This window comes from Bacteroides sp. GM023 (assembly GCF_014750685.1).
Classification (GTDB): Bacteria; Bacteroidota; Bacteroidia; order Bacteroidales; family Bacteroidaceae; genus Bacteroides.
Map to the genome: position 1 here is coordinate 519,044 of NZ_JAAXGE010000007.1, position 51,320 is coordinate 570,363.

The 51,320-nt window shown below is 40.9% G+C and carries 46 protein-coding genes and 2 tRNA genes; 29 read left to right on the top strand and 19 right to left on the bottom strand.

Annotated elements, in window-relative coordinates:
* The first annotated feature begins 208 nt into the window (after positions 1 to 208).
* The 6 genes from HC965_RS17215 to HC965_RS17240 are packed head-to-tail and all read left to right on the top strand — an operon-like array spanning position 209 to position 5,186.
* Complete coding sequence (locus tag HC965_RS17215) at positions 209 to 859, top strand: PASTA domain-containing protein (protein WP_191032614.1); 651 nt, start codon at positions 209 to 211, stop codon at positions 857 to 859.
* A gap of 27 nt (positions 860 to 886) precedes the next feature.
* Positions 887 to 1,960 (top strand): RluA family pseudouridine synthase, encoded by a 1,074-nt coding sequence (locus HC965_RS17220; RefSeq protein ID WP_191032615.1) that lies wholly within the window; start codon positions 887 to 889, stop codon positions 1,958 to 1,960.
* A complete protein-coding gene (locus HC965_RS17225) occupies positions 1,957 to 2,931 on the top strand; it encodes a D-alanine--D-alanine ligase (RefSeq protein WP_191032616.1) in 975 nt (324 codons plus the stop codon). Before HC965_RS17220 ends, HC965_RS17225 begins: the two co-directional genes overlap by 4 nt.
* 7 nt (positions 2,932 to 2,938) lie before the next feature.
* The gene (locus HC965_RS17230) at positions 2,939 to 4,087 is read left to right on the top strand and encodes a 1-acyl-sn-glycerol-3-phosphate acyltransferase (protein ID WP_191032617.1); all 1,149 of its coding nucleotides are present in this window, start codon (positions 2,939 to 2,941) and stop codon (positions 4,085 to 4,087) included.
* A complete protein-coding gene (locus HC965_RS17235) occupies positions 4,084 to 4,779 on the top strand; it encodes a NigD-like protein (RefSeq protein WP_191032618.1) in 696 nt (231 codons plus the stop codon). The genes HC965_RS17230 and HC965_RS17235 overlap by 4 nt, the downstream gene beginning before the upstream one ends.
* A 14-nt stretch (positions 4,780 to 4,793) precedes the next feature.
* Positions 4,794 to 5,186 (top strand): rhodanese-like domain-containing protein, encoded by a 393-nt coding sequence (locus HC965_RS17240; RefSeq protein WP_191032619.1) that lies wholly within the window; start codon positions 4,794 to 4,796, stop codon positions 5,184 to 5,186.
* A 96-nt stretch (positions 5,187 to 5,282) separates the two neighbouring features.
* Here the strand turns inward: HC965_RS17240 and HC965_RS17245 are convergent, their stop codons facing one another.
* From HC965_RS17245 to proB, 11 genes are all read right to left on the bottom strand, one after another.
* The gene (locus HC965_RS17245) at positions 5,283 to 6,239 is read right to left on the bottom strand and encodes an acetylornithine carbamoyltransferase (protein WP_191032620.1); all 957 of its coding nucleotides are present in this window, start codon (positions 6,237 to 6,239) and stop codon (positions 5,283 to 5,285) included.
* A gap of 40 nt (positions 6,240 to 6,279) precedes the next feature.
* Positions 6,280 to 7,533, bottom strand: a complete 1,254-nt coding sequence (locus HC965_RS17250; protein ID WP_191032621.1) for a glutamate-5-semialdehyde dehydrogenase — start codon at positions 7,531 to 7,533, stop codon at positions 6,280 to 6,282.
* Positions 7,534 to 7,640: 107 nt separating this feature from the next.
* The gene (locus tag HC965_RS17255) at positions 7,641 to 8,060 is read right to left on the bottom strand and encodes a hypothetical protein (RefSeq protein ID WP_191032622.1); all 420 of its coding nucleotides are present in this window, start codon (positions 8,058 to 8,060) and stop codon (positions 7,641 to 7,643) included.
* Positions 8,047 to 8,325 carry a hypothetical protein gene (locus HC965_RS17260; RefSeq protein WP_191032623.1) on the bottom strand — a complete coding sequence of 93 codons (279 nt, stop codon included), beginning with the start codon at positions 8,323 to 8,325 and terminating at the stop codon, positions 8,047 to 8,049. The genes HC965_RS17255 and HC965_RS17260 overlap by 14 nt, the downstream gene beginning before the upstream one ends.
* Before the next feature lie 16 nt (positions 8,326 to 8,341).
* The gene (locus tag HC965_RS17265; protein ID WP_191032624.1) at positions 8,342 to 8,839 is read right to left on the bottom strand and encodes a hypothetical protein; all 498 of its coding nucleotides are present in this window, start codon (positions 8,837 to 8,839) and stop codon (positions 8,342 to 8,344) included.
* A 17-nt stretch (positions 8,840 to 8,856) separates the two neighbouring features.
* Entirely contained in the window at positions 8,857 to 9,150 is a 294-nt protein-coding gene (locus HC965_RS26880; RefSeq protein ID WP_191032625.1) for a zinc-ribbon domain-containing protein, read from the bottom strand.
* Positions 9,150 to 9,635 (bottom strand): hypothetical protein, encoded by a 486-nt coding sequence (locus HC965_RS17275; protein WP_191032626.1) that lies wholly within the window; start codon positions 9,633 to 9,635, stop codon positions 9,150 to 9,152. Before HC965_RS17275 ends, HC965_RS26880 begins: the two co-directional genes overlap by 1 nt.
* A 47-nt stretch (positions 9,636 to 9,682) precedes the next feature.
* Positions 9,683 to 9,907: a hypothetical protein gene (locus HC965_RS17280; protein WP_191032627.1), complete on the bottom strand. Its 225-nt coding sequence runs from the start codon at positions 9,905 to 9,907 to the stop codon at positions 9,683 to 9,685.
* A 31-nt stretch (positions 9,908 to 9,938) separates the two neighbouring features.
* Positions 9,939 to 10,454, bottom strand: coding sequence for a hypothetical protein (locus HC965_RS17285; RefSeq protein WP_191032628.1), 516 nt, complete (start codon positions 10,452 to 10,454; stop codon positions 9,939 to 9,941).
* Between the two features lie 340 nt (positions 10,455 to 10,794).
* Positions 10,795 to 11,703, bottom strand: a complete 909-nt coding sequence (locus tag HC965_RS17290; protein ID WP_191032629.1) for a YafY family protein — start codon at positions 11,701 to 11,703, stop codon at positions 10,795 to 10,797.
* Between the two features lie 647 nt (positions 11,704 to 12,350).
* The gene (gene proB, locus HC965_RS17295) at positions 12,351 to 13,433 is read right to left on the bottom strand and encodes a glutamate 5-kinase (RefSeq protein WP_191032630.1); all 1,083 of its coding nucleotides are present in this window, start codon (positions 13,431 to 13,433) and stop codon (positions 12,351 to 12,353) included.
* Positions 13,434 to 13,538: 105 nt separating this feature from the next.
* Here proB and HC965_RS17300 point away from each other — a divergent pair, with 105 nt between their 5' ends.
* Positions 13,539 to 14,690 (top strand): pyridoxal phosphate-dependent aminotransferase, encoded by a 1,152-nt coding sequence (locus HC965_RS17300; RefSeq protein ID WP_191032631.1) that lies wholly within the window; start codon positions 13,539 to 13,541, stop codon positions 14,688 to 14,690.
* On the opposite strand, the gene HC965_RS17305 is transcribed toward HC965_RS17300, so the two are convergent.
* From HC965_RS17305 to ribD, 8 genes are all read right to left on the bottom strand, one after another.
* Positions 14,659 to 14,892, bottom strand: coding sequence for a DUF2007-related protein (locus HC965_RS17305; protein ID WP_022137615.1), 234 nt, complete (start codon positions 14,890 to 14,892; stop codon positions 14,659 to 14,661). The two genes, HC965_RS17300 and HC965_RS17305, sit on opposite strands and share 32 nt — an antisense overlap.
* A gap of 76 nt (positions 14,893 to 14,968) precedes the next feature.
* Positions 14,969 to 15,811: a glutamate racemase gene (murI, locus tag HC965_RS17310; protein WP_191032632.1), complete on the bottom strand. Its 843-nt coding sequence runs from the start codon at positions 15,809 to 15,811 to the stop codon at positions 14,969 to 14,971.
* A gap of 109 nt (positions 15,812 to 15,920) precedes the next feature.
* Positions 15,921 to 16,436, bottom strand: coding sequence for an OmpH family outer membrane protein (locus tag HC965_RS17315; protein ID WP_191032633.1), 516 nt, complete (start codon positions 16,434 to 16,436; stop codon positions 15,921 to 15,923).
* 57 nt (positions 16,437 to 16,493) lie between these two features.
* Positions 16,494 to 17,009: an OmpH family outer membrane protein gene (locus HC965_RS17320; protein WP_191032634.1), complete on the bottom strand. Its 516-nt coding sequence runs from the start codon at positions 17,007 to 17,009 to the stop codon at positions 16,494 to 16,496.
* A gap of 23 nt (positions 17,010 to 17,032) precedes the next feature.
* Positions 17,033 to 19,681: an outer membrane protein assembly factor gene (locus tag HC965_RS17325; protein WP_191032635.1), complete on the bottom strand. Its 2,649-nt coding sequence runs from the start codon at positions 19,679 to 19,681 to the stop codon at positions 17,033 to 17,035.
* A 30-nt stretch (positions 19,682 to 19,711) separates the two neighbouring features.
* Positions 19,712 to 20,446 carry an isoprenyl transferase gene (locus tag HC965_RS17330; RefSeq protein ID WP_191032636.1) on the bottom strand — a complete coding sequence of 245 codons (735 nt, stop codon included), beginning with the start codon at positions 20,444 to 20,446 and terminating at the stop codon, positions 19,712 to 19,714.
* Between the two features lie 27 nt (positions 20,447 to 20,473).
* Complete coding sequence (locus HC965_RS17335) at positions 20,474 to 21,961, bottom strand: DUF6242 domain-containing protein (protein WP_191032637.1); 1,488 nt, start codon at positions 21,959 to 21,961, stop codon at positions 20,474 to 20,476.
* Positions 21,962 to 22,103: 142 nt separating this feature from the next.
* A complete protein-coding gene (ribD, locus tag HC965_RS17340) occupies positions 22,104 to 23,141 on the bottom strand; it encodes a bifunctional diaminohydroxyphosphoribosylaminopyrimidine deaminase/5-amino-6-(5-phosphoribosylamino)uracil reductase RibD (RefSeq protein WP_191032638.1) in 1,038 nt (345 codons plus the stop codon).
* Positions 23,142 to 23,195: 54 nt separating this feature from the next.
* Between ribD and prmC the strand changes: the two genes are divergently transcribed.
* From prmC to HC965_RS17450, 22 genes are all read left to right on the top strand, one after another.
* Positions 23,196 to 24,032 carry a peptide chain release factor N(5)-glutamine methyltransferase gene (gene prmC, locus HC965_RS17345; protein WP_191032639.1) on the top strand — a complete coding sequence of 279 codons (837 nt, stop codon included), beginning with the start codon at positions 23,196 to 23,198 and terminating at the stop codon, positions 24,030 to 24,032.
* On the top strand, positions 24,029 to 24,511 hold the full coding sequence (locus HC965_RS17350) for a regulatory protein RecX (protein ID WP_191032640.1): 483 nt from the start codon (positions 24,029 to 24,031) through the stop codon (positions 24,509 to 24,511). The genes prmC and HC965_RS17350 overlap by 4 nt, the downstream gene beginning before the upstream one ends.
* Positions 24,512 to 24,589: 78 nt before the next feature.
* A complete protein-coding gene (gene pyrE / locus HC965_RS17355; protein WP_004299787.1) occupies positions 24,590 to 25,228 on the top strand; it encodes an orotate phosphoribosyltransferase in 639 nt (212 codons plus the stop codon).
* A gap of 94 nt (positions 25,229 to 25,322) precedes the next feature.
* Positions 25,323 to 25,733 (top strand): SRPBCC family protein, encoded by a 411-nt coding sequence (locus tag HC965_RS17360; protein WP_191032641.1) that lies wholly within the window; start codon positions 25,323 to 25,325, stop codon positions 25,731 to 25,733.
* 23 nt (positions 25,734 to 25,756) lie between these two features.
* On the top strand, positions 25,757 to 27,097 hold the full coding sequence (argH, locus tag HC965_RS17365) for an argininosuccinate lyase (protein WP_191032642.1): 1,341 nt from the start codon (positions 25,757 to 25,759) through the stop codon (positions 27,095 to 27,097).
* Between the two features lie 92 nt (positions 27,098 to 27,189).
* Positions 27,190 to 27,262 (top strand) — tRNA-Gly (locus HC965_RS17370).
* A 16-nt stretch (positions 27,263 to 27,278) separates the two neighbouring features.
* Positions 27,279 to 27,362: transfer RNA gene (locus HC965_RS17375), tRNA-Leu, on the top strand.
* Positions 27,363 to 27,642: 280 nt separating this feature from the next.
* Positions 27,643 to 28,194, top strand: a complete 552-nt coding sequence (locus HC965_RS17380) for an RNA polymerase sigma-70 factor (protein WP_191032643.1) — start codon at positions 27,643 to 27,645, stop codon at positions 28,192 to 28,194.
* Between the two features lie 61 nt (positions 28,195 to 28,255).
* Positions 28,256 to 29,245, top strand: coding sequence for a FecR family protein (locus HC965_RS17385; RefSeq protein WP_191032644.1), 990 nt, complete (start codon positions 28,256 to 28,258; stop codon positions 29,243 to 29,245).
* Positions 29,246 to 29,406: 161 nt separating this feature from the next.
* Complete coding sequence (locus HC965_RS17390; protein ID WP_191032645.1) at positions 29,407 to 32,733, top strand: TonB-dependent receptor; 3,327 nt, start codon at positions 29,407 to 29,409, stop codon at positions 32,731 to 32,733.
* Positions 32,734 to 32,748: 15 nt separating this feature from the next.
* Entirely contained in the window at positions 32,749 to 34,404 is a 1,656-nt protein-coding gene (locus tag HC965_RS17395; RefSeq protein ID WP_191032646.1) for a SusD/RagB family nutrient-binding outer membrane lipoprotein, read from the top strand.
* A 68-nt stretch (positions 34,405 to 34,472) separates the two neighbouring features.
* A complete protein-coding gene (locus HC965_RS17400; protein WP_191032647.1) occupies positions 34,473 to 35,597 on the top strand; it encodes a glycoside hydrolase family 18 in 1,125 nt (374 codons plus the stop codon).
* Between the two features lie 35 nt (positions 35,598 to 35,632).
* Positions 35,633 to 36,769 (top strand): DUF1735 and LamG domain-containing protein, encoded by a 1,137-nt coding sequence (locus tag HC965_RS17405; RefSeq protein ID WP_191032681.1) that lies wholly within the window; start codon positions 35,633 to 35,635, stop codon positions 36,767 to 36,769.
* Positions 36,770 to 37,016: 247 nt separating this feature from the next.
* Positions 37,017 to 38,498, top strand: a complete 1,482-nt coding sequence (locus HC965_RS17410; protein ID WP_191032648.1) for a DUF3943 domain-containing protein — start codon at positions 37,017 to 37,019, stop codon at positions 38,496 to 38,498.
* 129 nt (positions 38,499 to 38,627) lie between these two features.
* Positions 38,628 to 39,170 (top strand): RNA polymerase sigma-70 factor, encoded by a 543-nt coding sequence (locus HC965_RS17415; RefSeq protein WP_191032649.1) that lies wholly within the window; start codon positions 38,628 to 38,630, stop codon positions 39,168 to 39,170.
* Positions 39,171 to 39,319: 149 nt separating this feature from the next.
* Positions 39,320 to 40,288: a FecR family protein gene (locus tag HC965_RS17420; RefSeq protein WP_191032650.1), complete on the top strand. Its 969-nt coding sequence runs from the start codon at positions 39,320 to 39,322 to the stop codon at positions 40,286 to 40,288.
* A gap of 183 nt (positions 40,289 to 40,471) precedes the next feature.
* Positions 40,472 to 43,834 carry a SusC/RagA family TonB-linked outer membrane protein gene (locus HC965_RS17425; protein ID WP_191032651.1) on the top strand — a complete coding sequence of 1,121 codons (3,363 nt, stop codon included), beginning with the start codon at positions 40,472 to 40,474 and terminating at the stop codon, positions 43,832 to 43,834.
* A gap of 12 nt (positions 43,835 to 43,846) precedes the next feature.
* Positions 43,847 to 45,472, top strand: coding sequence for a SusD/RagB family nutrient-binding outer membrane lipoprotein (locus HC965_RS17430; RefSeq protein WP_191032652.1), 1,626 nt, complete (start codon positions 43,847 to 43,849; stop codon positions 45,470 to 45,472).
* Between the two features lie 33 nt (positions 45,473 to 45,505).
* On the top strand, positions 45,506 to 46,504 hold the full coding sequence (locus HC965_RS17435; protein WP_191032653.1) for a glycoside hydrolase family 18: 999 nt from the start codon (positions 45,506 to 45,508) through the stop codon (positions 46,502 to 46,504).
* A gap of 26 nt (positions 46,505 to 46,530) precedes the next feature.
* Positions 46,531 to 47,526 (top strand): BT_3987 domain-containing protein, encoded by a 996-nt coding sequence (locus HC965_RS17440; RefSeq protein ID WP_191032654.1) that lies wholly within the window; start codon positions 46,531 to 46,533, stop codon positions 47,524 to 47,526.
* Positions 47,527 to 47,539: 13 nt separating this feature from the next.
* A complete protein-coding gene (locus HC965_RS17445) occupies positions 47,540 to 48,748 on the top strand; it encodes a DUF1735 and LamG domain-containing protein (RefSeq protein WP_191032655.1) in 1,209 nt (402 codons plus the stop codon).
* A 98-nt stretch (positions 48,749 to 48,846) separates the two neighbouring features.
* Positions 48,847 to 51,201, top strand: a complete 2,355-nt coding sequence (locus HC965_RS17450; RefSeq protein ID WP_191032656.1) for a glycoside hydrolase family 3 N-terminal domain-containing protein — start codon at positions 48,847 to 48,849, stop codon at positions 51,199 to 51,201.
* The last annotated feature ends 119 nt before the right edge of the window (positions 51,202 to 51,320 follow it).

Consider the following 51,320-nt stretch of genomic DNA (forward strand, 5'->3'; position numbering starts at 1 on the left):
CATACACGGTGAAAGAATATATCCGGGACTTGAAAACCCGTATAATCATAATAAGGTTGTTGAAATCTATAGGAGTGGGGATTATAGTTGCAGCAATTCTGGCGATGATTAGTGTCCTTGCATCGTAAATGGGGACATTTTTCATCGCCTACTTTTCATGATTTCAACTATTTTGTAGTATCTTTGGCGCATATTAACAGCAATGCATATGACTATTAAAGAATTCTTTTCTTTTAAAACAAATAAATTTTTCTGGTTGAATATTATCGCCATGATTGTGGTGGTGGTAGTGATGGTATTCGGTGTGTTGAAATGGCTCGACATACATACACATCATGGTGAAACTGTCATGGTGCCCGATGTGAAAGGGATGACGGTGGAAGAAGCTACCAAAATGTTCCGTAATCATGGGCTGGTATGTGTGATTTCCGATACTAAATATGTAAAGGATAAGGCAGCAGGTATTATTCTTGACCTGAAACCGGGCGCTGGAGATAAAGTAAAAGAAGGTCGTACCGTATACCTGACGGTTAATACATTGGATATTCCTTTGCGCGTCATTCCTGATGTCGCTGATAATAGTTCCCTCCGGCAGGCGGAAGCCAAGTTGCAGAGTGCCGGTTTCAAGCTGACTGAAATCCAGTTGGTACATGGTGAGAAAGACTGGGTATATGGTGTGAAGTACCAGGGACGTCAGTTGACGACAGGAGAAAAAGTTCCTGTGGGTGCTTCCCTGACGCTAATGGTAGGAAACGGAGCAGGCGATATGGCCGAAGAAGACTCCATAGATGCCGATACGGATACGGAAAAGCCTGTGGCATCGGAAACATCACCTACTCAAGACGATAGCTGGTTTTAATTGATAAATAACAGAAACAAGACTCACATGATAGAGGAAGAACTTCCGGACGAACTGGAAAATGATTTGGATGATATAGAACCTGTCGGTGACGAATCCCAGCTTTACGAACACTTTCGCGTGGTTGTAGATAAAGGGCAGGCGATGGTCAGAGTCGACAAATATCTGTTCGAACGTATTGTCAATGCTTCGCGCAACCGTATCCAGAAAGCTGCCGAAGACGGATTTGTTATGGCTAACGGCAAACCGGTGAAAAGCAGCTATAAAGTGAAGCCGTTGGACGTCATCACGGTGATGATGGATCGTCCGCGCTACGAAAATGAAATTATCCCTGAAAATATTCCCCTTACTATCGTTTATGAAGACCCGTATCTGATGGTCGTGAATAAGCCGGCAGGACTGGTGGTGCATCCAGGACACGGAAATTATACTGGTACCCTGGTCAATGCTCTTGCCTGGTACATGAAGGATGATCCCGATTATGACGCGAACGACCCGCATGTCGGACTTGTTCACCGGATTGACAAAGACACTTCGGGATTATTGGTGATTGCCAAAACGCCGGATGCGAAAACAAACCTGGGGATGCAATTCTTTAATAAAACGACCAAACGTAAGTATCGTGCCTTGGTATGGGGAATTGTAGATCAGAATGAAGGAACCATCATTGGCAATATCGCCCGCAACCCGAGAGACAGGATGCAGATGGCGGTGATGTCCGACCCGGCGGTAGGTAAGCACGCCGTAACCCATTATCGCGTATTGGAACGGTTGGGATACGTCACTCTCGTGGAATGTATTTTGGAAACAGGGCGTACACATCAGATTCGTGTTCATATGAAACATATCGGCCATGTGCTGTTCAATGATGAACGCTATGGCGGCCATGAGATACTGAAAGGAACTCATTTCAGTAAATATAAACAGTTTGTAAATAATTGCTTTGACACTTGTCCCCGGCAGGCTTTGCATGCTATGACGTTGGGATTTGTGCATCCCGTCACAGGTGAAGAGATGCACTTTACTTCCGAACTTCCGGATGACATGACCCGGCTTATCGAGAAGTGGAGAGGCTATATCAGTAATAGAGAATTAGAATGAAACGCAACATTGCTATCGTAGCAGGGGGAGATACCTCTGAAATCGTAGTTTCCCTGCGTAGCGCACAGGGCATTTATTCCTTTATAGATAAGGAAAAGTATAATTTGTACATTGTGGAGATGGAAGGCCGTCGCTGGGAAGTACAATTGCCGGACGGAAAGAAAATCCCGGTGGACAGAAATGATTTTAGTTTTACGGACGGAACGGAAAAGGTGGTGTTCGATTTTGCCTATATCACCATTCATGGTACACCGGGTGAGGATGGTCGTCTGCAAGGCTATTTTGACATGATGCGTATTCCGTATTCCTGCTGTGGGGTACTGGCTGCCGCCATTACTTATGATAAATTTGCCTGCAATCAGTATCTGAAAGCTTTTGGGGTGCGCATTGCCGAATCATTGCTGTTGCGTCAGGGGCAATCGGTTTCCGATGAAGACGTGATTGAAAAAATAGGTTTGCCCTGCTTCATTAAGCCCAGTCTGGGTGGTTCGAGCTTCGGCGTTACGAAAGTAAAAACGAAAGAACAAATCCAACCTGCCATTGTTAAGGCTTTCGGAGAAGCGGAAGAAGTGCTCGTCGAAGCATTTATGGAGGGAACGGAGCTGACTTGCGGTTGCTATAAGACCAAAGAGAAATCGGTGGTATTCCCACCTACGGAAGTGGTGACGCACAATGAGTTTTTTGATTACGATGCAAAATACAATGGTCAGGTAGATGAAATCACTCCTGCACGTATCTCGGACGAAATGACCGGACGTGTGCAGATGCTGACTTCGGCTATCTATGATATATTAGGTTGCTCCGGCATTATCCGTGTGGATTATATAGTGACTGCCGGTGAAAAGCTTAACCTTCTCGAAGTGAATACAACTCCGGGAATGACTGCTACCAGCTTTATTCCCCAGCAAGTGCGTGCTGCCGGACTGGATATAAAGGATGTGATGACCGATATTATTGAAAACAAATTTTAATCGCGTTATGAATCTGACAGAGTTTAATGATATTCGCCCTTATAATGATGAGGAGCTTCCTCAAATCTTTGAGGAACTGATTGCTGATCCGGCTTTTCAGAAAGCCGCCACAGAAGCTATACCGAACGTCCCATTCGAACTTCTGGCGCAGAAAATGCGTGCTTGTAAGACTAAACTGGATTTCCAGGAAGCATTCTGCTATGGCATTTTATGGAAGATTGCGGCCGACCATACAGCCGGATTAACTTTGGACCATACCGCTATACCGGATAAAAGCAAAGCCTATACTTATATATCAAATCATAGGGATATTATCCTTGATTCGGGATTCCTTTCCATTTTGCTGATCGACCAGGGAATGGATACCGTCGAAATAGCGATTGGAGATAATCTGCTGATTTACCCCTGGATCAAGAAATTGGTTCGTGTCAACAAATCCTTTATTGTGCAGCGGGCATTGACCATGCGGCAGATGCTTGAATCCTCGGCACGAATGTCACGTTATATGCATTACACCATTTCGCAGAAAAACCAGTCTATCTGGGTTGCGCAGCGTGAAGGGCGTGCGAAAGACTCCAATGACCGTACACAGGATAGTGTCCTGAAGATGCTGGCAATGGGTGGTGAAGGTGATTTGGTAGAACGTCTGATGGAAATGAATATTGCTCCGCTTGCCATTTCATATGAATATGACCCTTGTGATTTTCTGAAAGCGCAGGAATTTCAATTGAAAAGAGATGTAGAAGGATATAAAAAGACCACGCAGGACGATTTGATTAATATGCAGACCGGTCTGTTCGGATATAAGGGTAGAGTTCATTTCCAGGTTGCCCCCTGTCTGAATGATGAGTTGCAACGTTTGGACCGTTCATTGCCGAAACCGGAACTGTTTGCCCGTATTTCTTCTTGTCTCGACCGTAGAATCCATCGTAACTATCGCATTTATCCGGGCAATTATGTGGCTTACGATTTGCTGAACGGTACGACGAAGTTTGCGTCTAACTATACCGAAGAAGAGAAACAACAGTTTATAAACTATATTGAGCAACAATTAGGCAAGATAAAGATTCCGAATAAGGATGAGGAATTTTTGCGTGAGAAGTTGTTATTGATGTATTCCAATCCGTTAGTAAATCATTTAGCTGCTTGCCAATGAGAAAAAGAAAGTTACATAGTGTCTGGTTGCTGGGATTGCTATTCCTGATGACTGCTTGTGGAGATGACGACTATTATTATCCTTCGGTGCAACTGGAATTTGTTACAGTAGTAGCCGGCGAAGATGGTAGCATACAGACGCTTATACCTGATAAAGGGGAGCCGTTGCCTGTATTGGAAGACCGTACAGGGTCTACTATTTCTTCGAATACTTCCAGACGTGTAATGAGTAATTATGAAGTATTGACGGGCGGTGTCCGTATTTATTCTTTGCAGTCGCTTATAACGCCGGAGCCCAAACCGGAAGATGATCCGGTTTATAAAGACGGCGTAAAGACTGATCCTGTAGAGATGGTTAGCATTTGGCTTGGACGGGATTATCTGAATATGATTCTGAATCTTAAAGTCAGCACGGGTAAAGGACATACCTTCGGTATAGTGGAAGATGTATCCGATTTGGAAACAAAAGGCATTGTGAATATGTTATTATATCACGATGCGAACAGCGATGCGGAGTATTACAATCGACGCGCTTACATCTCTGTTCCTTTGGCGAAATATGTAAATGAAGAGGCTCCCGGACGAACGATAAAGATTAAATTTAAGTATTATACGTACGACCCAAATGGAGTTCCCGTAGAATCTGATAAGTATTGTGACCCCGGATTCGACTATGTACCGGGGCAGAATTGAAGAATTGTGTATATATGTTTAAAATGAATCAGCTAGTCGTGGGAATATTTTTATTTCTTTCTTCCCTCTTCTCCTGTCAGCAGAAAGGGGACTTTCAGTCAATGAATGTAGAGGATTTTGATACTCTTATTCAGAATGAGGATATACAACGCCTGGATGTCCGTACATTGGCAGAATATTCGGAAGGGCATATCGTCAAAACGATTAATATCAATGTAATGGATGATTCTTTTGCTGCAATGGCAGACTCGTTATTGCAAAAAGACAGACCGGTGGCTGTATATTGTCGTAGCGGCAAACGAAGCAAAAAGGCTGCTGCTATTCTGGGCGCAAAAGGCTATAAAGTCTTTGACCTTGATAAGGGATTCAATTCCTGGCAGGAAGCCGGAAAAGAGGTAGAGAAGTAACAGACAATCATAAATGATGAACGGTGAACAATGGACGCGTCTTGCATTCTATGTTCACCGTTTATTTTTTACAGCTTGTTCCAGTTTGCCATCCTGTTATTCCAGTCCTTCCAATAATCTTTTCAAAACCACTGTTGCTGATATTTCACGGTTGGCGGCTTCCGGGATAACGATCGATTGCGGACTTTCAATAACATCATCTGTTACGATCATATTTCTGCGAACCGGAAGGCAATGCATGAAATAAGCATTGTTGGTAACAGCCATTTGACGGTCGCTTACTGTCCACTCACGGTCTTTGCTCAATATCTGTCCGTAATTGTCGCCTGCATAGGCAGCCCAGTTCTTGGCATATATAAAGTCAGCTCCTTCAAAAGCTTTCATCTGGTCATACTCAACTTTGGCATTTCCTACAAATTCGGGAGCCAGATCGTATCCTTCAGGATGAGTAATGACAAAGTCATAATCGGTAGCGTTCATCCACTCAGCGAAAGAGTTGGGAACAGCCTGTGGCAGTGGACGGGGATGCGGAGCCCAAGTCATAACCACTTTCGGACGTGCCGTTTTCTTGTACTCTTCAATAGTAATCAAATCAGCAAAGCTCTGCAACGGATGGCGGGTTGCTGCTTCCATCGAGAATACCGGGCGGCCGGAATATTGAATAAATTGATTTATAATAGTTTCCTGATAGTCGAAATCACGGTTCTCGAAGCGTGCAAACGAACGTACTCCGATGATATCGCAATAGCATCCCATCACAGGGATGGCTTCCAGCAGGTGTTCTGGTTTGTCCCCGTCCATGATAACACCACGTTCGGTTTCCAGTTTCCAGGCGCCTTGATTGATATCCAGCACCATAACGTTCATCCCTAGATTAAGCGCAGCTTTCTGTGTGCTTAGGCGGGTACGCAGGCTGGAGTTGAAGAAGATCATCATCAATGTCTTATTTCTTCCCAGTTCTACATATTTGAAACGGTCTTTCTTAATTACGAACGATTCTTCAATGGCTGATTTTAAATCGCCAATGTCCTGTACACAAGTAAATTTCTTCATTTTATCTATCATTAATTCGTTATTGTCTTATGAATTCATCCTACCATCTTGTCTGTCCATATCCTTCGATGATCCACTTGTAAGAAGTGATTTCTTCCAGTCCCATCGGTCCTCGTGCATGTAGCTTTTGCGTGCTAATGCCTATTTCGGCTCCTAAACCGAATTGTGCTCCGTCAGTGAAAGCGGTAGATACATTCGCGTATACACAAGCAGCATCTACTATCTTAATAAACAAAGCCGCACGCTCCTTGTTTTCCGTAACGATACATTCGCTATGCTTGGAACTGTTCTCCTGAATATGTCCCAAAGCATCTTCAAAACTCTTCACGGTCTTGACAGCCATTTTGTAATCTAGGAATTCAGTTCCGAAACTCTCCGCATTCGCATGCTGCAAAAGTTCGGCAGGATAGTGCCCTTCCAATGCTTGATAAGCCTGTGGATCAGCATAAATAATCACATGGCTGTCTTTCAATTTCTCGCAAAGCACAGGAAGCTCAGCCAGCCTTTTCTCATGTACAATGGTGCAATCCAATGCATTGCATACACTCACCCTGCGTGTCTTGGCATTGTGGATAATGTCTGCTCCTTTGCTTGCATCTCCAAATTCGTCAAAGTAGGTATGGCAAATACCTGCCCCAGTTTCAATAACAGGGATCCTGGCATTTTCGCGTACAAAATTGATAAGGCCACTACTTCCTCTCGGGATAATCAGATCGACATAGCCTACTGCGTTCAGCAACGCCGCCGTAGCTTCCCTATCTGCCGGAAGCAGTTCTACAATATGTGGATTGACATTGAATTTTTTCAATACTTCATGAATCACACTGATTATAGCCCGATTGGAACAATCTGCATCACTTCCCCCTTTCAGTATGCAAGCATTCCCGCTTTTCAGACAAAGAGAAAATACGTCGAAACTGACATTCGGACGAGCTTCGTAAATAATCCCTATTACTCCGAAAGGTACACTGATCTTTGTCAACTTCATCCCGTTTGGGCGGACAGTCTCTTTCAGCACCCTACCCAGAGGAGAGGGAAGTGTAGCTACATTGCGTGTGTCCGCCGCAATACCTTTCAAGCGTTCTTCCGTCAATTTCAACCGGTCGTATTTCGGATCATTTTTATCCATTCGTGCGAGATCTTTTTCATTCTCTGCAAGAATGAAAGACGTTTTTGCAACCGCTGCATCAGCTACTGCATTTAAAATCTGATTGATGGTATCATCATTCAGTAAGGCTAATTCCCGACTTGCTGCCTGCACAGCAGCAAAGGTTTCGTTTAAATCTGTAGTCATTTGCTCCTTTTTTGCATTAAATGGAAAGATAAACTATGCAAATATAGTGAATGATGTGAATAAAACTTATTGAAAGGTGAAATAAATGTTCTTCTTTATTTATAATATTAGTTGATTTGTGGATATCCGTATGTCTCCTTTACTTTGATTGGAAGAATCACTTGGATTAAATAACCTATTTTCTGATCTTCACAGTATAGAGTAGTTTCTGTTTCTCTTTTTTTATATGGTTCATGTGTGTGCTTGGGAACTCCTGTTATGTACAAAACCCAACGCCCTTCTGCTTTTATGTAGAATTTTATATGTCCATATACGTTAGCGTAAGAACCGCGAATGAAAAAATCGGGGGCGTATTGTGAGTGCCCATTTACTTTTGTAGCTACATCTTCTATGGTTACTGCATCAATATCAACTTTTTTCCATTTCATATTTTCATCCTGCATATAAAAGAATGCAGGTATATAGCTTAAAGGCAATGTTTTGACTAATTCGGTATACATTATTTTAAGTGGATTAATCCATTTCATATTCATAAATTACATCCCAAGATTCTATCTCGTTTAAATAATCCAACCCTATCGACAGACTAGGCTTGATTCGGCGACTAGTTGTATCTACATAGCAATAATCACCTTTCTCACAATCATATTCGACACTCATCATTCCTTTGGGCGGATGAGACTTAGGAAAATCAGGTGTCATGATTTTCTTAGGCTTGTTCCTTTCATATATTACCCATGAATAGAGCCCGGTGAAAATGATGAGTGCGAATATTTTGGCTCTTCTTTTCATTCTTTATCAGAATTGTTTAATCTTGAAGATTAGCAAACGGGCGTTTGAATTGGTGGTCTGACTTAAATGCTTGAATCATTTCACGCTCTACATTACGTGGTTCTTCATGAACTAAAACTTTCCAACAGACAATTAATGATCTTGAATCTTTCAATTGCCAGATATACCGACCCCCTTTATGTCCTACGGCTTTCTCTTGTCCAAATTGTAAATATTGTCTTAGGCGGGAATATAGTGTTGCATTGCTTTCTGTTCCTCCGGCTTTACCAATATAGAGTATGTCGGTGTCTTCTACCCATTCGTTTTGTAATGTTTCAATACTTACGTTGGGATTATCTCCTTTAAAGAAGCCTCCGGTACCGTGAACTAAAAAAGTCGGACTATCTTTGTTTTCACGTAGTACAGCATAAACTCCCATTTCTTTGGGAATACAAAGATTATTCTCCATAAGTTCTTGCATTGTTTTAAATCCGGTGAAACCGTTAGCTTTTAATGCTTCTCTTGAATCCATCATTTTTATAATTAAAAGGGTTAATAATATATGCTTTCCAACATTGTTTCCGTGCAACTATATATAATTGCTGTTATAACTAAGCCAAGAATAGCTCCTATAAGAGAGGAGTTTGCTTTTTTACGGTTGCTTGTCCAGAATACGAAAACTAAGACAAAGCCAATTAATGGGATGAGAAAACTTATCAACAAGTATCCTATATGGATATTGTTGTCACTATTAGTCTCGTCATTTTGCGGGCTACCGCAATTAGGGCAAACAGGTGCTTTACTTGAAATTTGCTTACCGCATTCTTTACAATAAATAAGTGCCATTATTTCTTGTTATTTTGGGTTGAATATACAGATGTTTGTTCGAAAATAGATTTGTCATGTTCATTGCAGTAAGCATATAACATGCTATCTTTTAAGACTAATATGATGGTACTGTTATACTGTTCTTTCTCTTTATGACAAGATTTAAAGCCATCACATACATAGATAGAGTCGATGTCTAATAGTGGAAAATCATCAATAGTACAATTGGCAATGTTTGTATGAAATTTGGGATTGCCTATCGTGTATAAATTACATTGCTTTATCAGTGTGTCAGAGTAATTAACAAAGTATGTATCCGCTTTTTTATAAAGCTTGAAAAAATCGCTTTTCTCGGGCATGATGTTATACCATGTACCGATATTGTTAATCTCTTGCTCTAGGCTATTTTTAAACCTGTTTGAATAGTCTGGCTTAAATAGAAGAATTGGAACTATTGTTACTATAAGAATAGCAAGTGTTCCCCAAAATACTTTATCTTTCATAATTGGTAATGTTTATAATTAATGTATACTTTGTGGAGATTAGATGTTTATTTCTTCTTAGATAATGCTTTCTTTTTGAATCTTCTCGCCATTCCTGTATAAATAATGTCATATGTTATGCCATTATATTCGTATGGCGAACAGTATGGCTCAATAGTAGTTGCTGGGAGTTTACAAGAATGACGTAATGCAATCAGATAATTGCCGGATGTAGTTGGCAGAATGGAAACATCTGTAATTTTTGGATCGAAGGGAATAAATGGATAGTTCATGTTTTTAATTTTAAATGAGTAATTATTGAGCTTATTTATAGATTGTAGCAACTGAGTCACAGTTGTCATCATAGATGACAATTGATTTCACCTCAGATTTTTCTATATCTCTTTTTAAGGCATCGATTTGGTCGTCATAGCTGGAATTGTAACGTTCCGTTTTTCTGACTTTAGGAGATTGGCTAGTATCTTCGTTGTTAAAGACACTAACAAAAATGGATATAAGGATAATAATAACTATAATAGCCGTACAACCCTTTTGCCTATCTATTGTATTATCATCTTGTAGTGGTATTAATGGGGGCTGAGATGATTGAACAAAGATAGCATTGTCATCTATTATAAAGTTGCCAAGTTGTACTTCTTTCTCGAATTCGTCAGACGAGAAATTTAGTCCCAATTCACTGAGATAGAAACCACGATTTCTAAGTCTTTGAGCTATTTTCTTTATTTCATCTTTGTCTTGTGTACTCTTACGTTTATCTAATAGCTGCTTAATTTCTCGTGCTTGCTTAGTAGTAAAATACCACTTATTCTCAATTTTCATAATCATAGTATTTTTGCCATGCTGACTCCTGCTATGACCATTAATAAAAAGAAAGTGTGGAGTCATTCATTTATTTAGTCGGGAGGCTCTGGTAAGCCCAAGGAACAAATAAACAATACCCCACACCTGTATGTAATGCATATTGATAATATGCATAGGAATACAAGTGACGAGTGTTATTGTTATCCCTGTTCCTTTTGAAATTTACCAGATTTCCCGAACTAGGATAAAAGCGAAACACTTTCATCTAATAATATGTAATGTTGCAATTATTGTGCAACGCTGCAAATATAAGACATATTTTGCTTAATACAACACTCTTGGGGTATTGAAATTTTATTTATGAATTTCTTTTCAGTGCTTCTTCATATACTTTTCGCACTCGTTCGCGGAGTGATAATGGACGTATCACTGTTAATGAACGGCTACGTGAAAGTAGTTCCATGACGAAATCATTGGTAATTCTTAAACGCAGAGTGATACGGAATTCATCTTCCGTGTCGCAGATAATTTTTTGCGAATGATGTATTGGTACTGATTTTATAAATTTGCCATCGAGTGAATCATATGAAAGTTCAATGTCCTCAATTGGAATATCTGTCTGATCCCAGATGCCATAACAATCTTTGAATAGGCTTTCAATATCAATGGTGTTGTTTCGTTCAAAAGTATCTTCTTTAAGAATCTTTAGTTGGCTTATGCGGTCCACTCCGAATGTTTTCAATTTCCCATCTTCTATGGCTAATAAATACCAACGCTGATTGGATTCTTTTAGAAAGTGTGGGAAGACTATCTTTTGTTTGACATTATCATTATAACGTACAAAAGTGTAATCGAACTCAACCGGATGGGAGCCTTTAATAGCACTGATTAGTTCTGGCAGAATCTGGCTACCGACAGGACGATGATGTTCTGCAAGTATATATTCTTGTACTCCGCTATCCGCATTCATAGCACATAGAAGATCGAAGTTAAAGAGTAAGTTGTCATATTGGCCGTAAGGATCCGGATACTCTTCTTCAATATAATAACCTTTTCCTTTTCGGAAGGCAATACTGATGTTGAAGAGTTCTACAATATCTTTGATATCCCGTTGGATAGTACGAATATTTACTCCACAGGAATTGCCGCGTGCTGTTATACCTGTTTGAATGTATTCAATCAGTTCATCAGATGGTACATAGGGCTTGATCCCTTTTAACTTTCGGATAATAAGCAGATAGCGTTGTAATACTTCCATTTTTTCCATATTCTTGTCTGTTTTGGGAGCAAAGATAGGTTAGAAGGACGACAAAACTTGTCGGCATAGGAGAAATATTCAAAATAAGTACAGAAATGAAATAAACTTGCCTTGTTGTATAAAATAAGGCGGCATTATACAAATCTTAATTTTCTCTCTTGCTTATATTATTTTTTGAATTAGTAAATGAGTTTTCGTTTGACAACTGTTGAGCGATAGTTTAACAGCTGTAGAGCGTTAGTTCAACAGTTGTCGAACGAAAACTCGCTAGGCTATGAACTATATATCAATAAGGAAGCAACTATCTAAAAGTAACTGATACGATTATTAATAATAGGCTCATAACAGTGTGGTAATGAACTAAAAATGCTATCGTTGCCGATAACCGATCATTATGCATCTCTTTATTCTTTCTCTTGCTTATTTTATTTTCGATTGCCTAATGGACTTTCGTTTGACTTAAGTCAAGCGAATGTTCAACTTAAGTCAAGCGAATGTTCAACTATAGTCAAGCGTTCGTTTAACTTAAGTCAAACGAAAACTCATTAAGCAATAAAATACATACCAATAGTGAGACGATTAATTAGAAGTGACTAGTAAGATTATTAATTATAATTGGTTCATAACCGTACACGAAATGAAACTTTCGGAAGTGATTATTCAATATATAAATAATCATAGTGCACCACCGGCTTTTTCCCATGTTTGCCGATAGCTTCCTGTGCTTGCTTTGAATCACAGTTTACTTTTCCTACACCCACTTGGTTTCCCTGAAAATCTATGATACGCACAATGTCGTCCTTTTCGAACTCTCCTTCGATATGGGTGATTCCAATCGGAAGTATGCTGACTGCTTTCTCGGAGTTTAATACTTCCGTTGCGCACTCATTAATATGAATTTCCCCTTTGGCGAACCCTTCACTGTGTGCAATCCATTTTTTTACACTGGATACCGGTTCTTTTGAAGGGATGAAACGTGTACAAAGTGTATTTTCGGGATGTTGCAGCAAGTCTACCAGGATATTGTCACGTTTTCCGTTGGCGATGATTACTGTGATTCCTTCGTCGGCCACCTTGCGGGCAATGTTTGTTTTTGTCAACATACCGCCTCGTCCGAAACTGGACTTGGTTGCCTGAATATAGTTGGATAGATCTTTTCCATGGTCGATTTCCTGAATAACAGAAGAATTGGGGTCGGAAGGCGAACCGTTGTAGATTCCGTCAATATTACTTAGGATGATAAGTGCCTTGGCGTCCATCATGGAGGCGATAAGCCCGGATAATTCATCGTTGTCCGTGAACATCAGTTCACTGACTGAAATCGTATCGTTCTCATTGACGATGGGAATAACGTTGTTTTCGAGCATTACTGTCATACAGTTTTTCTGATTCAGATAATGGCGGCGAGTTCCAAAATTCTCTTTGGTAGTCAGCACCTGACCGACGGCGATGCCATGTTCACGGAAAAGTTCGTAGTAACGGTTGATTAGTTTTGCTTGCCCGACGGCAGAAAACAGTTGACGCTGATCTACACTATCGAGCTTCTTTTGCGGGTGTATCTCACTGCGTCCGGAAGCAACAGCTCCCGAAGAAACCATAATGATTTCTACGCCGGATTTATGTAATTCCGCTATTTGGTCGACAAGTGCCGACATACGGGTGACGTCCAGAGTTCCGTCGCGACGTGCCAATACATTACTTCCTACTTTTACTGCGATTCGTGTAAATTCCTGTTTCATCTTTACTAACGATTTGAAAGCACAAATATAGAGCTTTTTGTCGATATGTTACCAAAACAGGCTAAAAAGAATTATCTTTGCAGTCTGATAATGAAAAGATAAACAATGAAACATACCAATCCACAAGTAGAACAGATGACTTCCTTCATCGTAATGGATGTTTTGGAAAGGGCAAATGAGTTACAGAAACAAGGTGTTGATATTATTCACCTGGAAGTAGGTGAGCCGGATTTCGATGTGCCTTCCTGTGTGGCAGAAGCTGCAAAAACGGCTTATGACCGGCATCTGACTCATTACACTCATTCTTTAGGTGACCCCGAACTACGCCGTGAAATTGCGGTTTTTTATCAGCGGGAATACGGTGTGACGGTTGATCCCGATTGCATTGTAGTAACTTCCGGGTCTTCTCCGTCTATTCTTCTCGTATTGATGTTGCTTTGTAATCCTGATAGTGAAGTGATCCTTTCTAATCCGGGGTATGCATGCTATCGCAATTTTGTATTGGCTGCCCAGGCTAAGCCGGTTTTGGTGCCTTTGTCCGAAGAGAAAGGTTTGCAATATGATATAGAAGCTATTCGCAAATGTGTGAATTCGCATACTACGGCTATTTTCATCAATTCACCTATGAATCCGACAGGAATGTTATTGGAAGAAAGTTTTTTGAAAGAAGTGGCAGGATTGGGAGTGCCTATTATATCGGACGAGATTTATCACGGATTAGTGTACGAGGGGCGTGCGCACAGTATTCTTGAATACACAGACCAGGCTTTTGTTTTGAATGGATTCTCCAAGCGTTTTGCGATGACGGGACTTCGGTTGGGCTATCTGATAGCACCAAAATCTTGTATGCGTTCTTTGCAGAAGTTGCAGCAGAACTTGTTTATCTGTGCATCCAGTGTTGCCCAACAGGCTGGTATTGCCGCTTTGCGACAGGCGGATTCGGATGTGGAACGTATGAGACAAATCTATAATGAACGGCGGAAGTATATGATTACTCGTCTTCGGGAGATAGGATTCGAAATTAAGGTAGAGCCGCAGGGAGCGTTTTATGTTTTTGCCAATGCACGTAAATTTACGACCGACTCTTATCGCTTTGCGTTCGATGTGCTCGAACATGCGCATGTCGGCATTACTCCCGGCGTGGATTTTGGTACAGGAGGTGAAGGATATGTACGCTTCTCCTATGCAAATTCATTGGAGAACATCAAGGAAGGTCTGGATCGTATCAGTCACTATCTTTCTCGTCCCGGCTTCTGATAAGCTCGGTGGCTGCCTCGTATTCTTCCTCGGTGACAAGGATAGAAACAGCAGGAGCGATGTAGGGAGCTAGTGTTCCCATAATCCCGTCTTTGATGACGCAACGGATATTATTACTCTCTAATAACCCTTTGATGATTTCGGCTTCCCATGGAGAACCGGAGAATACTTCTATTGACTTGCTATAATCTTCTTCTTTCATGATCGTATGGTATTAGGGGTTGTTTTCTACAAATATAACAAAAAAGAGAGACAAAAGGTTATTCTTCTCTTAAAATTTATTCAAGTGTGATGTGTTTTACACTAATTTGTTGGTTTAGAAATGTAGACGCTGATTCGGAGAATTTCTCTTCCGCCTCTGTGGTGTAAAACTGGCAATTTCCGTTCTTTGTGCACTTTGCGTCCATTTCCGGATGTCTTCTCAAATAGTCTTTCAGGCTTTCCGCCACATATTCACCTTGTGAGATTACGCTGATGTCACTGGCAATGTATTGCCGGATTTTAGGAAGAAGGATAGGGAAGTGGGTACATCCGAGAATGACGGTGTCTATTTGCGGATCTTTTGAGAGTAGTTGGTCTATATATTTGCGAATGAAATAATCGGCTCCATCGTTTTGCGATTCATTGTTTTCTACTAATGACACCCACATCGGACAGGGCACTCCACTTACCTGGATATCCGGGAACAACTTATGTATCTCCAAAGGGTAAGACTCGGATTTGATGGTGCCTGCTGTTGCCAGTACACCGATATGCTGATTTTTGCTAATGTCTCCGATACATTCTACGGTAGGACGAATCACGCCGAGTACACGGCGTGCCGGGTCGATTTTCGGCAAATCATTCATCTGAATGCTACGTAGTGCTTTGGCGGAAGCTGTGTTGCAGGCCAATATGACCAAATGACAGCCCATGTCGAATAGTTTGTTGACAGCTTGCCGGGTGAATTCGTACACGACTTCAAAAGAGCGTGTCCCGTAAGGGGCGCGGGCATTGTCGCCCAAATAGATATAGTCATATTCCGGCAATGCTTCTCTTATCTTGTCCAGGATAGTCAGGCCACCGTAGCCGGAGTCAAACACTCCGATAGGGCCGGGTATATGTGATAGATGTTGATTCATGACAAACAGGATTTATATACGCAAATGTACACCAAAAAAAGCGAAAGCGAAAGAAGTTTAAACTTCTTTCGCTTTCGCTTTTAGCATTTCTTTCTCTTGGTGAGAATTCTTATTTGATACCCAGATTTGCTTTAACCTTGTTAGTTAAGTTGATGCTTTGTGACTCGTTAACGTAAGGAATCGGAGTTCTTGCAAGGTCGAAGATATAAATAACACCTTCAGCAGCACCTACAGCTTTGATAGCATTGTCCAACTTCTGATAGATAGGAGCCATTGCATCATTTTGAGCTTTCGACATTTGCTGTTGTGCCTCTTGTTGGAACTGGTCTTGTCTTTGAGCCATATCCTGCAATTCTTTTTGTCTTCTCTCAGCGATGTTAGCCGGAAGAGAATCCTTGGCAATCGCTTGCTGGAACTCTTGATATTTTTTGTTGAACTCTTCCTGAGTTCTTTGGAGTTCCGACATAAGTTGTTTCTCCAATGCTTGGATGTCGTTTTGTGCCTTAGTAAATTCAGGCATCACAGAGATAATCTCCTGTGCATTGATATGACCGAATTTCAGGTTCTGTGCAAATACACCCATTGGGAGTGCAAGCAACATTACAAGTGCAATTTTTTTTAGCATAGTTCTATAATTTATTTGAATGTTTTTTTAGTTATTTCCAGTTGCAAATGTATGAAATTAATTTGAATATCCTAATCTTCTTAGGATTTCATCACTAATATCTATACGTGGATTTGCAAAAATTATACCTGCAGCAGAGGCTCTGTCGACTACCATGTCATATCCATGCTGTTGCGATACAGCTTTCACTGCTTCATAGATATCATCCTGAATCGGCGACATCAACTTGTCTCTCATCTTGGCTAATTCACCTTCGGGGCCGAAATAATTGCGTTTCAGTTCGGCCGCTTCTCTTTCTTTAGCTACGATTTCATCCTCTTTCTTTGTCTTTTGGGCAGCAGATAGAGTGGAAGATTTTGTCTGGTAATCCTGGAACATCTTTTGTGCTTCCTTTGCCAGAGCTTCTACTTCACCCTGATATTTCTTCGTAGCTTCTTGCATTTGCTCATTAGCGCTTTGAGCAGCCGGAATATTCTTCATAATATATTCCGTATCGATCAGTGCAAATTTTTGTGCGTTTGCTGCCATACCGACAGCAAATAGCAACATGATTAATAGAACAGACTTTCTCATGACGTTTAGTTTTTTGTGATACATTAGAATTCTTGTCCTAAGATAAAGTGGAATTGACTTCCGCCATATTGTTTAGAACCAAATACTTTATCGAAACCGTAACCCCAGTCGATACCCATCATACCAATCATCGGCAAGAAGATACGAACACCGACACCGGCAGAACGTTTCAACTCGAACGGATTGAACTTCTTGATATCATGCCATGCGTTACCTGCTTCAAGGAAACCTAACACATAAATGTTAGTACTTGTTTCCAGCATCAACGGATATCTTAATTCGATGCCGAGACGTGCATAAGCATAACCTTCAGAACCGTATGGGGTCAATGAGCTGTTTTCGTAACCACGCAGAGCGATACTTTCCGTAGCATAGGTTGAATAACCGGTCATACCGTCACCACCTACGTCGAATGTACCGAACGGTGATTTCTTGTATTCGTTATAGTGACCCAGCAAACCGAACTCTGTACGTGTCATCAATACAAGGCACTTAGGATGAGCAACCGGATCCATCAACGGAGTATATGTTTTTCCTTTGAATTTCCATTTGTGGTATTCTACCCATCTGTGAAGTTTATTCATGTTGTCTTGGGTAATGGTACCGTCTGATCTGTAATATCCTTTATAGTCTTTGCCATCCATCAACGAATACGGTGGAGTGAACTGAACTGACAATGAGAAATCGGAACCCGTACGCGGGAAGATAGGATTGTCAATTGAGTTACGTGCCAAAGTCAATGAGATGCTGAGGTCATTACATTTACCGTTGGTTACCGGGAAATATTGCCAGTCGCTCAGGTTATAGCGTTGGTAAGCTAACTCAGCAGAGAGTGTGAAATAGTCATCCGGCCATTTCAGACGTTTACCCCAACCTGCTGAAAGTCCCCACATCTTGATAGATTTATCAGGGTCATAATAGTTTTCGTAGTTGTTGTAGTTGCCATAGTTGTACATGCCATAACCACCGTAACCGCTATACATACTATTGTAATAGTTGTTGAAGTAGCTGGAATTATAGTAACGGCTACTAATATCAGTCTGTACAGAGAAGAATGCCGATAAAGAGAATGAGTTCGGGCGTTTTCCTCCAAACCAGGGATCGAAGAATGAAATACTGTATGACTGATAGTATTTAGCATTCGTCTGTCCACTGATAGTCAATGTCTGTCCGTCACCTTGCGGCAGGATACCACGGTAGTTTTCACCCGGATGCAGCAAGTTGGCAACAGAGAAGTTGGTGAACTTCAGACTCAACTTACCGATAATACCGGTTTGTCCCCAACCAGCAGAGAATTCCACCTGGTCGTTTGCTTTGGATGTCAACGGTAAGCCTATGTCAACAGTTCCGTTCATCGGATCCGGTTGAATGTCCGGTTGCAGTTTTTCAGGGTCAAAGTGTCCCATCTGCTGGATTTCACGCAAAGAACGCATCAAGTCTTCCTTGCTGAACAGCTGTCCCGGACGAATACGAAGTTCACGACGAACAACGTTTTCATACAAACGGTCGTTACCGCTGATGTTGATCTTATTGATAGTAGCCTGACGGCCTTCATAGATTCTCATTTCGAGGTCGATAGAGTCACCGACAATATTTACTTCCACAGGGTCGAGGTTGTAGAACAGATAACCGTTGTTATAGTACAAGTTACCGATAGCATCATCATCCGTTGAAGTACGTTCACCTAGTAACTTTTGGTTATATACATCTCCCTTCTTCATGCGAAGTAAATAGTTCAACTGTTCGGAAGGATAAAGGGTGTTACCTACCCAGGTTACATTGCGGAGATAATATTTCTGGCCTTCATCTATGTTCAGATATACATTAACTGTCTTTTCATCGTACTGTGCGATACTATCCTTTGCGATCATGGCATCACGGTATCCCAACTCATTATACTTGTCGATGATAAGTTGCTTATCTGCTTCGTAGTTTTCAGGTACGAATTTCTTTGTACGGAACAAGTTGCGAAGTTTACCTTTCTCATTGGTTTTCTTCATAACCCGTTTCAGCTTGGAAGCTTTGATGGCGGAGTTACCAACGATTTCGATAGCGTGAACTTTGATTTTTTCCTTTTTATCAATGTCAATGTCGACAATTACCTGATTCTCGCTGGAAGGATCGTCTTTCTGTGAGATAATAACTTCTGCATTCTTAAATCCTTTATCGTCGAAGTAGCGTTTAATCAATGTCTTGGCGCGGTCTACGGTATTCGGGGTAATCTGCATACCTTTTACCATACCTAATTTGCCTTCCAAATCAGTACGCTCGGACTTCTTGACACCGTGATAACGTACGTCAGAGATACGTGGACGCTGTGTCAGGCTGATCTTTAACCAGATTTTGTTACCTTCCACTTTCTCGGCTGTGATTTGTACGTTTGAGAACAAACCATGACGCCAATAACGTTTGATTGCTCCGGTGATTTCGTCACCCGGCACAGTGATTGTTTGTCCTACCGATAGTCCTGATAGTCCAATCAATACATAGTCTTCGTAATTCTTCACGCCTTCGACCTTAATGTCCGCTATCTCATACTTTTTGGGTGTTCCAGAGTATAAGATGACAGGTTTCGAGTCTTCATCAGTATTGGCATTTTGCGCAATACCTGTTGTCACAAAGCAACACAGGCAGATAAACGTTATGAATAGATAGGAAATACGATAATGCATTTATGTTATAATTTGATGTTTCGAGTTATGTTAGCTGATTTGTTCACTGGTTTTGCCGAAGCGGCGCTCCCGTTGCTGATATTCGTAAATGGCTTTATAGAATTCTTCTTTATCGAAATCCGGCCAAAAGGTATCACAAAAATAAAGTTCCGAATAAGCACATTGCCATAGCAGGTAGTTACTTAGTCGGATTTCTCCTCCCGTACGGATTAATAAATCAGGGTCGGGCATAAATTTTGTTTCCAAATGAGATGCGATGCATTCATCTGTTATTTGTTCGGGAGATAGTTCTCCCTTTTTAATCTGTGTCGCTATTTGGCGGACAGCTTCAGTTATTTCCCAACGGGAAGAGTAACTAAGAGCCAATACCAGGCACATACCTGTATTCCCAGCCGTACGTTCTATGCATGATGATAAACTTTTCTGAACTTCGTCCGGTAATTTCTTGAAATCACCTATAATCTTGAAGCGAATATCGTTTTTCATCAGTGTCTCCTCTTCAATAGAATCTAGCAATAGATTCATCAGAGCCGCTATTTCGTCTTGCGGTCGATTCCAGTTCTCGGTAGAGAAGGTGTATAAAGTCAGATACTTCACTCCCAAGCGGGCTGCGTCTTCGATAATTCTCTGTACCGTTTCTGCGCCTGCACGGTGACCGTAAGTACGTTCTTCCCCTCGTTGCTTTGCCCATCGTCCGTTACCATCCATGATGATGGCTACGTGTTGGGGTATCCGAGTTTTGTCTATTTGTTCTATATAGGACATCTTCTTGTTTTAAACGTATACGTTTTATTATTGACCAGCGTGTTGCGGATCCAAGTCAAACCATAGTTGATTCAGACGGGTACGCCACACTTCTGAGTCGTGTCTGTATGGACCTCTGTCTTTGGGTTCTGTAGCCCGGGTTTCTTCTTCTTTTTCTACTTCTTCAGTAAAAGTAATACCTTCTTCTCTACTGAATAAAATGTAGATGAATTTTTCAACTTTATCTTGTACTACAGAATAATTTTTCCTTCCTCTGAATTCGGGGTTTTCCTTGGTTGATTCAGTGATATTAGATTCGCTCCAATCATGATTTAGGAAAGCGACTTTTTTATTTGCTTTTTTCCAAGCGACTCCTTCATTGTTAGAAACATAAATTGATTCTAATTTTTCTCCGAAAATATAAAAAAGGTCATTGTAATAGATAATATTTGGATTGACGAATGCCGGACAATATGCTATTGCAGTAGTTGCTCCTAATTCTGCCCAAGTAGTACCGTCGTATCCCCATGTAACGGTTACAGGAACCTTTTTATTATTAATATCAATCTCTATTGCCGGTTCATGTTTTCCCACAATGATATTTTGATGTTTTTTTCCTTTGCTAAAGGTTGTATAAGATATATTGTCTACAGGGAATCTTTTGTCTACTTTTTCAATCTCTGTTTCTGTAAAATCGGATTCCATCATTGAATAGAAATATCGTTCTTCACCCTTTGTTTTTATATAGGTAATCTTGGTGCCATTTTCTATTGGCAGTTTAGATATGAATGTGTTTACTTCACCCGAGAATTTGGTTGAAACCGCCCAGGCTATACCATCTGTTGATTCATATACTTTATTATTAGCTGTTGCTAATATAATCTCTGTTAAAGGGATAATAGAATTGGGCAGTACATCTGTCAAACCTTCTGTATTAACTCCATTTGCAGCCCAATTTGACAAACTGTTGCTTTGATATACTTTCAAATTATCTCCAACTTTGGAGTAGGTGAAGTATTTATCGTTAAATTCAATCGTTTTCTGTTCATTTGTGATTTCATCCTGCATAGTTCCTGCATAATCCCATCTCAACGAATCTGGATCATGCTTATGTACTCGTACAGTAATAGTATATTTCTTAACTTGGTCAGGGGATATACCCGCTAAGGCTTCTGTTGACCATACTTTAATTTCTAAAGGATTACGAAGATCTATAGAATCACTCATGTTGATAATAGAATCTTGATCGTTCCGATCCTTCATGGTGATGACTCCAGAAGCAGTAGTCATAGTTTTGATTAGAATCTTATCAATAATAGTATCAGCATGAACGGGGAGAGAATCCTCATTATAAATAAGACCTTTTTGCTGATCAATAGTAAATTTATAGTTCCCAAGGCCTGCTGTGTCAAGTGCAAATGCATGTATAGTCGCATCCGGGCTATATTCGATGTTATTATCGTCATCAAGACATGACGTTATAACAAATGACACCATGAAAAAACTCGCAATGAATGATAAAAACTTTATTCTCATTTGAAAGATTGTGTTTATTTACAAGTTGCAAAAATAGAAACATTTTTTCCGATAAAGAACAATACCGGCAAGTTTTATATAAAATTATAGATAATAACACTGATTTTATCGACGTAAAACTCCCTGAACAGGACTATTTTAGCTAATCTTGATGAACGTAATGCCAAATCTGTCTTTCGAAGTGTTCTTCTAGCGAGTAACTAAAATTATCGCTTATTTCAGGTGCTTTAACACCGGAATATAACTTGCTGGGGCACTTCTCTATAAATACTTCATCCCATAGGTCATTATCAATGAAAGATTGCAGCAACTGACTCCCGCCTTCGACCAACAATGATTGTATCTTTCGCTGATATAGTTCTTCCATAATCTGTATCAGTGGATTATGGCTGAAATCAATAGTGATATAGGTGATGTTTCTTTTTTCAGAATGCTCCTTTTCTGTAAAGATTAATGTCGGAATATCTCCCTCGAATATTTGTAAATCGTTTGGAAGGGATAAGTTACGGTCTAAAACGATACGTATCGGATTATGCCCATACCAATTGCGTACTGTTAGTGACGGGTTATCCAGTAAGGCTGTTCGTCGGCCTACCATGATAGCATCGGCTTCTGCTCTTTTCTTATGTACTAACATGGACGAGAGAGGAGAGGAGAGTATCGCTGGTTTTCCGTTAGTACGCTCTATGTCAATGAAATGATCGGCTGATTCTGCCCATTTCAATGTAATGAAAGGGCGATGGAGTGTATTGAAAGTAATAAAGCGACGAATCAAATGCTGGCATTCTTTTTCCAATACGCCAACTATTACTTCTCGACCGGCATCCCTCAACTTTTGAATACCTCGTCCGGCTACCTTTGAAAAAGGGTCTTGACATCCAATGACAATCCGCGGAATCTGTTTCTCAATAATCAAATCGGCACAAGGTGGAGTTTTTCCATAATGTGAGCAAGGCTCCAGACTTACATAGATCGTGGAACGTTTCAATAAAGATTCATCTTTGACGGAACGGATGGCATTGACTTCGGCATGTGCCTCTCCACAACGAATATGGTAGCCTTCGCCGATAATACGCCCATCACATACGATAACAGCCCCTACCATCGGATTGGGAGCAACATTGCATAACCCGTTCCCGGCGAGCTCAATGCAGCGTCTCATGTATTTTTCTTCTTCCATTTTGGTGCTCTTCGCTATATTATTCTTACTTTTGCACTCCGAAATTGTAAATATATGAATCGTATCACCAATTACATCCGCCAGTCCTTGCAGGATATTTATCCGCCGGAAGAGGTCAAAGCCCTTACAATGTTGATCTGCTGCGACATGTTATGTTTGGATGCGCTTGATATTTACCTCGGCAAAGATATGATTTTATCCGAATGCAAAGAGCGTGAATTAGAAAACATTATATTCCGTTTGCAGAAAAATGAGCCGATACAGTACATTCGTGGTTTTGCGGAGTTTGATGGAAGAAGATTTAAAGTAGCTCCCGGTGTATTGATTCCACGTCCTGAAACGGTGGAATTGGTAGACTTGGTGGCTCAGGAGAATGCGAATGCCTGTCGCTTATTAGATATAGGTACGGGAAGCGGATGCATTGCAATTTCTTTGGATAAGAAACTACCGGATGCAGAAGTGGAAGCTTGGGACATTTCGGAAGATGCGTTGGCAATTGCCCGTGAGAATAATAAGGTATTGGCAGCAGATGTCACGTTTCTGCAAAGAGATGTTTTATCCAACGATTGGGAGAAAACGCCTTCTTTTGATGTAATTGTCAGTAACCCGCCTTATGTGACTGAAGCGGAAAAGAAGGAAATGGATGCCAACGTGCTTGATTGGGAACCGGAACTTGCTTTATTCGTTCCTGATGATGACCCGTTGCGGTTCTATCGCAGGATTGCTGATTTAGGACGTGAATTACTTTTGCCGGGTGGCAAACTTTATGTTGAAATAAACCAGGCTTATGGCCGGGAAACAGCACACATACTTGAAATGAACCAATATCATGATGTTCGTGTTATAAGAGACATATTTGGAAAAGATAGAATAGTTACAGCTAACCGATGAGTGCACAATTAACAGATGAAGAGGCTTTAAATCGCGTAGCCTCTTATTGCTCCACTGCCGAGCATTGCCGGGCAGAAATAAATGAGAAGTTACAACGTTGGGGAATTGCCTATGATACCATTGCGCGTATTCTTGACCGACTGGAAACGGAGAAGTTTATCGATGATGAACGTTTCTGCAGGGCTTTCGTGAAAGATAAGTTCCGATTTTCCAAATGGGGAAAGATGAAAATAGCCCAGGGACTTTATATGAAGCGGATTCCTTCTGATGTAGCATGGCGTTATCTGAATGAGATCGATGATGAAGAATATCTCTCCATTCTGCGTGATCTTCTGGCTTCCAAGCGGAAAAGTATTCATGCACAGGATGAGTATGAACTGAACGGAAAACTGATGCGATTTGCCATGAGCCGCGGATTTGAACTGAAAGATATCAAGCGTTGTATCGACATTCCCGATGAAGAGGAACAAATTGACTGAAAAAATAAACGGATTCTTCTTTTTATTCTCGTTCAATTTCTGTACTTTTGCGGCAAATAATTAATAGTTAGTTTAGTTATGAAAAACTTAGAGAGACTATTTGCGGAGAAACTGTTGAAGATTAAGGCTATTAAACTTCAACCCGCTAACCCTTTCACATGGGCTTCTGGATGGAAATCCCCCTTTTACTGTGATAACCGTAAAACTCTGTCCTATCCTTCTCTTCGTAATTTTGTGAAGATTGAAATTACACGTCTGATATTGGAACGATTCGGACAGGTGGATGCGATTGCAGGTGTGGCGACTGGTGCTATCCCGCAGGGAGCTTTGGTGGCTGATGCATTGAATTTACCGTTCGTGTATGTTCGTTCTACCCCGAAAGACCATGGATTGGAAAACTTGATCGAAGGTGAGCTTCGTCCGGGTATGAAAGTTGTTGTTGTAGAAGATTTGATTTCTACGGGTGGTAGTAGTTTGAAGGCTGTAGAGGCAATTCGTCGTGATGGTTGCGAAGTGATTGGTATGGTTGCGGCTTATACTTATGGATTCCCGGTTGCTGAAGAAGCATTTAAGAATGCCAAAGTAACGTTGGTGACATTGACTAATTACGAAGCTGTGCTTGATGTGGCTCTTCGTACAGGTTACATTGAAGAAGAAGACATACAAACTTTGAACGAATGGCGTAAAGACCCCGCTCATTGGGATGCTGGAAAATAAGGACTTTGTTTTAATCAAACATATTTGTAAAAAGAACTATTCGGACATGAATTGGCCGGGTTGTTCTTTTTTTGTTTTATACTAAAAGAAAATTATGAGTAATTTTGAAAGCAGTGTTAAGGTAATACCTTATAGCCAGGAACGCGTATATAATAAACTTTCAGATTTGAGTAATCTGGAAGCAATCAAAGATCGCTTACCGCAAGATAAGGTGCAGGATTTGAGCTTTGATTCGGATACATTGAGCTTTAGTGTTTCGCCTATTGGGCAACTTACACTGCAAATTGTTGAACGTGAACCATCTAAATGTATAAAGTTGGCAACAACTAACTCTCCGATCCCTTTTAATATGTGGATTCAGCTGGTCGCAACAGGAGAGGAAGAATGTAAGGTGAAGGTAACTATCGGAATGGATATTAATCCATTTATGAAAGCGATGGTGCAGAAGCCGCTTCAGGAAGGTCTGGAAAAGATGGTTGAAATGTTGGCAGTTGTTAATTATTAAACCTGACATTATTAAGAAAACTTATGGCACAGAAACTTTGGGAGAAATCCGTACAGGTGAATAAAGATATCGAACGTTTTACGGTTGGTCGTGACCGCGAGATGGATCTTTATCTGGCTAAGCACGATGTGCTTGGTTCTATGGCTCACATTACGATGCTCGAAAGCATTGGCTTGTTGACAAAGGAAGAACTGGAACAGTTGCTGGCTGAATTGAAGAATATTTATGCTTCGGCTGAAAAAGGTGAATTTGTAATAGAAGATGGGGTGGAAGATGTACATTCTCAAGTGGAATTGATGTTGACCCGTCGTTTGGGAGATATAGGAAAGAAAATACATAGCGGCCGTTCGCGAAATGATCAAGTATTGCTGGACTTGAAACTTTTTACTCGTACACAAATTAAAGAAATAGCCGAAGCTGTTGAACAACTCTTCCATGTGTTGGCTCGTCAAAGTGAACGATATAAAAATGTGTTGATGCCGGGATATACCCATTTGCAGATTGCTATGCCTTCTTCTTTCGGATTATGGTTTGGCGCTTATGCCGAAAGTCTGGTAGATGATATGCTGTTTTTGCAGGCTGCATTCAAAATGTGTAACCGCAATCCATTGGGATCTGCTGCTGGCTATGGCTCATCATTCCCGTTGAACCGTACGATGACGACAGAGTTACTCGGTTTCGATTCTATGAACTACAATGTAGTGTATGCACAAATGGGACGTGGAAAGCTAGAACGCAATGTTGCCTTTGCATTGGCTACAATTGCCGGAACTATTTCCAAACTGGCTTTTGATGCCTGTATGTTCAATAGCCAGAACTTTGGTTTCGTGAAACTGCCGGACGAATGTACTACGGGGTCTAGCATCATGCCCCATAAGAAGAATCCGGATGTATTTGAACTCACACGTGCCAAATGCAATAAACTGCAATCACTTCCTCAACAAATAATGATGATTGCCAATAATCTGCCTTCCGGTTATTTCCGTGATTTGCAGATTATCAAAGAAGTTTTCCTTCCGGCTTTCCAGGAATTAAAAGACTGCTTGCAGATGACAACCTATATCATGAATGAGATCAAAGTAAATGAGCATATTCTCGATGATGATAAATATCTGCTTATTTTTAGTGTAGAAGAGGTGAATCGTTTGGCATGTGAAGGTATGCCTTTCCGTGATGCATATAAAAAGGTAGGTTTGGATATTGAAGCTGGTAAATTCTCTCATAGTAAAGAAGTACATCATACCCATGAAGGAAGTATCGGCAACCTTTGTAATGTGGAGATTTCCGCTCTGATGCAACAAGTAGTTGACGGATTTAACTTCTGTGAAATGGAGAAGGCGGAAAAAACGCTGCTTGGAAGATAAAATGAACTTTCGAAGGATAGTTTTTAAACTTTCCTTCGAAAAGATTTGGCAGAAACAAGTAAACTACTTATCTTTGCACCCGTTGAAAAAACGCGGAAATAGCTCAGTTGGTAGAGCATAACCTTGCCAAGGTTAGGGTCGCGAGTTCGAGTCTCGTTTTCCGCTCTTTCTTTGAAAGGATGCTCGAATGGTGGAATGGTAGACACGAAGGACTTAAAATCCTTTGGCCATTGCGGCTGTGCGGGTTCAAGTCCCGCTTCGAGTACGAGTATTCTTTATAAGGCTTTATGAATCATGGATTCATGAAGCCTTTTTATTTTTTATGGGTGTGTTATTTACATTTGATTTATTTTTTGAAGCCTGTATTATAGCTGCTTGGAAAAAAATAAACTTAATTTAAGTGCCAATATTTTTTTATTGTGTTATTAATCTTTTATTTTGCTTTTAGATTATGACTTGAAATGTAATATTATATTAAGGATTCATTCCTTTATCCATATATTGGAGTATTTGATTTTACTGTTAACACTGAAAATACTAGAGAGATGGAAAATAACGACAAGCAGATCGAATTAAAATTTCAGAAGTTTTTTACTGAGAACTTTCCAAAAGTAAAGAACTTTGCTCAAATGCTGCTTAAATCAGAGATTGAAGCAGAAGATGTAGCTCAAGATGTTTTCTGTAAGCTCTGGTTACAACCTGAAATCTGGCTGGATAATGACAAAGAGTTGGATAATTATATTTTTATAATGACTCGGAATATAGTTCTGAATATTTTTAAACATCAACAAATAGAACAGGAATATCAGGATGAAGTTATTGAAAAAACATTTCTTTATGAATTGACTGAAAAAGAAGAAATTTTGAATAATGTGTATTATAAGGAGATGCTGATGATTGTTCAGTTGACCTTGGAGAAAATGCCGAAGCGTCGGAAATTAATATTCGAACTTAGCCGTTTTAGAGGATTAAGTCATAAAGAAATAGCTGATAAGCTCGACGTTTCTATCCGTACAATAGAACATCAGGTCTATTTGGCATTGATAGAATTGAAGAAGATACTTCTCTTATTTATTTTTTTTCTCAAATATTTTTAAGTAGTCTGTGCGCAGTAGTTGTATTTAGTATATAAAGCCAAAAAAAGAAAGAAAAAGATTCATGAAAAATTATATTCAACAACTCGTAGAATTATTCGGGCATAATGATTATTCAGCCGGTACACGAAAGAAAGTGCAACAATGGTTGGCTGATGAAGAGCATGTTGATGAAAAGAGTGAGGCACTCCGTATGCTTTGGAGGCAAGCTGGGGAACAAGAAGTTCCTGATGGGATGCAGCAATCAATACGAAAAATGCAGCAGAATGTAGGAATACAACCTGCTACTTCCAATAGAAAAAGTTATCAGTTACTTATATGGAGAGCAGCAGCTATTCTTTTGTTAGCAGTGTCGTCTGTTTCTGTTTATCTGATATTGGAAAAAGATAGCCCGGTGAAAGATTTGGTAGAATGCTATATACCAACGGCAGAAATTCATGAACTTACGCTGCCTGATGGCACACATGTTATGCTGAACTCAAAAAGTACCTTATTATACCCGGAACAGTTTACAGGAGAAACCAGGAGTGTATATTTAATTGGAGAGGCTAATTTTAAAGTGAAACCGGATAAAAAGCACCCTTTTATTGTAAAAGCGAACGATTATCAAGTCACAGCCTTAGGAACTGAATTTAATGTAAATGCTTATCCGGAAAGTAATGAGCTAATTGCCACCTTGCTGGAAGGTAGTGTGAAAGTAGAATTCAATAATTTGATATCTAATGTTATTTTAAAGCCTAATGAACAATTAATATATAACAAGCATACTAAAGAACACAATCTGCGATTGCCTGAAATTGATGATGTGACAGCATGGCAACGCGGGGAATTGATCTTTAGTAATATGCATTTGGAGGATATATTTACAAATCTTGAGCGAAAATTTCCTTATGCCTTTGTATATAGCCTTCATAGTATGAAGAAAAATACCTATAGTTTCCGTTTCCAAAAACAAGCAAATCTTGAGGAAGTAATGGAGATTGTATCACAGGTAGTGGGAGATGTTGACTATGTTATTAAAGGAAATAAATGTTATGTAACGAATAAAAAATAAACCTATTGTAAAACCTATTTAAATTAAAATACTATGTGAAAAAGTATCCGGAAGGAATGCCCGTTCCCTCCGGATGTGAAATCAGTTCTCCTTAATATTAGCGTGTATGGACGCTATTCTGAATGATCCTAGAATAATTAACCAATTAACTAATACTAAAGATGCTACAAATCTACGAAAAAATAGCAGAACAAATAGCTCAAAAGCGAGGCTTTCTCACTTTTTTAAGTCTATTATTACTAACATCTACCCTTGCTTTTGCTCAAAGTGGTAATAAAATTACTATCCAGCAGAAGAATATCACTGTTATTGACGCTTTGAAAACTGTAGAAAAACAGTCGAAAATGTCTATAAATTATAGTGATTCCGAATTGAAAGGAAAAGAAATTGCAAATCTTAATTTGCAAAATGTACCGGTGTCGACAGCACTGGATGCAATCTTAAAAGGAACAGGCTTCGCCTATCAAATTCAAGGTAATTATATTATAATTACAGAAAAGAAACCTGTAGTTACACAAGCTGTAAAAGATATCAAAGGAAAGGTTATTGACGAGAATGGCGAACCGTTGATTGGGGTAAATGTAACTGTCGATGGCAGTTCTACAGGTACAATCACAGATTTTGATGGGAAATTTGCCATAAAAGCAGCGGACAATTCCAAATTGAAAGTATCTTATATAGGATATACCACGCAAATGATTACTGTATCGAAGAAAGATTTTTATCCAATTACCATGAAGCAGGATGCTGAAGTCCTGGATGAAGTTGTTGTTACGGCACTGGGTATCAAGCGTGCTGAAAAGGCTTTATCCTATAATGTACAGCAGATTAAGGGAGATGAACTGACTACTGTGAAAGACGCGAACTTTGTAAATTCTTTGAATGGTAAGATAGCTGGTGTAACTATTAATAAAAGTGCTACAGGTGTCGGAGGTGCAGCTCGTGTTGTAATGCGTGGTGCAAAATCTATCGAAGGGGATAACAATGCTCTATATGTGGTAGATGGTATTCCTTTGTTCAATACCAATATGGGCAACACAGACAGTGGTATTATGGGGGAAGGAAAGGCTGGTACAGAAGGTATCGCTGACTTTAATCCTGAGGATATTGAAAGTATTTCTGTATTGAGTGGTCCATCAGCTGCTGCTCTTTATGGTAGTAGTGCTGCTAATGGTGTTATCTTGGTTACAACCAAGAAAGGTAAAGAAGGAAAACTTTCCGTACAGTTCTCTTCTTCTTCAGAATTCAGTAAGGCTTATATGACACCTGAATTTCAGAATACTTATGGAAATAAAAAGGATTCTTACGAAAGTTGGGGTGAAAAGCTACCTACTCCGTCGAACTATGATCCGAAAGATGATTTTTTTAATACCGGTACAAATTTCATCAACTCGGTGACGTTGACTACAGGTACGGAGAAAAACCAGACTTTTGCTTCGTTCTCTTCTACAAACTCTAAAGGTATCGTTCCAAATAACAGCTACAATCGTTTGAACTTAACTATCCGGAATACGTCGACTTTCCTTAATGATAAGTTACAACTCGACTTGGGTGCATCGTATATTAAACAGGACGATACAAATATGGTTTCGCAGGGACTATACTGGAATCCAATTGTGGCTGCTTATCTCTTCCCGAGGGGTGAAAACTTTGGAGATATTAAGACTTTCGAACGTTTTGATGACAGCCGTAAGTTTCCGGTACAGTACTGGCCGGTTTCAGATGCGACTTATGCTTCACAAAACCCTTATTGGACGGCCAACCGTAATGTATCGACCAATGAGAAAAGCCGTTATATGTTCAATGTGGGGTTGACTTATAAGATTACCGACTGGATGAATATCGCAGCCCGTTACCGTATGGACGACACGTATGTATTGTTTGAACGTAAGATTTATGCTTCTTCCGATCAAGTCTTTGCCGAAGGTAAGAAGGGACACTATGAATATATCAATTATAACGATCGTCAGGAATATGCTGATGCAATGTTGAATATCAACAAGAATATTCAGGATTTCAGCATCTCTGCCAATTTAGGGTGGAACTATTCCAATTACTGGCTATTGCAAAGAGGATATAAAGGAACGTTGCTGGGTGTTCCCAACAAGTTTGCTACTTCAAACATTGACCCGTCGAATGGCCGTATTTCAGAAAAGGGAGGTGACAGTCGCGTACGTAATCATGCCATTTTCGGCAATGTGGAACTAGGTTGGAGAAGCATGCTTTATCTTACCTTGACGGGACGAAACGATTGGAACTCAAGATTGGTCAACACTGATGAGAAATCATTTTTTTATCCTTCTGTCGGGCTTTCTGCAATCATTTCTGAGATGGTAAAACTTCCCGATTTTCTTTCTTATCTGAAAGTACGCGGTTCATATACCGAAGTAGGTGCTCCGGTATCACGTTCGGGATTGACTCCGGGAACAATTACTACTCCTATTATAGGTGGTAATTTAAATCCTACGGGTATCTATCCTTTTTCAGACTTCAAAGCCGAGCGTACCAAGTCGTATGAATTTGGTGTGAGCCTGCGTCTGTGGAGTAAATTTAATGCGGAAGTGACTTATTATAAGTCGAACACTTATAACCAGACTTTCTTGGGAAACTTGCCGGAATCTACAGGTTATAAATCTATCTATCTGCAAGCAGGTAATGTGGAGAACAGAGGTTGGGAGGCATCATTCGGTTATAGTGACCATTTCAAAAATGGACTCTCTGTTTCTTCTACGCTGACTTTTTCGAAAAATACCAACGAGATCAAAGAAATGGTAGAGAACTATCATACTGACTTGATGGAAACTCCTATCAATATTCCACAAGTACTGAAAGATAACGGACGTACTATTCTGAAAGAAGGCGGAAGTATTCACGACATTTATGCTACTCGCTTTTTCAAGAAAGACAGCCAGGGTTATGTATCTGTAAGTAGTGACGGGAAGTATGAAATGGAGGATGGTGATCCGGTATACTTAGGCAAGACTGCTCCCGACTTTAATATGGGGTGGAACAACACTATTTCTTATAAAGGATTTGGACTCGGCTTCTTGATTAACGGACGTTTTGGTGGGGTTGTAACATCATCTACAGAAGCTATCCTCGACCGCTTTGGAGTATCCCAACGTACAGCTGAAGCGCGTGATTTGGGAGGTGCACTGTTCCCGGGACAAGCACGGGTGGATGCTAAAACATACTACCAAATGATTGGTACAGGTAACTATCAGACTTCGGGCTACTACACATATAGCGCAACCAACGTGCGTTTGCAGGAGCTCACATTCAGCTACACTATGCCTAACAAATGGTTTGGTAATGTATTGAGAGATGTAACTCTCTCATTTATCGCAAACAATCCATGGATGTTATATTGTAAAGCTCCGTTCGACCCAGAACTGACTCCGTCTACATCAACTTATGGACAAGGAAATGATTACTTTATGCGGCCGAGCGTACGTAGTTTCGGTTTCGGAGTGAAATTTAAACTTTAACAGACTCATTATATTATGAAAAAAATATATCAATATAAACTTTTTGCTGCTGCTTTTGCCATTTTGGCACTAGCATCGTGCAATTATGAAGAGATTAATACCAATCCATTCGAGATGACTGATGAAGAGGGTACTATGGATGGTATTGCTATGGGAGGACTTGTCACAGCAATGCAAAAGTCTGTATTTCCTACAGGAACGCAGGCTGACGATACAGATCCGGTTAACGCATATCAGATTGCCTATAACCTGTCAGCTGATGCTTGGAGTGGTTTTATTGGAATAAACAATACATTTCAAGGTGGAAACTGCCACTTGAATTATGTGATAGTTGATAGTTGGGTTGCGGCAACCTTTTCCAATTCTTATACTAACTTGCTTGATCCCTGGAAGAAACTGACAGCTTCTGCTAAGGAAAACGATACTCCTGAGGTCGCAGCTTTGGCGCAGATTTTGAAAATCTCAGGATGGCATAAGGTGCTGGAGAGCTTTGGTCCGATTCCTTATACAGCTGCCGGAAAGGAAACTATAAATGTTCCTTTTGACTCGGAGGAAACAGTTTATACGGAAATGCTGAAAGATTTGGCAAAAGCAGTAGAAGAATTGACTCCGAAAGCAGTTAGCGGTGTGAAGGTGATGGCTGATTATGACTTGGTGTATGAAGGTGATGCCACCAAATGGGTGAAATATGCCAATTCACTGATGCTTCGCTTGGCTATGCGTCTTCGTTCTGTTAAGCCTGAACTGGCAAAAGAGTACGTCAAACTGGCGGTAAATCATTCCATTGGCGTAATGACGGAAGCTGGTGATGCGGCTGGTGCTGGTGCAGGAGCGGGAATCGTTCTTCGGAATCCGATGTTTTGGATAGCAGATAACTACAATGACGCACGTGTAGGTACCTCTATACTTGCTTATTTGATGGGATATGAAGACCCTCGTCTGAGCGCATATTGCCAGCCTGCTAATAGTTCTTGTACGGTTGCAGTAACAGCATTTGATGGTAAGAAATATCAGGCTGTCCCTCTTGGTCATTCTAATACCCGGTCGGATGCATCGAGCACGGAGTATGATAGTTATTACTATTATTCCAAGCCAAACATCAAGGGAGATACACCACTGAACTGGATGCGTGCTTCCGAAGTCTACTTCCTGCGGGCCGAAGCTGCTTTATATTGGGGAACGGAATATGGAAAAGGAGAACCTGAAGCACTCTATAAACAGGGGATAGAAACTTCATTTCAGGAAAATGGCGTGACAGGATCGGTAGACAACTACGTGAGTTCCGGCAAAAAGCCTGCTGCAAATAAAGTTTCTAGTAATAAATTTGGTTTTGACTTTGCAGCTCCTACCCAAGCTACTGCCAAGTTTGAGGGAACACAAGAGCAAAAATTGGAGAAGATTATCACCCAGAAGTATATTGCTCTTTATCCTAATGGACAGGAAGCGTGGACAGAATTCAGGCGGACCGGATATCCCAAGTTGAACCCCATTGTGGCGAATGGTAATCACAATTCCGGCCAGATAAATGAAAGTAGGGGCATGCGTCGTATGGCTTATCCTGTCAGTTTTAATGGAACAGACCAGTCTCAGGAAATTTATCAAGATGCTGTACGAAAATTGGGTGGAGCAGATAATGCTGGTACTGACCTTTGGTGGGCTAAGAAAAACTGATAACACCGGACGGACTTTTTCCGTACGGGAAACTTAAACTAAAACAATATCTTAATACATAAATAAATATGAAAACATTAAGAAAACTATTATATCTCTTTTCTCTGACAGGCTTGATGGTAACAACTTCCTGTACAGAGGTGGAGAACATGGAAGTGGAGCATATCGGAGGTTATAATACGATGGGCGATAGTGAATATTTTGCCAACCTGCGTGCCTACAAGGCAACAGCTTGGAACTACGGACGCCCCGTAGCTTTCGGATGGTTTTCCAATTGGTCGCCTGCCGGAGCCTATCGAAAAGGATATCTGACTTCTATGCCGGATAGTATGGACTTCGTTTCTATGTGGAGTGGTACTCCCGGACGCTACGAGATTACTCCCGAGCAAAAAGCGGATAAAGAGTTTGTACAAAAAGTGAAAGGTACGAAGTTGCTGCAAGTGAGTTTACTTTCGTATCTTGGTAAAGGAGCAACGCCGGGGTCTGTTTATCTCGAAGTAGAAAAGCAAGCGGAAGATGAGGGCTGGAGTGAGTCAAAATTGGATGAGGCGAGAAAACAGGCTCGTTGGAAGTTTTGGGGATTCGAAGGTCAGTTTGGCAGTGACAATCATTATGAATGTTTGGGCAAGTTTGCCAAAGCTCTTTGCGATTCTTTGTACGCAAACGAATGGGATGGCTATGACGTTGACTGGGAAATTGGAAGCGGTGTGTTTGATATGGATGGAACATTGAGTAGCAATGAACATCTGATTCACTTGGTTAAGGAGATGAATAATTACATTGGTCCGAAGAGCGATCCTGAAGGTAAGGGGCACAAGATGATTTGTATCGATGGTGGCATCGGTGGTCTTACTCGTGAGTTAGATGAGTATGTTGATTATTGGATTATTCAGAGTTATAATTCCTCTCATCCTAATCTTGAAGGTTACGGTGTTGACCCCAAGAAAATCATCTGTACGGCAGATTTCGAATTGTATGCCGCTGAAGGTGGTCGCCCCGGTGGTAAATTGCTAGAACAAGCTGCTCATATGCCGTCAAAAAGTTTTAAAGGTGGAATAGGGGCATATCGTTTTGAGAAAGACTATGATAATGCTCCTGATTACAAATATATGCGTCAAGCCATTCAGATAAACCAACAGGTCTTTAATGAATGGAAAGATAAACAAAATGAGGCAGAAAACAAGCCTGAATAAGAATAGGTAGATTTGTAAATTAGTAAAACTGAAGAATTATGAATAAACATATATTCAATTATTTAATATTGGGAAGCATAGCATTATTGGCGGGCGCTTGCAACGACAGTGAGAGTAAACTGCTGGAACCTAAAGTCTATTTCGAAAGTCGAGAGTTCAACCTTCCGATGGAAGACGAAAGTGATGTGTTGAATTTTAGCTTGACTTCAAGGTTGTCTACTATGACTTCTTCACCGGTGGATGTATCGTATACAATAGCCGATGCTAGTGTGGTAGATGAATATAATGCGAAATATGGAACTACATACGAGATGTTCGACCCATCGAATGTGAAACTGAGTAATACGACAGCAAGTATCCCCAGTGGAAAATTGTATGCGGATAATGTAACGGTAGAACTTTCCAGCTTGAGTACGCTGAAAGAAGGAAAATCCTATGTTGTGCCGGTGCGTGTACATTCAAATTCCGTACCTACACTCTCAGGAACTAGTATTGCGTATTATTTTCTTTCTAAACCTATAAAGATTACCAAGGTTGGTAGATTTAGTTATTCGTACATTTCTGTGAAATACCCTGTAGGGACTTATTTTTCATCGTTTACTTACGAAACATTGATCTATGTTAACAGCTTCTCTAATAATAATACGATTATGGGAACTGAGGGTGTGGTGATATTGCGTTTAGGTGATGCGCCAGGTGTTCCTAGAGATGTTTTGGAAGTAGCAGGTAAGCAGGGTTATCAAACAAAGGAAGCGTTGAAAGCAGGGCGTTGGTATCATGTAGCTTTGACTTATGATCAACCTTCGGGCAAAACTGCTATTTATGTCAATGGCTCGAAATGGGCTGAGTCCAACTGGAATCTTGCCGGCTTCGACCCGAATTCAGATGTTGGTTTTAATATCGGTATGCTTCCGGGCTTCCAGTGGGGAACACGTCCGTTGAACGGCAAAATGAGTGAAATCCGTGTTTGGAGTGTAGCCCGTACTGAAAATCAGCTTAAGCAGAATATGTTGGGCGTTGATCCGGCATCGGAGGGTTTGGAACTTTATTATAAACTGGATGGTTCGGAAACACAAGAAGGCGGAGCTATAAAAGATGCTACCGGTCGTATGAGTGGTACAACTAGTGGAATCAGAATTGAGACACTGGATACTCCGATAGCTATCAATTAATGGGTATAAAATAACAATTAAACTTGAATAAACTAGGATTAGTTTTTTAGGTAAGAATGAACGGGAAACCTGCGAATCAAGCTAAATACTTGTTCGCAGGTTTTTCTATTTTCATTTCAACTATATGTTTATATCATTATATCAAAGAGATTCCGCCTAGTTCTTCGAATTGGTCTAAAAAAGAACAAGATTGTCCGATACAGGAATAGAAAGTCTCAAACTCGAACTTTTTATCTATGTTTGCGCTATGAAGAAGTTATTGTCTATACTTTTTATATCTTTGATATATATCGAACTAGCCTATCCGCAACTTGCTATCCGGCAACAGGTAGCTACTCCTAAAATGGCGGACTCCCTTGATATTGCCTTCTATTCACAAAAACGGGGACTGCGGGCGGCGACAATGGCATTTGGCATTAATATGGGCGTGTGGGCATTCGACCGTTATATTCGAAAAGCAGATTTTGCCTATATCGACCTACATACCATTAAAGCCAATATCAAACATGGCTTCGTTTGGGACAATGATGCGATGGGTACAAATATGTTTATGCATCCTTATCATGGCAGTCTGTATTTTAATTCAGCACGGTCAAACGGATATAATTATTGGCAATCCGGGCTCTATGCCTTTGGTGGAAGTTTCATGTGGGAGATGTTTATGGAAAACGAATATCCGTCCACCAATGACATTATAGCGACACCTATTGGTGGAATGGCTTTGGGAGAAGTTCTCTACCGGACATCCGATTTAATCCTTGACGACCGTAAAACTGGAGCATCCCGTTTTGGATTGGAATTTGCTGCGTTCGTCGTCTCTCCAATGCGTGGACTTACCCGTGTCATTAACGGAGATGCCTGGCGAAAACGCCGGACTTCCGGTAAGCAATTTGGAGTTCCTGATGTGAGCGTAGATATTTCCGCAGGGGTACGGGCACTTGAGTTGGAAGATGAAATTTTTGATAAGGGAGTCGGTTTTGCATCGGAAATAGATGTAGAATATGGAGACCGTTTTGATGCGGATAGCAGGAAACCTTACGATTACTTCTCTGTAAAAGCTAAACTGAACATCCAAACTGCGCAACCGATATTGGGGCAATTAAATATAGTCGGCCGTCTGGCCGGTAAAGAATTGATTGACAATCGGAAAGATTATCTAAGTTTAGGGCTTTACCAACATTTTGATTACTATGATTCGGATACGATATCGAGCGTCTCTGCAAAAATACCCTATAAGTTTTGTACGCCCGCTTCTTTCGGAGGTGGATTGATTTATAAGAATAAACGAATGAAACGATGGGATATAGATGGTTATGCACATATCAATGCTATCCTTCTTGGCGGTGCGCTTAGTGATTATTACAGGGTAGAAGAGCGTAATTATAACCTGGCAAGCGGTTATAGCACAAAAGTCGGCTTTAACTTCATCTATAAAAAAGATAAGTTCTCAATATCCACTACTTATGACGTCTACCATATGTTCACCTGGAAAGGCTATCCCAAAGATATAGACTGGGAACATTATGATCCGAAAACCCTGAATGCACAGGGAGATCATTCCAAAGCAATTCTTCATGCAACCGGTCTGCGAATGGATATTAAATTGAGAAAAGGCTTATATCTGACCGGAGATTATATGAATTATACCCGTCGTACCCAATACAAACATTATGATAATGTATTTTCAAGTACCTCCGAAGGGCGGCTTATGCTGACTTGTAAACTATGATAGCCCGTTTCTTAGTCTCATTTATGGGCAAAAGATAATTTAGTTATATTTAATTTATCTCCGAAAAGTTTTATATTCTAAGTAAAATACATTTCTTTGCAGTCGTTTAATACTTATGGACATATTGGGATGGCTCAAATAAACTTCAATTCGATTTATACTACATACTATAGGAAGGCTTTCCTATTTACCTTGTCCTATGTCCATAATGACTTAGTAGCAGAAGATATTGTATCAGAGGCTATCATACACTTATGGGAACTAAGCAAAGAAAGAGAAATCCCTAGTATTGAAGCCATACTAATTACCTATATCCGCAGTAAATCACTCAATTATCTAAAACATATCCAAGCACAAGAGAACGTTTTTCAAACACTGCTTGACAAAGGACAGCGCGAATTGGAAATTCGTATCTCAACATTAGAGGCTTGTGACCCCAAAGAAATCCTATCAGGAGAATTTCGGGAAAAAGTAAACACATTATTGGAAAGCATGCCGGAGAAAACCCGTATTGCTTTTATACGCGACCGACTCGACGGAAAATCTCATAAAGAAATAGCCGAAGAGCTTGGAATTAGTGTGAAAGGAGTAGAATATCATCTCACCAGAGCAGTCAAAATGCTACGCGACAATTTAAAAGAATACGCCCCATTCCTGTTTTTCTTCATCTGAAGAAGATAGAAATAGCCCTTCTTTTCTACTATTTCTTCAATAAAAACAAAAAAAGTATATTTCTTACTAGGGAAAATCTTTAGTGAGTGGTATTCTTAATGAAAGGGTGAATATAATCCTATTGTTCTTACGTTTAAAATACTCATTATATGAATCAGAAGTTACTATTAAAATACATTTCCGGCAAAGCATCTCAGCAGGAGAAAGAAGAAGTTGCCACTTGGATTGATGCGGATGCAGCCAATCTAAAGGAATTCATCTCTCTTCGTAAGAGTTACGATGCATTCATCTGGCAAGATACGGATGAACTCTATAAGAAAACGAAGAAAACCCTTTCATTGCGCCCTGTCGTACAAAAAATATTGCGGATTGCGGCAATGTTCGTTATAGCTTTTGGACTAAGCTATGTTGCAATGCAAGCCCTTCAAAACGAAGATATAGAAATGCAGACAGTATATGTGCCAGCCGGACAGCGTACACTGGTAACACTTGCAGACGGAACGACAGTATGGGTAAATGGAAAAAGTACATTGACTTTCCCGAATCATTTTTCTTCCGAAACACGTAATGTAGCACTCGATGGAGAAGCCTTTTTCGATGTTCAAAAAGACCCCAAGAAACAATTTATAGTTTCGACAGCCCACCAATCAGCCATTAACGTTGTGGGAACTCAATTTAATGTAAGAGCATACAAGGAAGATGACGAGGTTACTACAACACTAATTGAAGGAAAAGTCAATTTCGAGTTCAATAATGCCAGTCAATACCCACAATATATTTCGATGGCTCCCGGGCAGAAACTGATTTATTATTCTCAGAATGGAAGGACAGAACTCCATACCACTTCCGGTGAATGGGAATTGGCTTGGAAAGATGGTAAAATCATTTTCAGGCAAACATCCTTGCGAGATGCTCTGGAGATTTTGGCAGACAGATATGATGTAGAATTTGTGATTAAGGAGAATGTTCCCCACGATGACTCATTCTCCGGTACATTCACCAGCAAAAGCCTGGAACAAATTCTTAACTTCATAAAAGCCTCTTCAAAAGTACGTTGGCATTATCTGAATAGTGCACAGGGTAATAAAGAGAAGATGAAAATAGAAATATTTATTTAGTACTAAAAGATAAAAACCTTAATCCCAAAAACTTATTGCCATGAAAAACAAAGATCCCTAAAAAACAAAAAAATACGGGACGATATTGGCCGTATCTTCCCGTATGAGCATCAGTAATTGTGAACCTACTTGTTTCCAGACAAGTATAACTACCAATTTTCTAATTAAACTCGTTACAAATCTATGCAAAATTATTGTATCGTCCAATTTCTTGGAGGATTAAAGTCGCTTAGACGAACCTTAAAAGAAATATCATTGGCTATGAAATTACTATTTATACTCCTTATCTGTTCAGCCGGACTAGCATATGCGTCAGACGGATATGCACAAAAAACTTCTATCACTTTACGGGTCAACGATTGTACCATAGAAGAAGCGCTGCACAAGATCGAACGTGAATCCGGATTCAGCTTTTTTATAAACAGCAAGAATCTTAATCTCAATCGCCGGGTATCGGTTTCAGCTTCCGAGAAAAATATTTTTCAGGTGTTGGAGCAGGTCTTTGCAGGTACGAATATCGAATATAAAATATTGGATAATAAAATCGTACTGACGGCTAAAGAAATGAAAGTTGTACAACAAAAAACGATCACTGTCGCAGGTACAGTGAAAGATAAGAGTGGCGATCCGCTTATTGGCGTCTCTATTATGGAGAAGGGCACTAATAACGGTACTATAACCGACATTGACGGAAATTATAAGCTCACCACACGGACAGCATCTCCGGTACTTGTATTCTCTTACGTGGGCTATCTATCAAAAGAAGCTTCCGTAACCGGAAGTACATTGAACATCACTTTGGAAGATGACACACAAGAACTGACCGAAGTCGTTGTTACTGCTCTTGGCATCCGGAAAGAGGCGAAAGCTCTTTCATATAACGTACAGGAGATTTCTGCCAATGAGATCGTAGGCGTAAAAGATGTCAATTTCATAAGTGGCCTGTCCGGCAAGATTGCCGGTGTTGCTATTAATACCAGTTCGTCCGGTATCGGTGGCGGAGCCAAGGTTGTGATGCGTGGCGCGAAGTCTCTCTCGGGAAATAATAATGCCCTGTATGTTATAGATGGTATCCCTATGCCTTCGTTGGAAACAACTCAACCCAAGGATCATTTTACAGGTATGGGACAGTCGGGTGATGGCGCTTCCATGATTAATCCCGAAGACATTGAAAGTATGTCGGTACTTAGTGGTGCCGCTGCTTCCGCTCTTTACGGTAGTGACGCAGCGAATGGTGTCATTATGATAACCACCAAAAAAGGAACGAAGGACAAATTGCGTGTCAGCTATGCCAACAATACCTCATTCTATAATCCATTTCTTACTCCGGAATTTCAGAACACATATGGTGCTGCTAATGGTGCGTTGCAAAGCTGGGGACAGAAATTGGCTCAGCCGAGCAGTTACGACCCATTGGACTTCTATCAGACGGGTTGGAATGAGACAAACTCGTTGACCATCAGTAACGGTAATGAGAAAAATCAGACATTCCTTTCCATGGCTGCCACCAATGCGGAAGGTATTGTACAGAATAATTCACTCGACCGTTATAATTTTACCATCCGCAATACTACCAGTCTGTTGGATAATAAGCTGCGTCTTGACCTCAATGCTACCTATATGAATGTTCGTGAACAGAACATGGTTTCTCAAGGTCAATACTTCAATCCCATCGTATCTACTTACCTGATGTCGCCGAGCTATAGTCTCGAAACCTATCAGTTGTTCGAAATGTATAACGAAAGTCGTGGTTTCAAAACACAGTATTGGCCATGGGGTAATATGGGGCTTGGTATGCAAAATCCTTACTGGATCACCAACCGTGATAAATTCGTCAATCATAAAAATCGTTTCCTTGTCAGCGGTGGTTTGAGTTATGACATTGCAAAGGGAATAAGTCTTAGTGCGCGTGCCAAGATGGACTACACTTCCGCTATCAATGAAAAAAAATATTCGGCTTCCACAGATGCGATTTTTGCGCAACAATATGGTGCTTATCATAAGGCTGATGCATCTACACGCCAACTTTATGGTGATGTGATGTTGAGTATAGACAAATACTTCGGTGATTTCTCTCTGACGGCTGCAGTAGGTACCAGTATTCAGGATATTGACTATAAATATTATAGCGTGGGTGGTAATCTCAATTCTGTGGCAAACAGCTTCACCTTGAAAAATCTCAATCAGACAACCGCAGAATTTGACCAGGATGGATACCATGCCCAGACACAGTCAATCTTTGCTACTGCTCAATTGGGCTGGCAGAGTAAACTCTATCTTGATGTGACAGGACGTGTCGACTGGTCGTCTGCTTTGGCTTGGACTGAAACGAAGTCTGTGGCTTATCCTTCAGTGGGTTTATCTGCTATTCTAACAGATTTGTTACCCATTAAGAATAATGTGCTGACATTTTTAAAACTGCGTGGTTCTTATAGTGAAGTAGGTAATGCTCCCACACGATATATCGCTTACCAAACATATCCTTACCAGTCGGGCACACCTTCTACCACTACCACGTATCCCAATACGGATATCAAACCCGAACGTACGAAGGCATGGGAAGTCGGCTTGCAATCACATTTCTGGGAGGATAAATTGATTTTGAACGTATCTTTTTATAAGACATCTACCTATAATCAGTTGTTCAACCCGTCACTTCCGTCCTCATCGGGATACTCTTCGATTTATATCAATGGAGGTCGCGTAGACAATAAAGGTATTGAAGCAAGTTTGTCACTGAACCAGGCTCTCGGACCTGTGCAGTGGAACTCTACATTTACTTATACCATCAACCGTAACAAGATTAAGAAACTTTTGCGTCCTACTACACTTCCTGACGGAATGACAGTAGAGCAGGATATGTTGGACTTGGCAGGTATCGGTAATGTAAAGACTCGCTTGTTTGAAGGCGGTTCTATTGGCGACCTTTATGTGACGGCGTTGCGTACCGATGCGCACGGATACATTGATGTAGACTATGTGAACAATACGGTAGCCATTGATGACAAAGCCGGTGAAAAAGGCGATGGGTGGATTTATGCAGGTAATTCGCAAGCCAGATACACTATGGGGTGGCGCAACTCTTTTAGTTGGAAAGGCTTGACACTTGGCTTCCTGATAAATGCCCGTGTAGGCGGTATAGGTGTATCTATGACCCAAGCCCTGATGGACTCTTACGGCACGTCGAAGGCCACGGCCGATGCCCGTGATGCCGGTGGTGTCATGATTAATGGTTATTTAGTTCCTGCTGCCCAGAAATATTATCAGACGGTAGGAACGGGAGCCGGTTCTATGTATGTGTACAGTGCCACTAACGTTCGTCTTGCCGAGCTTACTTTAGGCTATGATGTTCCTGTCACAAAGGTGATTCCCTGGGTCAAGGGAATGAATGTGGCATTTACCGGACGCAACCTCTTTATGCTCTATTGCAAGGCTCCTTACGATCCGGAGTTGACGGCCAGTACAGGCACTCACTTTAGTGGTATGGACTACTTTATGCAACCGAGCTTGCGCAATCTTGGTTTCTCTGTTAAACTTAACTTCTAAAGAATTTCTAAGATGAAACAGATATTGAAATATACAAAAATTATCAGCGGTACGTTTTTGGCGGGAAATCTGCTTTTTACCTCCTGTACCGGTCAGTTTGAAAAATGGAATATCAATCCTAATGAAGTTACGCGTGAACAAATGACGCAAGACAACCTGAACACAGGAGCGTACTTCACTCAAATGGAAAGAGGCGTGTTTATTATAGGTAAGGGCGCGGATGGTATTGGATTGGGCGGCAGGTATCAGATTACAGAGATGCTGACAGGTGATATATTCGCCAGTTACATAGCCAATATCAATACATATAGCTACACCACTTATCACAATGACCATTATGCACTTTACCGTGATTGGTACAACGCTCCTTTCAATGATGCCTATACCAATGTCATGCAACCGTGGAAAACGATTGTTGATGAAACGGATGAGGGCTCTCCGGCAAGAGCAATGGCCACAGTAGTGAAAGTTTTGGGTATGAGTCGTATTACTGATATGTACGGGCCTATTCCTTACAGCAAATTCGGTACTTCCATTCAGGTTGCTTACGATAGCCAGAAGGATGTATATTACCAGTTTTTCGAGGAGTTGGATGATGCTATTAACGTGTTGACAGCTTATAATAATACAAACTCATCCAAATATATGGAGCAATATGATTACATATACAGCGGCAATGTAGGTAAATGGATCAAATTCGCTAACACACTCCGTTTGCGTTTGGCTATGCGCATCTCTTTTGTGGATGAGGCTAAAGCTGTGACGGAGGCTACTGCGGCGGTGAACCATAGTTCCGGTTTGATGACTACCGCCGACGACTCCGCAATTTTGAGTCAGACAAGTTCTTTCTCGTTCATCAATCCGTTGTGGGAAGTTAGTGAAAGCTTCGAGGATATGCGTATGGGTGCAACCATGGATTGCTATCTGAATGGCTACAACGATCCGCGTTTATCCAAATATTTCCGTCCGGCAACAAAGGATGACAAATACCATGGAGTAAGAAACGGTATGACCAATATTTCAAAAGACGCTTACAAAGAGGCTGCTTCCGGTCTTAATTTCGAAGATGACGATCCTATGCAATGGATGAATGCGGCAGAAGCTTATTTTCTGCTTGCTGAAGCGAAACTGAGATTGAATATAGGGACAGGAACAGTGCAGAGCTATTATGAGCAAGGCATACGTACTTCTTTGGCATCAAAAGGTGTTGTCAAAGAGGGAGATATAAATACTTATATTGCCGATGCGGTGAGTTTGCCACTTTCTACGTATACCGACCCGAATACAAATCGCGGAACGAATGTAGCCAGTTCACTTTCCCAGATGACCATTGCTTGGGAAGAAAGCGCGACTCCGGAGAAGAAACTGGAACGCATCATGCTTCAGAAGTGGATTGCCCTCTATCCTGACGGGCAAGAAGCCTGGAGCGAAATGCGCCGTACCGGTTATCCCGGCTTTGTGAGAATCAATTCTTATAATAATGCTACGGAAGTTGCGAGCAATGAACTTATCAGCCGTCTGAAGTTCCCGACGACGGAGTACTCCGATAACAGTGAGAACACACAAGCCGCTGTGTCGTTGTTGGGTACTGGTGGAGACATTGCCGGAACAAGACTTTGGTGGGATGTGAGGAGATAACAACAAGTTTAATAATAAATTATTAATCTGATTATGAAAACAATCAAATATCTATTAGTTCTTGTAGCGATAGGCGGACTGATAGCTTCGTGCGATACGGATATTGAATCAAGATTTATCCAGCACCCCTATACCTACGACGATTTATATTATCAGAATTTGCGTGACTATAAGGCGAGTGATCACCCTGTTTCTTTCGGATGGTTTGCCCAGTACGGAGCGCAGAACTCTATGGCAGTGCGCTTTATGGGATTGCCCGATAGCCTCGATATCTGCTCTATGTGGGGTGGTATCCCTGCAAAGGAAAATACAGACATATGGGAAGAAATCCGGTTTGTTCAGAAGGTGAAAGGCACTAAGATGCTGGCAGTAGCAATCACACGTATTGATGCTGAAACGGACGACCATGATTTTAAGAAAGCATATAATGAAGCGAAAGCAATGCCGTCCGGCGAAGAGAGGACGGCGGCTATCAACCGGGCCATTGAGATGTATGCCGAATACTTTTTGGACCAGGTATTCGAGAATGACCTCGACGGCTTTGACGCTGACTATGAACCGGAAGGAGACTTTCTGAGTGGCAGTTATTTTGTCCACTTCTACAAACACTTGGCCAAGTATATGGGACCTAACCCCGACATTACTGAAGAAGAACGTCTTGCACTCATCCAGGAACGTTATGGACCCGGTGTGACCGATACGAAAAAACTGTTGAATATCGACCAGACCAGTACTTCTATGGTGGAACTGGCTCCTTACAGCAATTATTGTTTTTGGCAGGCTTACAGTGGCGGAACAGGCTCCGGTTCGTGGCCTAGTGAAAAAGTAGTATACTGCTGCAATATGGGTGATAACTGGCAGGGAGATATGAGTACCATGTATACGCAAGCGCGTTATAAACCCACCAATGGAAAGAAAGGCGGTTTCGGAGCTTTCTTTATCCATCGCGATTATAACGTACATCCGAATAACCCGTATCCGTACAAACGTTTCCGCGAGTGTATTCAGATTCAGAATCCGGCGATTCGTTAATTAATCACTTTAATTAAAGAATAGAAATGAAGAATATAAAGAATATATTTTATACAAGTATGCTGGCTCTCTGCGTCATGAACTTTACGGCATGCAGTGACGAAGAGACTTACGACTTCACTGGCGACCCATATAATCATGTATATCTCCAAAGTAATGGCGGTACATTTACGTTTGTTCATACTCCGGTATCCAGTATAAGTACATTGGACTTCAAATTACCTCTGTATTGCAATCATAGAGTGACATCTCCTTTTACGGCAAAAGTGGAAGTGGACAATTCATTAGTCGCAACCTATAATGAAGAGAATAATACGGAATATGCAGAAATTTCGGTGTCCGCATTGATGCTTGCCAATTCGGTTGTCAGATTTGAACAGGGAGGATTTGTGGGAGCTGATACGTTGAACGTCATGACAAACGAAGCTATGAGTGAACTGCGTAATGAAAAAGGCTATGTGATTCCCCTCAGAATAACATCGGTAGAGGGGAAAGAGTGTAAGCTTGTCGAAAGCAGATCTATAACTTATGTCATTGTAAATGTGAAAGCAGATACTGATAATATCTATGATGACCCGGCTGAAGATAATGTGACGGGTACATTGGTCGGTGACCGGAGTACGTGGACAGCGATTGTAGCTGACGGTACAAGTTATTCCGGGCAGTCGGGAGACATGTTCAGCGATGGTAGTGCATATTGGTATGGCCGTGCAGTTTCTACCGGACAGGAACTTCCGGTTATCATAAACTTAGGTAAACCCTACACTTTTGATGGAATAACAGCATCCTATTTATATTACGGTTATTATACATATGGAAGTTGGACAAACAGGAGTAAAATAGAAGTCGGAAGTGACGGAACAAATTGGCAAGAGGTGGGAATACTTTCCAATACGAATATCGTTCAAGTGTTTTACGCTCCTGTTACGGCACAGTATATCAGAATAACTGTACCTGCTCCGTCAAGTACCTACTCACGTGCAACTTTCCAATGTGGTGATTTTAATATTTACGCAAAATAATCTATAGAACGTTATGAGAAAATATACATTATTATCTTTGTTTGCTTTGCTGCTCTGTACGACAGGGTGCAAGGAAGGACCGGATTTTGGCGACGCACTCTATATGACAGGAACGTTGACTTCATCTAATATTCGATTCCTCGTGGATGGTCAGTCGAGTATCGGTCTTACGGTAACTTCGACCACTAAAGCCGATACGGATATTAAGGTCGCCTTGAAACCGGCTCCCGAACAGATTGATGCATTTAATGCATCTACCGGTCGTAATTGTCAATTACCCCCTGAAGGTAGTTACACGATAGATGGAACCGAGGTGACTATTGATGCAGGAAAGTCTCAATCTTCACAAATTAAAGTGAGTGCAAACTCCGACAAGTTACAAGAAGGTGTTTCCTATTGCCTGCCGGTGTCCATCACTTCTGTAGACGGGGGAGATTTGAGAGTTCTGGAAACCTCACGTACCGCGTATGTGATGCTTACGAAAGTAATTACTGTAAAAGCCGCCTATTTGGCTCGCAGGGGTTGCTTCGATATTCCATCTTTCGGTGCGGAAGATAGCCCTGTGAAAGCTCTCGGACAAATGACGCTGGAAATGAAAGTACTTCCGGTATCTTTCCCAAGCACTCCGAGTAGTGCAAGTGGCATCAGTTCGTTGTGTGGTTGTGAAGAGAATTTCCTTTTCCGTTTTGGTGACGGTGCGGGTAACCCGACTAACAAACTGCAATTCGTGAAAGGCTCCATCGGCTCTGCTTCCCATCCGGATAAGAAAGACCACTACGAATCATGGGTAGAGAAAGAATTTGAAACCGGACATTGGCTGCACTTTGCTGCTGTTTATGACGGTCAGTATCTACGTCTTTATTTAGACGGTGAGCAGATTCACTTTGTAGAAACTAGAAATGGTGGAACAATAAACTTGAGCATGGCTTATGATGGTCATACCTGGGAAGATACATTTGCTATCGGCCGTTCTGCCGGTCATGCGCGTTTCTTCGACGGCTATGTCAGTGAATGTCGTGTGTGGAATGTGGCTCGTACCACAGCTGAACTTGAAGATGGTATCTGCTACGTTGACCCGACGAGTGAAGGGTTGGTTTCTTATTGGCGTTTTGATGGTGAAACGCAGGACGACGGCAGTGTGCTTGACATGACAGGTCATGGCCATAATGCCCAGCCATACGGAACCATACAATATGTGAATAACCAAAAGTGTCCGTTCTAAAATGGAGAACTATTAAATAAGAATATTCACAGAGAGAGACATCCTGTTTTGCATATGGTGAAATGGGATGTTTCTTTTTATATAAGATATAGTCCACTATGATAAAACCATACTTATATTTCTTGATGACAGTGATAAGCGCAACCTCTTCACTGTTTGCCCGGCAATCATCCGATTTACCTTATAAAAATTCCGCTTTATCTGTTGAAAAAAGAACGGCGGATTTACTTTCCCGAATGACTTTAGAAGAGAAAGTCGGCCAATTATTGTGTCCTTTGGGTTGGGAGATGTACGAAATACAAGAGAACGAAGTTATTCCTTCCGAAAAATTCAAGCAACTTATTAAAGAAAGAAGTGCCGGAATGCTTTGGGCAACCTACCGTGCCGACCCCTGGACGAAGAAAACATTAGCGAACGGCCTGAATCCCGCATTAGCCGCCAAAGCAGGAAATGCCTTACAGAAATATGTAATAGAGAATACCCGTTTGGGAATCCCCCTGTTTTTGGCAGAAGAAGCACCGCATGGACATATGGCAATTGGTGCAACTGTCTTTCCTACCGGAATCGGAATGGCTGCTACTTGGTCACCTCGGCTTATTCACGAAGTAGGGGAGGTGATTGGCAAAGAAATACGTCTTCAAGGCGGGCATATCAGCTACGGCCCTGTGCTTGACCTTACGCGTGACCCGCGCTGGTCTCGTGTAGAAGAGACATTTGGCGAAGACCCTGTGCTGACTGGTGTGATAGGAAAAGCAATGGTTGAAGGTTTAGGAAGTGGGAATTTGTCCCAGCCATACAGTACATTGGCTACATTAAAGCATTTTCTGGCTTATGGAATATCAGAGAGCGGACAGAATGGAAATCCCTCTTTCGTAGGAATACGCGAATTACACGAGAACTTTCTTCCCCCGTTCCGGCAAGCCATTGATGCCGGAGCTTTATCTGTAATGACTTCCTATAATTCAATGGACGGTATTCCTTGCACTGCAAACCGCTATTTACTAACTGAACTCTTGCGGAATGAATGGAAATTCAAAGGATTCGTAGTTTCTGATTTGTATAGTATTGAAGGTATCCATCAAAGTCATTTTGTAGCTTCCACTATGAAGGAAGCGGCAGTCTTGGCATTATCTGCCGGAGTTGATGTGGATTTGGGTGGTGATGCGTATATGAATATCGTTGATGCCGTGAACCAGGGGCAGATAACTAAGGAAGTGCTTGATGAGGCCGTGAGCAGAGTCCTTCAGTTAAAGTTTGAAATGGGATTATTTGAGAATCCTTATGTTGATTCCAAAAAGGCAGGAAGTGAAGTACGCAATAATGAACATATTACTTTGGCACGGAAAGTAGCGCAGGCTTCAATTACTTTGTTGAAGAATGAACGTTCATTACTTCCATTAAAAAAGAATATTCGCAAAATTGCACTTATCGGCCCTAATGCCGACAATGTTTATAATATGTTGGGAGATTATACAGCTCCGCAGGAAGATGGAAATGTAAAAACGGTATTGGATGGGGTGTTGGCTAAATTATCTCCTTCACAAGTAGAATACGTAAAGGGATGTGCCATCCGTGATACTACTGTTTACGATATTGAGCAAGCTATTGCTGCCGCCCAACGTTCGGAAGTCGTAATAGCCGTAGTAGGTGGCTCCAGTGCACGCGACTTTAAAACAAGTTATAAAGAGACAGGAGCAGCAATCGCCGATGGCAAAGTGCTGAGTGATATGGAATGTGGTGAAGGCTTTGACCGTGCTACTCTTTCTTTGCTTGGAAAGCAACAGGAGTTATTAACAGCTTTGAAAACTACGGGAAAACCATTAGTTGTTGTCTATATTGAAGGTCGCCCGTTAGAAAAGAACTGGGCTTCTGAAAATGCCGATGCGTTGTTGACTGCCTATTATCCGGGACAAGAAGGAGGAAATGCTATTGCCGATGTGCTGTTTGGAGATTATAATCCGGCAGGACGTTTACCCTTGACAGTTCCCCGTTCGGTAGGTCAGATACCTATTTATTATAATAAGAAAGCTCCTCAAAATCACGACTATGTAGAAACGTCCGCTTCTCCACTCTATTCGTTTGGATATGGATTGAGCTATACCACTTTCGAATATTCGGATTTACATCTGTCATTAATAACTCCTCATTCTTTCGAAGTATCATTCAAAGTTAAAAATACAGGAAATTATGATGGTGAAGAAGTAGCTCAACTCTATTTAAGAGATGAATTTGCTTCGGTAGTACAACCATTAAAGCAGTTGAAACACTTTGAACGCTTTCATTTAAAACGTGGTGAAGAGAAAGAAGTGAAGTTTATCCTGTCTGAAAGTGATTTTGCACTCGTAGACCGGAATCTAAAAACAATAGTGGAACCGGGGATTTTTCAGGTAATGATCGGAGTAGCTTCCAATGATATTCGACTGCAAACGAAGGTAGAAATAAAAAAGAAATAGGATTTTCATTATCAATGAAAAATCCCATTCATAGGGTGAAGTATTCTCACCGTGATGAGGGTGTCCGAAAAGGGTACCCTCTAACTTTTTTCTTTTTTGTCTCTTTTTTGTGATTTATC

What these genes read in the sequence shown, in the direction of transcription:
- HC965_RS17260 (WP_191032623.1), bottom strand. Translation starts at nt 8,325, where the DNA reads ATGAAAAGAAGAGCCAAAATATTCGCACTCATCATTTTCACCGGGCTC.
- HC965_RS17410 (WP_191032648.1), top strand. Translation starts at nt 37,017, where the DNA reads ATGAAGAAGTTATTGTCTATACTTTTTATATCTTTGATATATATCGAA.
- HC965_RS17360 (WP_191032641.1), top strand. Translation starts at nt 25,323, where the DNA reads ATGAGTAATTTTGAAAGCAGTGTTAAGGTAATACCTTATAGCCAGGAA.
- HC965_RS17430 (WP_191032652.1), top strand. Translation starts at nt 43,847, where the DNA reads ATGAAACAGATATTGAAATATACAAAAATTATCAGCGGTACGTTTTTG.
- HC965_RS17250 (WP_191032621.1), bottom strand. Translation starts at nt 7,533, where the DNA reads ATGACTACAGATTTAAACGAAACCTTTGCTGCTGTGCAGGCAGCAAGT.
- HC965_RS17230 (WP_191032617.1), top strand. Translation starts at nt 2,939, where the DNA reads ATGAATCTGACAGAGTTTAATGATATTCGCCCTTATAATGATGAGGAG.
- HC965_RS17335 (WP_191032637.1), bottom strand. Translation starts at nt 21,961, where the DNA reads ATGAGAATAAAGTTTTTATCATTCATTGCGAGTTTTTTCATGGTGTCA.
- HC965_RS17395 (WP_191032646.1), top strand. Translation starts at nt 32,749, where the DNA reads ATGAAAAAAATATATCAATATAAACTTTTTGCTGCTGCTTTTGCCATT.
- HC965_RS17385 (WP_191032644.1), top strand. Translation starts at nt 28,256, where the DNA reads ATGAAAAATTATATTCAACAACTCGTAGAATTATTCGGGCATAATGAT.
- argH (WP_191032642.1), top strand. Translation starts at nt 25,757, where the DNA reads ATGGCACAGAAACTTTGGGAGAAATCCGTACAGGTGAATAAAGATATC.
- HC965_RS17420 (WP_191032650.1), top strand. Translation starts at nt 39,320, where the DNA reads ATGAATCAGAAGTTACTATTAAAATACATTTCCGGCAAAGCATCTCAG.
- HC965_RS17265 (WP_191032624.1), bottom strand. Translation starts at nt 8,839, where the DNA reads ATGATGGATTCAAGAGAAGCATTAAAAGCTAACGGTTTCACCGGATTT.
- HC965_RS17425 (WP_191032651.1), top strand. Translation starts at nt 40,472, where the DNA reads ATGCAAAATTATTGTATCGTCCAATTTCTTGGAGGATTAAAGTCGCTT.
- HC965_RS17220 (WP_191032615.1), top strand. Translation starts at nt 887, where the DNA reads ATGATAGAGGAAGAACTTCCGGACGAACTGGAAAATGATTTGGATGAT.
- HC965_RS17300 (WP_191032631.1), top strand. Translation starts at nt 13,539, where the DNA reads ATGAAACATACCAATCCACAAGTAGAACAGATGACTTCCTTCATCGTA.
- HC965_RS17320 (WP_191032634.1), bottom strand. Translation starts at nt 17,009, where the DNA reads ATGAGAAAGTCTGTTCTATTAATCATGTTGCTATTTGCTGTCGGTATG.
- HC965_RS17450 (WP_191032656.1), top strand. Translation starts at nt 48,847, where the DNA reads ATGATAAAACCATACTTATATTTCTTGATGACAGTGATAAGCGCAACC.
- HC965_RS17280 (WP_191032627.1), bottom strand. Translation starts at nt 9,907, where the DNA reads ATGAACTATCCATTTATTCCCTTCGATCCAAAAATTACAGATGTTTCC.
- murI (WP_191032632.1), bottom strand. Translation starts at nt 15,811, where the DNA reads ATGAATCAACATCTATCACATATACCCGGCCCTATCGGAGTGTTTGAC.
- HC965_RS17255 (WP_191032622.1), bottom strand. Translation starts at nt 8,060, where the DNA reads ATGAAATGGATTAATCCACTTAAAATAATGTATACCGAATTAGTCAAA.
- proB (WP_191032630.1), bottom strand. Translation starts at nt 13,433, where the DNA reads ATGAAACAGGAATTTACACGAATCGCAGTAAAAGTAGGAAGTAATGTA.
- HC965_RS17245 (WP_191032620.1), bottom strand. Translation starts at nt 6,239, where the DNA reads ATGAAGAAATTTACTTGTGTACAGGACATTGGCGATTTAAAATCAGCC.
- HC965_RS17325 (WP_191032635.1), bottom strand. Translation starts at nt 19,681, where the DNA reads ATGCATTATCGTATTTCCTATCTATTCATAACGTTTATCTGCCTGTGT.
- HC965_RS17350 (WP_191032640.1), top strand. Translation starts at nt 24,029, where the DNA reads ATGAGTGCACAATTAACAGATGAAGAGGCTTTAAATCGCGTAGCCTCT.
- HC965_RS17290 (WP_191032629.1), bottom strand. Translation starts at nt 11,703, where the DNA reads ATGGAAAAAATGGAAGTATTACAACGCTATCTGCTTATTATCCGAAAG.
- pyrE (WP_004299787.1), top strand. Translation starts at nt 24,590, where the DNA reads ATGAAAAACTTAGAGAGACTATTTGCGGAGAAACTGTTGAAGATTAAG.
- HC965_RS17305 (WP_022137615.1), bottom strand. Translation starts at nt 14,892, where the DNA reads ATGAAAGAAGAAGATTATAGCAAGTCAATAGAAGTATTCTCCGGTTCT.
- HC965_RS17225 (WP_191032616.1), top strand. Translation starts at nt 1,957, where the DNA reads ATGAAACGCAACATTGCTATCGTAGCAGGGGGAGATACCTCTGAAATC.
- HC965_RS17235 (WP_191032618.1), top strand. Translation starts at nt 4,084, where the DNA reads ATGAGAAAAAGAAAGTTACATAGTGTCTGGTTGCTGGGATTGCTATTC.
- ribD (WP_191032638.1), bottom strand. Translation starts at nt 23,141, where the DNA reads ATGGAAGAAGAAAAATACATGAGACGCTGCATTGAGCTCGCCGGGAAC.
- HC965_RS17330 (WP_191032636.1), bottom strand. Translation starts at nt 20,446, where the DNA reads ATGTCCTATATAGAACAAATAGACAAAACTCGGATACCCCAACACGTA.
- HC965_RS17285 (WP_191032628.1), bottom strand. Translation starts at nt 10,454, where the DNA reads ATGAAAATTGAGAATAAGTGGTATTTTACTACTAAGCAAGCACGAGAA.
- HC965_RS17240 (WP_191032619.1), top strand. Translation starts at nt 4,794, where the DNA reads ATGTTTAAAATGAATCAGCTAGTCGTGGGAATATTTTTATTTCTTTCT.
- HC965_RS17215 (WP_191032614.1), top strand. Translation starts at nt 209, where the DNA reads ATGACTATTAAAGAATTCTTTTCTTTTAAAACAAATAAATTTTTCTGG.
- HC965_RS17315 (WP_191032633.1), bottom strand. Translation starts at nt 16,436, where the DNA reads ATGCTAAAAAAAATTGCACTTGTAATGTTGCTTGCACTCCCAATGGGT.
- HC965_RS17390 (WP_191032645.1), top strand. Translation starts at nt 29,407, where the DNA reads ATGCTACAAATCTACGAAAAAATAGCAGAACAAATAGCTCAAAAGCGA.
- prmC (WP_191032639.1), top strand. Translation starts at nt 23,196, where the DNA reads ATGAATCGTATCACCAATTACATCCGCCAGTCCTTGCAGGATATTTAT.
- HC965_RS17400 (WP_191032647.1), top strand. Translation starts at nt 34,473, where the DNA reads ATGAAAACATTAAGAAAACTATTATATCTCTTTTCTCTGACAGGCTTG.
- HC965_RS17435 (WP_191032653.1), top strand. Translation starts at nt 45,506, where the DNA reads ATGAAAACAATCAAATATCTATTAGTTCTTGTAGCGATAGGCGGACTG.
- HC965_RS17380 (WP_191032643.1), top strand. Translation starts at nt 27,643, where the DNA reads ATGGAAAATAACGACAAGCAGATCGAATTAAAATTTCAGAAGTTTTTT.
- HC965_RS17445 (WP_191032655.1), top strand. Translation starts at nt 47,540, where the DNA reads ATGAGAAAATATACATTATTATCTTTGTTTGCTTTGCTGCTCTGTACG.
- HC965_RS17440 (WP_191032654.1), top strand. Translation starts at nt 46,531, where the DNA reads ATGAAGAATATAAAGAATATATTTTATACAAGTATGCTGGCTCTCTGC.
- HC965_RS17275 (WP_191032626.1), bottom strand. Translation starts at nt 9,635, where the DNA reads ATGAAAGATAAAGTATTTTGGGGAACACTTGCTATTCTTATAGTAACA.
- HC965_RS17415 (WP_191032649.1), top strand. Translation starts at nt 38,628, where the DNA reads ATGGCTCAAATAAACTTCAATTCGATTTATACTACATACTATAGGAAG.
- HC965_RS26880 (WP_191032625.1), bottom strand. Translation starts at nt 9,150, where the DNA reads ATGGCACTTATTTATTGTAAAGAATGCGGTAAGCAAATTTCAAGTAAA.